The organism is Paenarthrobacter sp. AR 02 (assembly GCF_021538675.1).
GTDB lineage: Bacteria > Actinomycetota > Actinomycetes > Actinomycetales > Micrococcaceae > Arthrobacter.
In genome coordinates this window covers 115,344-173,014 of the sequence record NZ_JAJUKH010000003.1, presented here as the reverse complement: position 1 = coordinate 173,014, position 57,671 = coordinate 115,344, and the positions used below count along the sequence as shown (strand labels likewise).

Here is a 57,671-nt window from a genome sequence, read left to right as displayed (position 1 = left end):
AAAGACCAGGCGAGCTCCGCCGTCGCACTTGAAAAGGTGCGCACCGACCTCGGTGCGATGCTTGACGGCTCCGGGACGTCCCAGGATTACAGCAAGGCACTCGCGGCGCTGGAGGCGGCGATCAAGTCGTCCACTGACTCTGCAACCGCGACCCGTAAAGCCGCCACAGCGGCCCAAAACAGCGTTGATACCCTCAGGCAAAAATTGCTCACCATCGCCACGCGTGCCAAGACGGCCAAGGGCGAATTGGGCCAGGGATCGTGGCTGAACGGCTCCATGCTACAGCAGAACCAGAAACTGGCTGATGAACTCTGCAAACTGTCCGACAACGGCCTCATCCCCGGCAAGGGCAAGCTCTCTGCCAAGGACGTTGAGCGCCTGCGCTCCTACCTGACTTCGGTTCCCTGCGAACCGACCGATGCAAACGGCAATCCTTCACCCCAGCTGAACACGCCCCCGGGCTTCAAGGAACCTCTTGACGTCCGGCTGGAGGGCCAGTCAGCTGCCTGGGACGAAATCCTTGCAGCCACCGATACCACCGCTGCTGACCAGGCGATTGGCCAGGCATTCACAGCCCTGGGGACCACTTTCGACGATGCCGATACCAAGCTCGAAGCGGTTAAGTCAGCAGTCAAAACGCTCGACGGCGCCGCAACCGGAAGCGTCAACGGCACCAAAAAGGGACTTGAGTCCCTGGACGCTGCCCTCGCCAAAGCGATCGACTCCTCCGGCTCCGTGACAACAGCGCTTGCGAAGTTGAAAGAGCAGCAGGACATGCTCGGCGACAAGATCAAAGAGTCACTCCGCGACGTTTCGGCTGAAACCGCCGCAGAGGTCTACAAAACCGTGGGCGAACAAGTGCGCCAGGTTGCTGAAATCGGGGCCGCCAGCTCCGAGGCCGTCACCACCGCGTTCAACCGGTCCATTTCAGGGCTGAAGACCACCTCGGATGACGTTGTGAAGGATGCCGAGGGAACCGTCAACAAGCAGCGGGACGAGTTATTGGGACAGAGCGGTGAACTCGCGGCCGCGGTGTCCAAGAGCACCAAGGCTTCCTTGGACAACATCGCCTCCAGCACGGCAGGGTCCACCCGGGACGTTGAAGGCGCCAGCGCCCTTCTGGCTTCCAGCCTCAACAAAGTGATGCTGGATCTTGGCGACCGCTCCGTGAACGGATCGGGTCTGCTCGGCTCCATGGCAACCAGTGCGGCGAAAGCGGACACCGCCGACTTCCAGTTGGCCTTGGCCTCCCAAAACGCAGAAGGCTACGCCAACATCCGTTCACGCGATGTCGCGGGCCTCCTGCTTCGGCAGGCACAGTTCAAAGCCTCTCTCACTGCCATGGACGAACTGCCACCGTTCAAGCTTGAAGTTCCCGAAGGTGCGACCTCCCAAACCCTGTACACACTGAAGATCGGCGGCGCGGCATGAGCCCCCGGAACCGTCTCCTCGCCCTGATCGCTGCGGGAGTCGCCGTCGTGGTTGCTGCCGCCGTGGTCCTGACCCTGACGCTGAACCGCCCGGCGGAGGCGCCGCGGCCCGATCCCGTTGCCGCCACGGTTCCCGTAGCGCTGAAGGCTGACGGCCTGCCGTCAGACTTTTCGATCGGCGTCGTCATGACCTTCGGCCAGTTCGGCGAGCCCGGCACCGAATACAACCGCGCAGCACAGGGCGCGGTGGTTGCAGCTCAGCGTTTCGGCCAAAGTGGCGCAAAAGTCGCCCTTCCAACCCAGAATGACCGCGGCACGGAGGACGGCGCCCGCGCCGCCGTCGCGGCGTTGGCGGATCAGGGAGTATCCGGCGTCGTCGTGGCGAGCACCGGTCCGCAGGCCGTTGCGGCTGCAAAAGCGGCCGAGGAGCGGGGTGTCCCGGTGATCCTGCCGTACGCACAACCGTCCGAACCGGGACAAGCAACCTGGACCACCGGCTCAACAGCAGCCTCGGTGGAGGGCGCCCTCCAAAAAGCCCTGAACGGCAAGAACCGGGTGTTGTGGGTCAACGACGGCGGACCGGCCCCCGCGTCCGTCGCTGTCGCCGACACACTGGCACTTGAGGGCTTCCCCGACGCGGCTGGCCTGGCCCAGGAAGCGGCGATCCGTACAGGTGACCAGCTCCGTCCGCCGTCGAAGGATGCGCCGGCAGGCGCTGAAGGCATCCGGACAGCGAACCCGGCGGACGCCGTCGTGGTGTCAGCGGCAACGCCGCAGCGTTTGGCGAAGCTGGTCCAGGCCCTGCAGTCACGTGATGTGTCAGTGCCGCTGGTGCTTCCCGACGGCGCCACCAGCCCCGCGTTCGCGTCCTCGCTTTCCGAGCTGGACGGCACAGCTTCCGGTCAGCTGATCAGTGTTGCTGCAGCGACGGGCGACGCAATCGCCCTCCAGCAGGACGCGCAGGGACGCGGAATGTCCGCTTTCCTTTCCGGCATCAGGTTGGCCACAGGGAATCCGGAGATCAAGAACCTGACGGACGACAACCCGTTCTCTGCAGACGCCTGGGCCGCTGATGCGCGCAGCCATGACGCGATCGTGGCCCTGGTCCGGGCAGGTGCACTGGCCGGGAGCAAGGAACCGTCGAAGGTCGCAGCGTCGCTGCGCACCCTGTCCTTCGGCCCCGGGGAAGGCCTCGCCGGACCCGACCTGGACTTCACGCGATCGCAGGCGCTGACCGCTGAAGCAACTCCGGTCTACGCCTCTCCCCAGGATCTGGGTCTTCGTCCGGCGGACGAGAAGGCGCCTCGGCTCGTCTGGGTACCGGCACCAGCCAACCCTTAACCAACCACTACAGTAGGAGCTCCCGGTGCGTGTGCTGATCGACCTGGACGATCGTCGATTCGAGTGCGAGGTTGCCCGTGCCGCGCCCGCCACCACGTTGTCCGACCTCGTGGAGGCCGCCGGCGGACCACGGGTTGCTCCTGATGAGCCGGTGTTTGTCAATGAAACAGAGGTGCGTGGGGCGACGCCGCTGTCCGAGCTGATTCTGCTGGAAGGCAGTCGGATCTCCCGTGCGCCGTGGCCGGTGCCGCAGCGTGTCCGCGGTTGGACCCTGACGCTGGCCGGCGGTCAGCGGACGGGAGGCGTGGTGGACGTTCCCCGGAACCGGGACATGCTGATCGGCAGGTCGCCCCACGCTGACCTGAGTCTCCCCACCGAAAGCGCGTCGTGGGATCACTTCCGGATCCACCGCGAGGAAGATGACGCGCTTCGTGTGCTGGATGGCGGCTCCACCAACGGCACGTTGGTCAATGGGGAACCTGTAGGCGAGGACGGAGTCCTTGTCACGCAAACGGCCACGATCACGGCAGGCGGAACGGTCCTGCTCCTCCGCCCGGCGTTGGAAGAGACGCCCGCTCCGGCACCCGGCAGCCTGCATAACCTGACACCCGCATCAACGGCCCCGTTCAACAGGCCACCGCGCCCCGGGCGCGCGCCGGCCGGTGATCCGTTGGTTCCCCCGGCCCGCAAGGACGTACCGGCGGCGAACAAATTCAGTTACATCACTGTGCTGGCTCCATTGGTCATGGCGGTCGCGATGGTCATGATCCTCAAGGACATGCGCTTCGCCATGTTTGCCATGCTCAGCCCGGTGATGGCGGTGGGCATGTGGTTTGAGCAGAAGCGCCGCCACGCCCGCGGCCTCAAGGAAGAGGCAGAGCGTTTCGATGGTGCGCTCAAGGAATTTGAGCAGCAGGTCCGCAAAGCCGCAGAAGTGGAAACTGCACGACGCCACCGGATGGTCCCCGATCCTGCAACAGTGGTTCGGCGTCCGGCCCTTCCGGCCACTTCCCTGTGGCAGCGACGTGCCGACTCAGACGACTTCCTGGCCTTGCATGCAGGTACGGGTGACGTGCCGTGGAAGCCGGAAGTTGATCGGGCCGCGGGCTCGCGCCCGGACGAAAAGGTCAAGGAAACACTTTCGGCCGCGAGGCTGCTGGCCGCCCCTGTGCTGGTGGACCTGACCGACGCCGGCGTGGTGGGCATTGTTGGTTCACGGGAGGGAGCATTGGCGTTGGCCCGCTCCCTGGTGGCCCAGGCCGCGGTGCATGTAGGTCCGGCAGACCTGACCATAGGTGTGTTCTGCGACGCCGGGCGGGCCGACGAATGGGAATGGGCGTCCTGGCTCCCGCACACACGCCAAACAGGCAGCAGCACCGGCGAGCGCTGGATGTCAGCGCATCGTGAAACCAGCCTTGCCATGTTGCGGACACTCAAGGATTCCGTGGAGGAACTGCCCACCCCGGCGCTCATGGTGGTCCTGGATTCCGATGTGCTGACCGAGGGCAGGGATGCTCCGGCCCGTGCGTTGCTCGGCATGGGCCGCTCCGTTCCCGGCGGCCACGTCAACCCGCAGAAGCGCCCGCCCCGCGTGGCTGGAATCGTCATCGCGACGTCCGAGGAGCAACTGCCTGCCTCCTGCACCACCATCATCAGGGTAGGTGCCGACGCCGCCGCAACGGTGGACCAGCCCGAGGACCTGACCCGCGTGGAGGACGTCATCCTGGCGGGCCTCGACCAGGAAGAGGCCCTGCGGTGCGCTACCCGCCTGGCACATTTTGACGACCCTGAGCTCAGCGTCCCCGGCGCCTCCCTGCCCTCGTTGGTCCGGCTGCCCGGCCTCCTGGGCTACGAACGCCCCGACGCAGCCACGGTTCGCCGTCTGTGGCAGGCGCCCTCGGGCGTTTCCACACCTATCGGCACCGGGGAAAACGGGCCCCTGACCCTGGACCTCGTCAAGGACGGCCCACACGGTCTGGTGGGCGGCACCACCGGATCCGGCAAATCCGAATTCCTGCGCTCACTTGTAGCCGGCCTCGCTGCCCGCAACGATCCAACCCGCTTGAACTTCATCCTGGTCGACTTCAAGGGTGGCGCCGCTTTCAAAGCCTGCGAACGCCTCCCCCACACCATCGGAACCATCTCCAACCTGGATGAGCAACTCGCAGACCGGGCCCTGATCGCCTTGGAGGCTGAGATGGAGCGCCGCCAACGGGTTTTTGCGGAGGCAGGCGAGGGGATCGACAACCTCAGCGCCTACCTGGCGACGAACCCGGCCGAGCCGATGCCCCGCCTGCTGCTGGTAGTCGATGAGTTCGCGATGCTGGCCAAGGAATTCCCGGATGTGCTCACTGCGCTTGTCAGCATTGGCGCAGTGGGCCGCACCTTGGGCGTCCACATGATCCTGGCCACCCAGCGTCCGGCGGGCGTGGTGAGCGATGACATCCTCGCCAACACCAACCTCCGCGTGGCGTTGCGTGTCCAGAGCCGCGATGACTCCAACAACGTCATCGGAGTACCCGCCGCGTCCGCGATTGGCCGGGCACAGATGGGGCGCGCCTTCGTGAAGCTTGGCCAGGACGACATCACGCCCGTCCAGACCGCACTGGTCACCGGACAGGCGCAGCTCGACGGCGGTCCCGCCGTCGACGTCCGGGACATCCGGCAGTTCGGCGTCCCCGCGCCCGCACCGGCACTTGCCCGGTCTGCTGCCTCGGACGAGAACGACCTGGACCTCCTGATCGACGCCGTTGTCGAAGCGAACGCTGAGGCCGGCTACGCCCCTCCCCGCCAGGTCTGGCCGGAGGCATTGGGCGAACGCGTTGAGCTGGAAGGATTTATGGCGGACACCGCTGCGACAGGGACTGGAACCGTTGACCTTCCAAGGGTCGGGCAGGTGCAAGGGTCCAGCGTCCTGGTCACCCTTCTGGATGAACCGGAGCTGCAGCGTCAGTCCGCGGCCGGGTGGGACATGTCCGTTGGGAATTTGATGCTGATGGGCGTTGCCGGCTCCGGTACCAGCACCACCCTCGCGTCCATCGCCCTTGCCCTTGCCAAGGACGCCGATCCGGCAGATCTTGACCTGATGATCCTGGACATGGGATCCGGGGACCTCGAATCACTGAAGCGCCTGCCCCACGCGGTGGCATATGTGGGAACCGGCGCCGGTGCCAAGGAGCAACAAGCGCGCTTCCTGCGGCACCTGAACACTGAATTGGAGAGCCGAAGGGCAGCGCCGGGTACGCATCGCCGGACCGTGGTGCTGATTGACGGCCTGGCATCCCTGCGCGATGAGTTCCAGGACTTTGAAGGGCAGCAGCTCCTGGGCCTGTTGTACCGGGCGTACGCGGACGGGCCGGCCCTCGGGTTGTCCTTTGCTGTGACCACTACCCGTGCCAAGGCCGTTCCCTCTGTCATGAACGAGGTCACCCTGCAGAAATGGCTGTTCCGGCTCGCCGACAACTACGACTACTCCTCGCTGGGCGTCCGGGCGAAGAACGTTCCCGCGGCGCTCCCCGGACGGTGCGTGGACCCTCGTACGTCCTTGCAAATGCATGTTGCAACGCCCGAAATCGGCCTGGAGGCGGCCGTGGACCGTGTGCGGCAGATCTGGGGGGACGCACCCGCCAAGACCACGGCGATCAGGAGCCTGCCCACCGACGTCACCATGGCCGATCTGGGCGTGAAACCACAACTCGAAACTGAGCCTTGGCACATCCCGGTGGGAATCCGTGAAACGGACCTGGCCCCTGCCTTCCTGGAAATCTACGAGGGTGAGCATGCCCTGATCGCCGGACCGGCCCGTTCGGGAAAATCCACCCTGCTCCTCGCCCTGGCCGATGCTGTCCGGGGCGCGGCCACCTCCCGGGGACCCGCGCAGGTCTGGGCTATCTGCGACCGCCGCTCACCGTTGGCCAGTGCTGACCTGGACCGTACAGCCGTGGGGACGGACGAGATTCCGGCGTTGCTGGCTTCCCTGCGGATCGAGCGCGCCCCGGTGTTTTTGTTGATCGACGACGCCGAACGGTTCGAGGACACCGATCAGTCCATCGCGGGAATCGTGGCCTCCGGACCTCCGGGACTCTGCATCATTGCTTCAGGTCGTGCCGCTGACCTCCGCGGACTGTACAGCCACTGGACCAAGTCCATCCGCAAGTCCCGGCTGGGCGTGCTTCTCCAGCCGGACGTCAATTACGACGGCGAACTGCTGGGTGCCACTCTTCCGCGAAAGGCGCCCGTAGCATTGACCGCCGGACGCGGGTACTTAGGGGTGGGCGGGCAGATGTCGCTGATCCAGTCAATAAGCCCGGGCAGCTAGGGAGGGTACGGACATGCAGATGGCACAAACTGGTCAGGCGTTGGGAGCCTCCTACCGATTCGGAGAACGGGTGGGCTCCGGCGCGGTGGGCGAGGTCTGGACGGTCACCTCCACGGACGGCCGGACCTTGGCAGCCAAGGTCCTGCGCCCCGAGCACGCCGATGACCCATCCCTGGTGGAACGGTTCGTCCGCGAGCGATCGGTGTTGCTCGGCCTGCAGGACTCCCACATCGTCACGGTCCGCGACATGGTGGTTGAAGGTGAACGGCTTGCCATCGTCATGGACTACGTCGCCGGCGGCTCGCTGCGCGACGTGGTTAAGGACGCCGGACCGCTGCCTCCCCAAGACGCCGTTAACGTCGCAGCCGAGATCTTCGATGCCCTGGCGTTTGCCCACTCACGGGGTGTCACGCACCGGGATATCAAGCCTGACAATGTGCTGCTCACCAAGCCGTGGTCCGAGTGTGGGTCCGGGGATGTGCGGGTTTCCGACTTCGGCATCTCCGACGTCGTGGGCGAGAAGATCCGTCAAACGACCGGCCTGATCGGCACACCCCAATACATGCCGCCCGAACTCATCAGCCAAGGCCGTTCCGGGCCCTTGGGCGATGTGTACTCCACTGGGGTTCTGCTTTACGAACTCCTCGCCGGCCGGACTCCCTTCGCCGGTCCTGGTACAGACTTCAGCGTGGCATACCGTCACGTCTCGTCGCGGCCACCACGGATTCCGGTGGAGGACGCCCTGTGGAGTGTCCTTGAGCGGTTGTTGGCCAAGGATCCTGACCAGCGCCCCACAGCCCACGAAGCCGCGGCGACCCTCCGGCGCCTGGCGCCCCGCCTTGCCGGCATCAAACCGCTCCCCGTTGGGGAGGCACCCGAGGAATTCGACGACGTCGAACGTCACGCCACGGTGGTGCGTGGGGCATTTACCGACGACGATCTTGAAGCCTTGGCAACTGCGCCTCCCTCCAGCCTCGATGCCGCAACCCCGGATCTCGGCCAAGCGGGCAACGCCACGATCGTCCGGCCCATGCCACGCCGTGACGAGGTGCCGTCCACCGCCGTCGAACGGTCCGAAACCCCTGACGCGACTCCTTTCTGGCGGACCCGCAAAGCGCTGCTTCTTGCAGGTGGTGCAGTCCTGTTGATCGTGGCGATGGTGGCTGGTTTCTTCCTCTTGTCCCCCACAACCCAGCAGGCAGCACCTGCGGTTCAAGGCCAACAGCTCTCCGCTCAACTGCAGGACCCGGCCCTGCCGACCGGTCTCACCATTTCACGAAGCGCCACGTATGAACCGTCCTCCGGGCAGGTCCGTTTGACGGTGTCCTACTCGGCGCAGAAGGCACCCTTGTCCGGTGAATTCCTTGAGGTCATCCCGGGGCTGGCGGAGGGAGATACCTGCCCGGCTGCCACGTGGGATGGTGCTGCCGTGAGCCGGAACCAGGCCTCCATCAGCGGCGTGGACGTTGAGTGCGGGTGGAAGCTTTCGGGGGTGGAGGTCCCCGCAGGTGGGTCCGTCCAGACAACTGCCAAGGTGCCGGTGGCACCCGCGGACCAAAAGTCACTCGATGCGTGGGTGCGCTCAGGTTCCGAGGCAACGAAGGCCGCGACCCAGGACCCGGCGGTCAAGGGTACGGCTTACCCCGTGCAACGCCTCAAGGGCGTAGAGGTTCGCACGCCTGCCAGGGTTGTGACGCCGAGCCCGTTGAAGATCACCCTGGTTCCCGTGTGGGCCGGCGGTGCCGACGAGTTGAATCCGCTCTACGTGAGTCCTTCATCGGGCAAACCGTCCCAGATGCTGTCAGCGGTGACCGGCGGGGAGAAGGGCCTGCGGTTCGCCGATGGCTGCGGCGGCGCGCTGGCCGTAGACAGCTCGGGGCTCACGGTCACGGCCCTGCAGATCACCCCGCAGTGCACCGTGCGGGCCAGTGTTGGGAACTTCACGGAGCTTCAGTCAGCGCCGTTCGGCATTACGTCCCGGGAGAACGCCGGGGACTAGCTTGCGCGTGAGGGGTTGGCTCTCAAGACTTTCAAGCCAACCAATGCCACGAGATCCAACCCCTCGCTACCATGGGAAGCGGAGGCAACCATGGGCAAGTCACCGCAACGAACAAGCAAAAGCACTGACTATGAGTTCGTCACAGTCTGGCGGGTGGCGGGGACCCGCGAGGAAGTTCTGGACGTCCTCGGCAACGCTGCGACGCTCAAACAATGGTGGCCCGCTGTCTACCTCACTGTGACGCCGTTGACTCCGGGTGGACCCGACGGAGTTGGAGCCTCGTACGACCTCCACACCAAGGGCTGGCTCCCCTACACCTTGCGTTGGCGGCTCACTGTTACTGAACCCGTCACAACCGACGGCTTCGCCCTTACCGCCGCAGGGGACCTCAATGGCACCGGCCGCTGGACCTTCGAGGCCGACGGACCGGAAGTTGTGATCACCTACGACTGGCGGGTCAGCGCGGCCAAGCCGCTTCTTCGCCGGCTCAGTTGGCTCCTCAAACCGGCTTTCTCGGCGAACCATCACTGGGCCATGGCGCGCGGCGAGGAGAGCCTGAAACTGGAGCTCCGCCGTCGGCGTTCCGGTTTGGCCACAGACATACCCGAACCTCCCCAACCCACGTTTGTTCGACGCGCGAGGGGTTAGCTCCCGCGGTTTTCAGAGCCCCTAAAGCCGCGAGATCCAACCCCTCGGCACCGTTGTCCACATAGCAACCCATCCGGTTCCAAGGTGGTTCCGAACTCCCGATAGAATCAAGACGCTGACAACGCCGGCGATCAGAGAATATGGAGGAGGACCCGTGCGCGCATCGCAGACCCGGGCGCCCTTCCATGCATTCCGGTCGGGCATCATCTCCTTGGTGATTGTCCTGTTGGCAGCCGGAGCGCACGTCGCAGGTGGCGGAGAACTCCCCACGGCCCCGGTCCTGATCGCGCTTATCGCGCTGACAGCATTGGCCACCACATTGGCCACACGGTTCAAACTCAACGTCGTCACTCTGGTCACGCTTTTGGGCGCGGGCCAACTCGCGCTCCACGAGGCCTTCACGGCCCTCGGGCCGATCGTGGCGGCAGCCCCCGGGACCAGCCACCACCTCGGCGCGGAAACCCCGCCCCCGGCTTTGGACATTGCATCAGCCCACGTCCATGAACTCAGCGGCACGTTTGGTGTCCTGATGCTGCTGGCACACGCTGCTGCCGTCGTAGGCTCCGCTATCCTGCTGGCCAAGGGCGAGGACGCGCTTTGGCAGCTGGCCGCATGGTTGCGGCCACTGCTCGCGCTGCCCACTTTGGTGTTCAGGCCCGACGCCGGAGCGTCACCGATCGCCGTCGGCGCGCCTACCATATTCATTGCCCGCCCTTGGCGGAACCTCAGGCAAGACAGCAGACGCGGGCCTCCCGCCGTCGTCGCGCTTTCCTAGTTCCGCCCGGCACCAACGCTGCAAAGCGTGCACAAGCCTTGCATGGTGACGGGCCCCATACCCGTACCCCCGCGCCTTATACAGCGCACCCGAAAGGCAATCCCATGAAGACGTCCTCGCTCCGTCGTACCCTGTCCGCAACCGCCATAGCCGGCGGAACCGCCGCCCTGATGATGGCTGGCCTCGCGGGAGCATCCGCACACGTTTCCGCCGATCCGAACAAGACCGCTGCCAACTCGTACGCGCTGGTGACGTTCGGCATTCCCCATGGCTGCGACACCTCCCCCACCACCAAGGTGACCATCAACCTGCCCCAGGAATTGACCGACGCCCAGCCCACTGTGAATCCCAACTGGACGGTCGAAAAGGTCAGCGAGACCCTCGCGGAGCCCAAGAAACTGGACGACGGCACCACCATCACCAAGCGCACAAGCCAGATCGTCTACACCGCCAAGACCCCCTTGGACCCACACCTGCGTGACGCCTTGGTTTTGTCAGTGAAGTTGCCGGATGCCGCAGGCAAGACGATCTACTTCCCCACGCTCCAGACCTGTGAGCAGGGGCAGACGGACTGGTCCGAAATCGCCAAGGAGGGCCAGGATGAGCACGAGCTCAAGGCTCCCGCGCCCTCTGTCACCATCACGGCCGCCGATGCCGCAGGAGACCACCACGCGGCACCCGCCGTCTCCACCGAACAAGCATCTGCAGTATCCGACGACGGTTCGCAGGCGCGCAGCTGGGCGGGCCTGATCGCAGGCATTGCCGGACTCGGCCTGGGCGGGGCTGCCTTCTTCCGCAGCCGTTCGGCGAAGCCTGCCGTGGCCAAGGCCGACACCAAGTAGTGCCCCACGGGTTGGCGTCCGGAATATCACGATCCGGACGCCAATCCGTGCTCTTGGCCGTGGCTGAATTGACTCACGTGACGGCCAAAGCAAGGCTGGTGCCCATGTGGACTCAGCGCATCAAAACCGGACTTGTGACGACGACGGCAGCCGCATCATTGCTGCTCCTTGCGGCCTGTGGGCCCAGCCCCAGCCCCGCGGGATCCAGCAGTGCCCCGCCCACCAGCGCAACACCATCGGCTTCGGCTTCGTCCACGCCCTCCCAAACAGCCACGATGACGCCGTCGCCCTCGGCGACAGCCACGTCCGCCGCACCCGCAGCCCCGGCGCTGTGCAAGGCAGGATCGCTCACTGCTACAACCGATGCAACCGGCGGCGGAGCAGCAGGCAGTGTCTACGAAAAACTGATCCTGACAAACTCCGGCGCTACTAACTGCGTCCTGGAGGGTTTTGCCGGTGTTTCCCTGACCGCAGACGCCAATGGTGATCCGATCGGCGAGCCTGCGACGCGTGAAACCACCACCCCTGTCACCAGGATTGAGCTGGCTCCGGGCAAGTCTGCGTGGGCGGAAATCCGCTACACACAGGCCGGGAATTACGGTGACTGCACCCGGGTTCCGGCGGCAGGATTCCGTATCTACCCGCCCAACGACACTGCGTCCTTGTTCGTGGCCGAACCGCACGATGCGTGCAGCAACGCAGGTATCAAGCTCCTGACGGTCACCGCATTCCAAGCAGTCTGATCATCTTCCCGCGGCTCCGGCTTATTCTGTCGGAGCCGTGGGGCATGATGGAGGAATGCAGGAGCCGCAGGCGTCGCAGGGCGCCATCAGCCGTTTCAGCCAAGCAACCAGGGAATGGTTCCTAGGCGCCTTTTCCGAGCCCACGCCCGCGCAGGATGGGGCTTGGAATGCGATCTCCTCCGGCTCCCACGCTTTGGTGGTGGCACCTACTGGCTCCGGCAAAACCCTCGCCGCCTTCCTGTGGGCGTTGGACCGGCTGCATGCCAAGCCGACGGATACGCTGCCTGGGCTCGAAACGGTTCCAGCCAACGGCAAAGGCCGCGCCAAGCGCCCCAAAACCAAGACCCGCGTCCTCTACATCTCACCGCTGAAGGCCTTGGGCGTCGACGTCGAGCGCAACCTCCGGGCACCGTTGATCGGCATCACCCAGACTGCCAAGCGGCTCGGGCTCCCGGCACCGCTGGTGACTGTGGGAGTCCGCTCCGGAGATACGACGGCGGCAGATCGCCGAACGCTGCTGACCAATCCGCCGGACATCCTGATTACCACTCCGGAATCCCTCTTCCTGATGCTGACGTCCCGGGCCCGGGAAACCCTGAGCGAAGTGGACACCATCATCATCGATGAGGTTCACGCTGTTGCCGGAACCAAACGCGGTGCGCATTTGGCGGTATCGCTTGAACGGCTGGACGCGCTGCTGCCTAAGCCCGCGCAGCGCATCGGCCTGTCTGCGACGGTCCAACCCCGGGAGTTGGTTGCACAGTTCCTTGCGGGCCAGGCGCCCGTGGAAATCGTGGCACCTCCGTCCAAGAAGAACTGGAACCTGACGGTGACAGTGCCTGTTGAGGACATGTCGGACCTGCAGGGTGCGGCAGGGGCGTTCGATTCAGGTCCGGCCTCTGGCCTACAGCCGCAGGCCTCCATCTGGCCGCATGTGGAGGAACAGATCGTGGATCTGGTCCTGTCCAAACAGTCCACCATTGTCTTTGCCAATTCCCGCAGGCTCTCGGAGCGGCTTACGGCCAGGCTGAACGAAATCTACGCCGAGCGCCAGCTCATGGCAGTGGGAGGCGGAGCGTGGGCGGCACCGGACGACGCCCCAGCAGTGCCGGCATCCACAGCGACTCCCGCCCACATGATGGCACAGGCAGGCAGCACCACCGGCGCGGACCCCGTCCTGGCCCGCGCACACCACGGCTCGGTATCCAAGGACCAGCGGGCCATGATCGAGGACGACCTCAAATCCGGGAGGCTGCGCTGCGTCGTGGCCACGTCATCGTTGGAGCTTGGCATCGACATGGGCGCCGTGGACCTGGTCATCCAGGTGGAATCGCCGCCCTCGGTGGCCAGCGGCCTCCAGCGTGTCGGCCGCGCCGGGCACCAGGTGGGCGAAATTTCGGAGGGCGTGCTCTTCCCCAAGCACCGCGCCGACCTCCTGCATACCAGCGTCACCGTGGAACGTATGCTCAGTGGCCAGATCGAGCGCTTGAGCATTCCCGCCAACCCCCTCGACATCCTTGCCCAGCAGACAGTTGCCGCCACCGCACTGGGCAGTATCGACGTGGAGGATTGGTTCAGCACAGTGCGTCGGTCTGCGCCGTTCGCGAGCCTTCCCCGCTCCGCTTTTGAAGCAACGCTGGACCTGCTGGCCGGGCGTTATCCCTCCGACGAATTTGCCGAACTCCGGCCCCGCATCATTTGGGACCGTCACGCCGGAACCATTGAGGGACGGCCCGGCGCCCAGCGCCTTGCCGTCACGTCAGGTGGCACCATCCCGGACCGCGGGCTGTTCGGTGTGTACATCATCGGCACCGAGGTTGAGGGGTCCTCCTCCCCCGGCAGCGCGGACGGAAGTGAGCCCACCGCGTCGGCCCGTGCTGCGAAGGGCGGTCGCCGCGTCGGGGAACTCGACGAAGAAATGGTTTACGAATCCCGGGTGGGCGACGTCTTCGCCCTGGGTGCCACCAGTTGGAAGATCGAGGACATCACCCACGATCGCGTCCTGGTCTCGCCCGCTTTCGGACAGCCCGGCAAGCTGCCCTTTTGGAAAGGTGACTCGCTGGGCCGCCCCGTGGACCTGGGCCGCGCATTGGGCGCGTTCATCCGCGAACTTTCAGCCGCCGACCAGGCGCCCGCCATGGAACGCTGCCAGGCCAGCGGGCTGGATGCCTTCGCTGCCAGCAACCTCCTCCAGTACTTGAGGGAGCAAAAGGAAGCCACGGAAATCGTCCCCAGCGACCGCACGTTGGTGGTGGAACGCTTCCATGACGAGCTTGGAGACTGGCGTGTAGTCCTCCATAGCCCGTTCGGGATGCCCGTTCATGCGCCGTGGGCACTCGCCGTAGGTCAACGCCTGCAGCAGCGGTACGGCCTGGATGGTTCGGCCATGGCAGCGGATGACGGCATCGTGCTGCGCGTCCCCATGATGGAAGACGAACCACCCGGCGCGGACCTGTTCCTGTTCGACCCCGAAGAACTCGAGCAGATCGTCACCACAGAAGTGGGCGGCAGTGCGCTGTTCGCTTCCCGGTTCCGGGAATGCGCAGCCCGGGCTCTGCTGTTGCCGCGCCAGAACCCCGCCAAACGGCAACCACTATGGCAGCAGCGCCAGCGCTCTGCCCAACTGCTGGATGTCGCCAAGAAATACCCTTCCTTCCCCATCGTGCTCGAAGCAGTCCGCGAGTGCCTCCAGGATGTTTACGATCTCCCCGCGCTCAAAGACATTGCGGCATCGGTGGAACGTCGTGAGCTCAGGATCGTGGAAACCACCACGCAGCAGCCTTCGCCGTTCGCCAAGTCCCTCCTGTTTGGCTACGTGGCCCAGTTCCTCTATGAGGGCGACTCCCCGTTGGCCGAGCGGCGGGCCGCTGCCTTGGCGCTGGACTCCACCCTCCTCAACGAACTCCTGGGGCGGGTTGAGCTTCGTGAACTCCTGGACGCGGCTGTCATTGACCGGACCGAGCTGGAGTTGCAACGGCTTCTGCCTGACAGGCGGGTTCGTGGCATGGAGGGCGTCGCTGATCTGTTGCGTCTGCTTGGCCCGCTCAGTGTCGAGGAAGTGGCGGAACGGCTTCGAGGACAGGAACAGCCCGAACCCTCCCTGCAGACGGCTCTGGACCAGGCAACGGACCCCGAGGATCCTGACCACGTCGAGGAAGCACCCGCGGCAGCACCACACGGCACTGTTACTGATGCCGGCCATCACCTCGCTGCACTCCAGAAGGCGAATCGCGCGCTCAAGGTGACCATTGGCGGCGTCGAGCGCTTTGCTGCTGTTGAGGACGCTGCCCGGCTGCGTGACGCTATTGGCGTCCCATTGCCCATGGGTGTGCCCCTGGCGTTCATCGAGCCGGTCCACGATCCCCTGGGCGACCTCGTTTCACGGTATGCCCGCACCCACGGACCGTTTACTGCGGCCGAGGCTGCCACACGGCTGGGGCTGGGGGTCGCGGTCGTCAATGGCGCGCTGAAGCGACTGGCCGGCGATGGCCGCGTCGTCGAAGGCGAGTTCCGTCCGCATGCGGTGGCCGAACCGCAGGCCGTCGAAGCAACGGATCCCGAACTCATGTCCGTCGATGCACCTCCCGCGAGCGAATGGTGTGATGCCGAGGTCCTGCGGAAACTGCGCCGGCGGTCACTGGCTGCGCTGCGCGCCGAAGTGGAACCAGTGGACACGGCCGCGTACGGGCGGTTCCTTCCCGAGTGGCAAAACGTGACCACTCCGGGCAGGTCCCGGAGCCAGGCGCTGCGCGGGCTGGATGGAATCATCACCGCCGTGGACCAGCTGTCCGGCGTGCCCATTCCGGCGTCGGCGTGGGAACCGTTGGTACTCGCGAGCCGGGTGGCGGATTACAAGCCTGCCATGCTGGACGAACTGATGGCCGCCGGGGAGCTCCTCTGGTCCGGAGCAGGGTCGCTGCCCGGGAACGACGGCTGGATCAGCCTCCACGTTGCCGACTCCGCGGAGCTGACCCTCAATCCTTCTCCCGACTTCGAACCGGGAGACGCCCAACAGCGACTCCTGGAGCATTTCAGCGCGGGCGGCGGCTACTTCTTCCGGCAACTCACGGACGTCGCTGGTGGCATGGATACGGTGCTCAGCGATGACGCCGTGGTGACCGCGCTGTGGGACCTTGTCTGGGCCGGGCGGGTCACTGGAGATACATTCGCCCCCGTCCGTGCCATGATTGCCGGCGGGAAAACAGCCCACCGCCAGGTCGCCAAGGCGCCGAGGGCGCGGGCACCACGCATGAGCAGGCTCGGCCGTTCCCACGGGACGGGACTGCTGGGATCTCCAGGCCTCACCGGGGGCCGCTACGGTTCGGTGACGGGCGGCATTGCGCCCGCGCCGCCTTCCGCGGTCGGCCGCTGGTCCGCGTTGCCTGCGCCGGAGCTGGACCCCACCATCCATGCCCGGGGCACGGCTGAGCTGCTGCTGGACAGGTACGGCGTCGTAACCCGCGGTTCGGTGATGGCTGAGAACATCCTGGGCGGCTTTGGGCTCATGTACAAGGTCCTTGCACGGCTTGAGGAAGCCGGGCGATGCCGCCGAGGGTACTTCATCGAGCATTTGGGGGCTGCCCAGTTTGCGGTCCCGGCTACCGTGGACCGCCTGCGTTCGTTCACCGAGGATGCCCGCATTTCCAAGGCGGAACCGTCCGCGCTGGCACTGGCTGCCACCGACCCAGCCAACCCCTACGGTGCCGCGCTCCCCTGGCCGGCATTGTCGGTCGACGCCGGGTCGGGCCACCGCCCGGGGCGAAAAGCAGGGGCGCTGGTGGTCATGGTCGACGGCGCGCTGGTCCTTTACGTGGAACGCGGCGGTAAGACGCTGCTCACTTTCAGCCAGGACGAGGTTGTGCTGACGGTTGCCGCCCAGGCGTTGGTGGACGTGGTGCGGCGGGGAGCAGTGGACAAACTCTTCATGGAGAAGGTCAATGGCCACGATCTCCTGGAAACACCCATCGCGGTTGCCCTGGCGGCGGCAGGCGCGTACTCAACTCCGAAGGGACTGCGGATCCGTGCCTGAAGGCGATTCCATTTGGCGGGCCGCGTCACGGTTGAACGAAGCTTTGGCCGGGCATGTCATCACAGCGTCGGACTTCCGTGTTCCGCGCTTCGCCACCCTCAACCTGTCGGGCTGGACCATGAAGGAAGTTGTCCCCCGGGGCAAGCACCTGCTCATGCGTCTCGTTGGGCCCGCTGACGAGTCGCCCGGTGCCAGCAGGAGGCCCCGGGAGCTGACCATTCACTCACACCTCAAGATGGAGGGTAACTGGATGGTCTACCCACCGGGTGGTCGGTGGACCAAACCCGGCCATACGGCACGCTGCGTCCTGCGCACAGCTGCAGCTGACGCGGTGGGGTTCTCGCTGGGCATCCTGGAAGTTGTGCCCACGGCAGAGGAAGAAAAGATCGTGGGACATCTCGGCCCGGATCTCCTTGGTCCGGATTGGGATGAAGAAGAAGCACTCCGTAGGCTCCGCGCCGAACCGGAGGTCACAGTAGGTTTTGCTTTGTTGGACCAGAGGAAGCTTGCAGGCATCGGCAATATTTACCGCTGCGAAGCGTGCTTTCTCTCCGGTATCCACCCCGCACTGACGGTGGGTGAGGTGCCCGACCTCGCCAAAACGGTGAACGACGCCAAACGTCTTTTGGGTGAAAACCTTGGAACTGGCCGCCGGACGACCTTGGGACCGCGCGCCCTGCGGCCCGGCTACTGGGTTTACGGCAGGGAACGCCAGCCTTGCAGGCGTTGCGGCACCACGGTTCGACGCGGCCTCCTGGCAGGTCCCGACGGAACAGAGGAACGGGACATCTACTTCTGTCCGCGCTGCCAGCCCGCGCCGTAGCCAGCCCGCCGTTGCCAGCCCAGGCCCCTGAGACCGAGGCCCGGCCGGGCACCGTATCTCCGTCCCGGCCGGGCGCATCGGTAACCGCCGCGACGACGGCGCACTACGCGCAAGGCCCCGCCGACTACTTCAGGAAGCTCCCCAGCCGCCCCAGCAATAGTCGCCGGACCCGCGCTGCCTGCGCGCCGCCGTCGGACGTTTTTCTACACCGCCCGCCACCATTTCTGGTTGGCGGAACCGGCGCAATCCCATAATTGCAAGCGTGAACCATTCGTAGCAGACCAGTCCGCGACGTCAACGCATTTGTTGGCCTGCGGGTTCACCAAATCCCCCGCGGAGTTGAGCACGAACTGCTGCGCCGCGCTTCCGTTGCAGGCAGTCAGCTGGATCTGGGCGCCGTTGGCGGTGGAGCCCCATGCCACGTCCATGCACTTGCCCAACGTCCGAACGGTCCCGTTGCCCGCAAAAGTCCATTGTTCTGACGCGGCAGTGTCACAGTCCCACGATTGGAGTGGGGAACCGTCGATGGCCTGGCGTCCGGCGACGTCGATGCATTTGCCCGCGTAGCCCTGGATCCGGACACTGGGCGCGGCGGACGGTGGCGCCGAAGCGGGTGCGAGGTCGTAAACGCGGACGTAGTCCACCAGCATGGTTTGCGGTAACGCCGTGTCCGGATCCGGCGCTCCAGGCCACGTGCCGCCGACGGCGAGGTTGAGCAGAAGGAAGAAATTGTGGTCGAAGGCCCAGGGCCCCGGAACGCTGGCTTTGGTCTTGTGTGAGTAGGCAATGCCGTCGATGTACCAGGTGATGGAATCCGGCCCCCAGTCCACGGTGAAGGTGTGGAACGCGTCTCCCAAAGCTTGGCCGCGGGGCAGGGTATAGCTGGCGTTGACGGAGTTGGCGCCCGAATAGCCTGGACCATGGATGCTGCCCCAGGTGGTTCCGGGTTCCTTGCCGACGTTTTCCATGACGTCGAGCTCGCCGCTGTTGGGCCAGCCATCTGTGAAGACGTTGTCGCCCAGCATCCAAAACGCAGGCCACATTCCTTGTCCTTTAGGCAGCTTCATCCGTGCTTCAAAGCGTCCTTGGTTGCGGCTGAACTTCCCCGCGGTCAATAGCCGGGCCGAGGTGTACTGGCACGTTCCGTAGTGGCAGGTGTAATTGCCCGGGTTTTCGCGGCGAGCAGTGATAGCCATGTTTCCGTTCCCGTCCATGGCTGCGTTGCGGGTGCTGTCCGTGTAGTACTGCAGTTCGCTGTTGCCCCATCCCGAGCCGCCCGTGTCGTGGAGCCATTTGCTGTTGTCCGGGGCGGTGCCGGCGGGCCCGTTGAACTCATCGCTCCACACCAGCGCACCGGGAGCCGGCATGCCGGCGGCCGCCAGCGCCGGAGGCTCAGGAGCGATGAGGGTCGCCAGGAGCGTAAATCCGACGATGACCATCACCATGGGTGTGAGTCGTCGCTTCATGACAGCAACTCTGACTGCCTTGCCATTGGGCGCGCAAGGCCTTGGTGCGGCGACACGCCAAATGTCACCCCCAGGAAATAATCAACGCGAAAGTACTTATCAATCCCGTAACGGCGACGAAATGCAGGCGGGAGAAAGTGGAAAGAGGAACCATCGGCTTGGCCCAACAAGTCCATGGCTTAGGGAAATTCCGTTCGCACCTGAATTCCTTCCTCTGAGCATCGACGATGCATGCTCCAGGCGCGTCAGCCGTGTCCTCCCAACTTCGCCCTCAAAGCGTATGGACAGCCTGTCGCGCCTTTGCCTTTTCCCCAGCAGTTACCCGGAGGCTAAACATGGGCATTCACAAGCAGATATTGGTGAGGACCCTTGCGGTCCTCGTGGTTTCCTTTGGATTGATCTACATCAGTTGGCGTTGGTCAGGAACCGTTGCATGGGACGCGTGGTGGATCTCCCTGCCGCTCGTGGCCGCGGAAACGTACAGCCTGGGCGAGTCAACGCTGTACGCCGTCACCATGTGGAATGCACGACGGCGGCCACCGCCCCCGCCTGCCCTGCCGGGCCGGACCGTGGACGTTTTCATCGCCACCTACAACGAGCCGCTTGAGCTTGTCCTCAAGACGGCGATTGCGGCCAGGGACATGGACTACCCGCACGAAACGTGGATCCTGGACGACGGGAACCGCAGCGGGTTTGCGAGCGCAGCCCGGCAGATCGGCGTCGGATACATTACCCGTGGTCCCGAGTGGGACGGTCGGCAGCGGTTCGCCAAGGCAGGCAATGTCAACAACGCATTGTCCATGACCACGGGCGAGTTCGTGGCCATCCTGGACGCGGACCAGGTCCCCGAAGCACGGTTTTTGGACCGGGTCCTGGGCTACTTCGACGCCGAGGAAGTGGCGTTCGTCCAGACGCCGCAACACTTCTGGAATGTTCCGGACCGTGACCCCCTGGGCAGCCAAGCCGAACTGTTCTACGGCCCCATCCAGCAGGGCAAGGACGGTTGGGATGCAGCGTTTTTCTGCGGTTCGAATGCTGTCCTGCGCAGGGAAGCCCTCATGGCCCTGGGCCTGACGCGCTACACCCGGACCGCCACCGAGCACACCTGGAGCGCTTTGCGCAGGGGCCGGTCCCGGCTGCAGGACCTGCACGGGGAACTCGGCCGTCGCCATCCAGCCGCCATGCCGGTGGTGGAGCAGGCCATGGCGGCGGTTACCCGTGCCGAACAACAGCTTCGCCGCGGCGATGTCCTGGCTGAGATCACATTCGAGCTCCGGGTCTCCTTCCATGCCGCAGCGTTGGCTGTTCCGGAGGCCATGGAGGACGTCGTGCCCGAACTCGACGCAGTCCTGGAGTCGGTGGATGTTGCCCACACCGACCAGGCGTTGGCCATCCACCCGATGGACACCACCACCATCACGGAGGACATGGCTACGGCCATGCACCTTCACGCCATGGGCTGGGGCAGCGTTTACCACCACGAGGTCCTGGTGCACGGGTTGGCCCCGGAGGATGTGTCCACCATGCTGTCCCAGCGCCACCGCTGGGCAGCCGGGACCATGCAGGTGTTTTTCAACGACAATCCGCTGTTCCTGCGGGGGCTCACCTTGGCCCAGCGACTCATGTATCTGAGCACGATGACCAGTTACCTGAACGGGTTTGCCGCAATGAGCTACATCGCGGCGCCGGTGGTGTTCCTGGTGGCCGGCACGTACCCGCTCACTGCGAGTCCGGTGGTGTTCTTCTGCCTGTTCCTGCCGTTTTTCCTTTCCTGCCAGCTCCTGTTCCAGGTAGCAGGCAACGGGTCCAAGGGATTGTGGCGCGGCCAGCAGTGGTCGTTCGCGCTCTTTCCAACATGGATCGCGGCGACCTGTTCCGGTGCTGCCGCGGTCTTCCTGGGCAAGCACCTGACGTTCTCCGTGACGGCCAAAAGCAAGCAGGCGGCAGGACGCGGCTTCCAGCACGTCCGGCTTCAGCTGGTGGCGATGGCCGTCCTGGTGGTCTCGTCGGGTATCGGCATAGCGCGCGCAGCTACCGGCGAGGCGCCCCTGTACCCCACGCTCATCACCCTCGCTTGGGTGGCATTGGACCTTGCCTTGCTCATCGTGGTCATCGGCGCCGCCAGGTACCGGGGCCCCGGAGAGGAGCAGGTGGATCCCATGCCCACACCCGATGAACTCCCCAGCGTCCTCAATCCAACGACTCTCACCCCTCCGCCTGCCAGGCGCTGATCCACACATCCCCATAACGCCGTTCCAACCCCCAGCCAGGAGCGACCATCATGTCCACACTTTCCCGTGTTTCAAACACCCTTTCCTGCATTGACCTGACCGTCACCGGCGCCTTGGACGCAACAACGGTCCTGGGCATTCGCCAGGAATCCGCAAAGGCCGCAACTGACGGGCCCATCCTGGTCCTGCTGGATGTGGCGGCGGTGACGACCGTAGGCGCTTCCGGCGTCGTTGGCCTCCTGGAGGTGTTGCACCTCCTGCGCGCCCGCGGTGGAGACTTGCGTCTTTTCGGCAGCTCCGCAGCCTTGGAAACTACCCGGCTCCAGGCCCATCTGGGGCAAGTCACCCGCATCTATGGAACCCGGGAGGAAGCCGTCGACGGCGGCCTGGGACCAGGGCGCGCACGCCACCTGGCGCCCGGGTTCCGATGGCACAGGCTCTTCCCAAGACGGCGTCGCACCCTGGGGTGGAGCTGACATGGCCCGCGCCACCGCGGTAGCGCCCAGGCCACCACGGCTGAAGCCCGCTCCCCCAGCCTTCGCCGGCCACCCGGACCGCAGACGCAGGAGGGCCAGCCTGGTTGTTCCCTTGCTGGTGACCTCACTGGTGGCTACCGGCCTGGGTTTCGCTTCCAAGGAGGTGGTCCCCGTTGTCCAGGCGTTGTCTCTGTGCAAGGCCGGAGATGCGGCCTCGATTATCCCCAAAGACGGCGTGCTCCTCGGGGTGAACCTGGATTGGAACACCGAAACCCTTGCCGAGCACCGGGCCAATCTGGGGCACGATCCCGCGGTTGTGGTGCAGTTCTCCGACATTCCCTACGACGACCAAACGTGGGCGCACACCACCAACGCCGTGACTCAGGTCCGGGCCGCGGGTGGGGTGCTGCTCCTGACCCTGGAGCCGCACGGCGGCCTGGCGACGATGAGTGACGAGGTGATCGCCAAGTTGGCCACCGACTTACGCGCCATCAACGATCAGGGGACGCCCGTCGTCGTACGTTTTGCCCATGAGATGAACGGCTCCTGGTATTCGTGGGGCCAGCAGCCCACCCGCTACGTGGAGGTCTTCCGCAAGGTGGCGGCGGCGGTGCACGCGCAGGCGCCGGGCACGTCCATGATGTGGGCGCCGAACTACGGGGGTGGCTATCCGTTCACGGGTGGCCAGTACGCGGCCCGTCCGGGCACCCCGGACTTCGCAGCGCTTGATACCAACCATGACGGCATACTCACCATGGCCGACGACACGTATGCCCCCTACTATCCGGGGGATGACGCGGTGGACTGGGTGGGAGTCTCGCTGTACCACTGGGGCAACCAGCGCCCGTGGGGAAACAACGACATTGCTGAACCGGGCAAGTTCCTGGCCATGCTCACCGGAACCTACAGCGGCACGGCGGGCGACGACAGTTCCGTGCCCGATTTCTACCAGGTGTACGGCGTAGATCATGACCGGCCCGTGGCCGTCCCTGAGACCGCTGCGATCTTCACGCCTGCGCGCAGCGGCGCATCGGAGCTGGACGTCAAACGTGCTTGGTGGCGCCAGGTCTTCTCCGCCGAAACGCACCAAAAGTATCCGCAGTTGAAGATGATCAATTGGTTCGAGTGGAAGAAGTACGAGATCGAGATTAACGACGACGTCGATTGGCGGAGCGCCGGCTCCCCCGCCATCCGCGACGCACTGACCCAGGACCTGCCGGACTGGTTGCGGTACGGCGAGGACGTGCCGGCGTGCCGCTAGGCTGCGGGGGCGGCTTCCGTGGAGGCTGTTTCCCTGCCAGGATCCGAACCCGGCGCCGGGACGGGCTCGGGCACCATGAACCTGGGAAGCAACACTTGGACGATCGGGCCGATGGCTAAGGCGTAGACCACGGTACCTACGCCCACGGACCCGCCCAGCAGGAGGCCCACAGCCAGGACAGTCACTTCGATGCCGGTGCGGACCAGGCGCACCGACCATCCGGTACGGCGAACCAGCCCGGTCATCAGGCCATCACGGGCACCGGGACCCAAACGTGCACCGATGTAGCAGGCAGAAGCGATGCCGTTCAGGATCACGGCTCCGGCCAGCATGGCAATCTGCCCGCCCAGGTGTGAGACCGGCGGGATCAGCCAGAGCCCCAGGTCAGCGAACAGGCCCACCAAAACGGCGTTGGCAACGGTACCAATCCCGGGCATCTGCCGCAGCGGGATCCAGAGGAGGAGGACAATAAAGCTGACCGCGATGACCACCACGCCAATGCTGAAACCGGTCTTGGTGGCCACGCCCTGATGGAAAACATCCCAGGGGTCCAAGCCAAGGCCGGCCCGGATGAAAACGGCCAGGGAGATGCCGTACATCGCGAGGCCGATCAGGAGTTGAGTGATTCTTCGGGTCATCATGGAATCCATCGTTGCCGAAAACTGGCCTTGTATTCCATAGCCAGTTTGCAATACTGGTCTTATGTCCGGCTCTCTGAACCCCACCGCACTCGTTAGGCTCCTCGGCTCCTGGAACTCCGGCTCCCTGCCCGCCTACCGCGAGCTGGCCGACGTCGTGCGCTTGCTGGTGATGGACGGGCGCATAGCGCTGGACGTAGCGCTGCCCAGCGAGCGGGCCTTGGCCCAGACCCTTGACCTGAGCCGGACCACCGTCACCGCCGCGTACTCCAACCTCCGCGAACAGGGCTTCCTCACCTCGGGCCAGGGAAGCCGGGCCCGGACGTGCATCCCGCACCGGACCGTACCCGTGAGTGCGCCCGGCCTGGCCGTGCCGGATGGCCTCCTGGACCTCGCCTACGCATCCCTTCCGGCTGCCGGGGAAGTGGTGCACCGGGCGTTCGCGGATGCCCTGACCGAACTGCCCGCCCTCCTGCCCGGCTTTGGGTACGACGCCGTGGGGGTCCCGGCACTCCGCGAAGCCATTGCGGACAAGTACACCGCCGACGGAGTGCCCACCACGCCGGGCCAGATCCTCGTCACGTCCGGCGCCCAGCACGCCCTCAACATCGTGCTTCGCACCCTGGCCGGCAAGCAGGACCGGGTGTTGGTGGAACACCCCACGTACCCCAACGCCCTGGACGCCATCCGGGCCGCCGGCTGCAAACCGCTTCCCGTCGCATTGCCCTCGGGGACCTCACCAGCCTGGGACATCGATGCCATGGTGTCCACCATGAACCAGCAACGGCCCGCGATGGCGTACCTCGTCCCGGATTTCCACAATCCGACGGGCCGCATCATGTCCGATCTGCAGCGTCGGCGCCTGGTGCGGGCTGCAGCGGCGTCGGGGACAGTCCTGGTGGTGGACGAAACGCTCCGGGGATTAAACCTCGACGGCGTCCGCACCGCACCGATGTCCGCTTTCGGTCCCGCGGTGGTGTCCATCGGGTCGCTGAGCAAGTCCCATTGGGCGGGCCTCAGGACCGGCTGGATCCGCGCCGACGAGGGCCTGATTTCCCGCTTCGTGGCAACGAGGACCGTCATGGATCTGGGCGGTCCCGTTGTGGAGCAATTGGCGGCGGCCCGGCTGGTGCGGTCCTTCGCCGAGCCCCTGGATGCCAGGTTGGAGGAACTGCGGCACAACCGGGAATCACTCCTCGGCTTGCTGGCTGAACACCTGCCGGCCTGGGAAGTGGAGCGGCCGCGGGGCGGACTCACCGTTTGGTGCCGCCTCCCCAGCCCCTGCAGCACGGCGCTGACGATCCTTGCCCCGGACTTTGGGGTTCGCTTGGCAGCGGGTCCCAGGTTTGGGGTGGGCGGAGCCTTTGAACACTTCCTTCGCGTGCCGTACACCTTGCCGCCTGAGCAGCTGGAGGTCGCCGTCCTGGCCCTGCGCGGAGCCCAGGACAAGCTGGACTCCTCGCCCCACCTCCGCCGGTCCCTCAAGTCGGAGCGACCAGCGGCGGCGGCAGTGGCCTAGCCTTCCGTTTGCGTGGCCCCTGTCCGGACGGCCCCCGCTCCCATGCGCTGCTTGGCGGTGTTGCTGCCGGGGCCCACGGGGATGTGCGAGGTAGCTTTGGCCAGGCCGAACCGTGGCATGCCGTTGTAAACCACTTCAATGCCTGACGCCGGAACCTGGTAGGTCTCATGCCACACGCCCACGTCGCCGCTGCCGGACATTTCCTTCATGAACTTCCGCCACGGAGCCAAGTGCGGAGATTCCCGGTCGGCAGCAAAACGCCGCAGGTGCTCGGGGCTTTCCCAATAGCTGAGGAGCATGGTGGTCCGTCCGAGCCACTGTTCCGTGCTGAGCAAGCCTGCCTCGGGATTCTTAGCCAGGTGCTGCAGCATGGCGGTCATGGCTGAGGCCACCTGGGCGACACGGCCCACCTTCCACCACCTGTTGGCGCGCATCCCGATCAGGAACACGGTGACTGAATCGCGCCCTACGTCAGCAGTGAATCGGCCGGGGAAGATTTCCTGTGCCATGTGAATTCCTTCGCTTGGGGAACCCACTGTCAGATTCCTGTTCTCATAACGTCGTTTAATAACGTCGTTATGAAACAATGTTATGAAACACTGGAAGGCATGGCAAGACCTATCGTTCATGATCTCCAGGTCCGGCAACGGCTACTGGCTGTCACCGCAGAACTCGTGGACCGCGAAGGCCCGGCCCGCGTGACCCTCCGGGACGTCGCCGCCGCAGCAGACACGTCAACCACCGCGATCTACACGCTCTTCGGCGGAAAAGCCCAACTGCTGACGGCCGCCGTCGACGACGGTTTCCGCACTTTCGGGGAGTCCCAACGCGAAGCCGCCCACGGCGGTCTTTTGGCGCTTGGCAGGGCCTACCGCGTTTGGGCCCTTGAGCACCCGGCCCTTTACCGGCTTATGTTCGGTGGCGCGCTGGCCGCCTATGTGGAGTGCAAGCCGACGCCGGATGTCGCCTCGGATTCGATGGTGCCCCTGGTAGAGGCGGTCACCGAGGCGCAGGCCGCAGGGAGGCTCCGCGCGGAAGACCCCATAGTGGTAGCGATGGGGATCTGGGGACAGGTCCATGGGCTGGTCAGCCTGGAGCTGGCCCAGATGAACGACCCCGCCACCGACTGGCCCGGAATTTACGAAGCCGCCCTCGCGTCCGTAGCCCGCGCCTGGGCCCCCTAGCCGATCCTTAGGCGTATACCTTTTCCAGGAATCCGCCCCATGCCTTTGCCGTCAGTTCGGAATCTCCGGAGCCGCTGAAGTCGTGCACGGTCATGCCGACGGGAGCACCAAAGGCGTTCCGGCCGAAGAAGCGATACATTACATCCGCGGTCCGCAGGCCCAGGAAGTTCTGGTTGGCGAAGTCCACCTCGCCGCTCAACCGGCCAACGCCGTCGACCTCAACATCAAAACGCGACCCGGCGGCAGCACTTTCCACCCCGAGCGCCTTCTTCAGCTGCACAAAGCCGTCGGGAGCCTGCGAAGTTGCGGGGCCCTGGATGTCCGTGAACACCACCGGCCGGCCGTCGAAGTGCTGGAGGTACTGGCCCAGGGTGTGCAGGTAAAACTCAGTGTGCTTGCTGGCGCCGTCGTACTGCTCATCCCAGTTGTCCGCGAAAATGCCGCTGTGGACGTAGTGCAGCTTGGCGCGGCCACCCTCAAGGGGTTCGAGGACGTGCTCCAACTGGTTGAACCAGCCGTCGGGGCCGTCCATCCGCGACACGAGATGCGTGGGGTATTCCTCCACCGTTTTCACGGCGGGCCACTGATCGGTGGGGAACATCCAGGCCGCGGTGTCTGCAGTAACGGCGTTCCATACGCGTTCAGGCGTGCCGGGCAGCTCGGTGTCCGCCACGATTTCGAATTCCCGGTTCTCAGTCATTGCCTTGGTCCTTTTCTGCTGTGTGCCCGGAGGCTGCTTGTTCCGTTGAGGGGGTCTTGAGTGCTGGATGGAGGACAACGACGAGCCGGTGCTTGCGTCCGCCACCCGCCGGGGTGGCAGAACCGCCGTCGTGGTATTTATCGACGAGCCGCGTCACCGCCACTCCGAGCTCCTCCGCGAATGCCGCGCGATCGGCGGCCGAGCGGAAAGTAATCTCGCCGTCGATGGCGAAGCTGGCCAGCTTCTTCCTGGCCACGGCAGCGCCGGAGATGAGCTTTCCCATTTCCTGAACGGTGCGCGCGGCAAGCGAGAGCAGCCAGAAGGCCGAGAACCTGTCAGCGAAACGCCGTGGATCCGGCGCCACGGAGGCCAGTGCGGCCGGCGAAATGACGTAGGAGGCGGCGGTGGCGCACAACACGCGCTCGGTGACATTGCCTTTGCGGCGCTCCTCCACCAACTCCACCAACCCGTGCCGCTCGAGGGCTTTGAGGTGGTAGTTGATCTTCTGCCTCGGTAATCCAACCCTGCCGGCAAGCTGCGTGGCCGACGCCGGCTCGGCGAGCTCCTGGAGGATGCGCGTACGGATTGGGTCCAGTGACGCTTCCGCCGCGGCCGGGTCTTCGATCACTTCGATGTCCAACATGCTTCAATTATGTTTTCCGACAACTTTTATTGTCAAGAACTTTTTTATGTTCGGACTTGCGGGGCCTGCTCTGCGCGCCTCCGGCAGGAATTACCCCGCAGAACAGGCCCCACAACGAGCTCCCGGTAGAATTGTCCAGTGATGCAATCCCCCCTCCCCGTGCGCGACGGCGTCAACGCAACCCGCCTCCGCCTCCCGGACGACGGGCCCTGGGACACTGCGATGGACTACATGATGCATCGCTGGGGGCACATCGACCCCCAAGGCATCGAGGACCGATTCGACGCCGGCGAAATCGTGGGCGAAGGCGGCGTCCCCCTCGATCGCAGCACCAGGCTCGAGGACCACACGTTCATCTGGTACTACCGCACGCTCCCCCCGGAGACCCGGATCCCAGTGGAAATCACCATCCTCCACCAGGACGAACACATCCTCGTGGTCGACAAACCGCACTTCCTGCCCACCACCCCGGGCGGTACCTACATCCAGGAATCGGCGCTGGTCCGCCTCCGCAACCAGCTGGACCTCCCGGACCTCATCCCCATGCACCGCCTGGACCGCATGACCGCCGGGCTCCTGCTGCTCTCCACCAACCCGGAGACACGGGGCAAGTACCAGGTCCTCTTCGAGAAGCGCCAGGTCCAGAAGGAATACGAGTGCGTGTCCGCCGCGACACCCGCCCTCGGTTTTCCCGCCGTCGAGTTCCCCACAGTAGTCCGCAACCGCATGACCAAATCGCGCAGCTACCTCCTCGCCGAAGTCATCGACGGCGAACCGAACGCGGAAACGCGGATCGAAAAAACAAGGACGTTCGACGCCGGCACCCACCAGCGCGCGCTGTACCGGCTGGAACCCCACACCGGGAAGACCCACCAGCTGCGCGTGCACATGGCCTCGCTCGGACTGGGAATCGTCAACGACGCCTTCTACCCGGACCTGCTGGACAAAGCCCCGGACGACTACGCGAAGCCACTTCAACTACTGGCCCGCGGCATCACTTTCGTGGACCCCATCAGCAAGAAGACCGTGGAATACCGAAGCCGGTTGGAGCTCAGCGAAGCCCACGCCTGAACGGGGCACTACTCCCCCGGCGTCAAATGGTCGAACACCAGGTTGGTTTGCGTGTTGGCGATGGCCGGATCCGATGCGAGGTGGACAGCAATGAAGTCCCGCAGCTCCGTCGGCGTCCCGCAGGCCACATGCACTAAAAAGTCCTGGTCGCCGGCCAGAAGGAACACACTCTGGACGTTCGGCAGCGACTTGAGCCGCTGCGCGATGGCCAGCATCTTGTTGCGGGCCTGCGGGTTCACCCTGATGGAGATCAGCGCGTAGACCAGCAAGCCCAACGCCTCAAGATCCACGGATGCATGGAAACCCCGGATGACTCCGGCATCCTTGAGCGCCCGGACCCTGCCAAGGCACGTTGAGGGCGCAATCCCCGCCTTGGACGCGAGCACGTTGTTGGGAATCCTGGCGTCGGCCATGAGTTCCCGAAGGATCAGACGGTCCGTGTCATCCAGCCGAACGGGATTCGGAACGGCGCCCGCCGTTCGGTTCACGGTTGAATCCGACACGAAATAGCCCCTGTTCTTTTTGTGATTCTTCAGAATCCTTGGCAGGACATTGGACTGGATTCTATCTTGAATCGATTTGCAGAATCGACAAGGAGGTCGTGATGGACAGTTTTAACAAAATCCAAGAACGTGAAGGCGGGCTCAAAAAGCAACTCACCTCGCGTCAGATGACCATGATCGCCTTGGGCGGCGCAATCGGGACCGGGTTGTTCCTGGGCAGCAAATTCGCCATAGGCTTGGCAGGCCCCAGCGTGATCATCAGCTACGCCATCGGCGGGCTGATCGCACTGCTCCTGATGGGCAGCCTGTCAGAGATGACGGTGGCACACCCCACGTCCGGTTCGTTCGGTGCCTTCGCCGAGCATTACGTCAGTCCACTGGCCGGGTTCCTGGTCAAGTACATGTACTGGTCCTGCATCGTGCTGGCTGTGGGGACCGAGGTCACTGCGGTGGGTGAATACATGAAGCTCTGGTTCCCGGACGTCCCGTCCCTGCTGTGGGTGGTCTTCTTCTCGGCCGTACTCATCGGCGTGAACACCATGAACGTGAAGGTGTTCGGCGCCTTGGAATACTGGTTCTCCAGCATCAAGGTCTTCGCGATCATCGCTTTCATAGTGCTCGGCGCATACATTGTCTTCGGGGCCAGAACCAATGGCACCGGCCTGCAGAACTACTCGGCCGACGGCGGATTCTTCCCCAACGGTTTGTCCGGTACCTGGTTCGCCGTGATCGTCTCCATCTTCAGCTACCTCAGCATCGAAATGATCGCCATCGCCGCCGGGGAGGCCAAGGATCCCGCCACAGCAGTGAAGAAGGCCTTCCGCACCACTATCGTCCGGCTCCTCCTGTTCTACATCGTCACCTTGGCCCTGATCCTGGCCATCGCTCCGGTCAGCCAGATCCTCTCGGGCGGCAGCCCCTTCGTAACCGTGATGCAGAACCTGGGCATCCCTTTCGCTGACAGCTTGCTCACGTTTGTGGTGATCATCGCTGCGCTCTCAGCCATGAACAGCCAGCTCTACATCTCCACCCGGATGATCTTCAGCCTCTCCCGCAGCGGCGACGCACCCGCCATCTTCGGCAGGCTGCGCGGTAACGGTGCCCCAGTGAATGCCCTGATCCTCTCAACCACTGGTATTGCGATCGCCACCGTGGTCTACGCGATGTTCCCCGAGACTGCCTTCACGTTCATGATGGCGATCTCCATGTTCGGCGCAATGTTCACCTGGTTCATGATCTTCGTGACCCACTGGTTCTTCCGCAGGAGCATGAAACGCACGGGCACAACACTCTCCTACAAGACACGCTTCTACCCGGCGGGAACCATCCTGGGCGCGGTCCTCATGTTCGCCATAGCCGTCAGCACCTTGGGAACAGAAGCATTCAACATGACCCTGATCTTTGGCATCCCGTCCCTGGCCCTTGTGACGGTTCTGTACTTCATGGTGCAGCGACGCAAACGTCAGGTCCAGGGACCAGGCGAGGCTTCAAATTCGGCCCGGAAGACCGCCGTCGTCTCTTCTGAGAACAGCACGAATTCCACCAACTCGAGCGGGCTGCCTGACGCGGCACCCGCTGACGGCGACGACCAGAAGGACCTGACGGCGTCGAACGCGACTTCGGCGACCTGACGGGCATCCCAACCATAAATTCCGGCGCTGATCGCAGGAAAGGCAACCGACCGGGCACCCAGTCCCGTCGCCACCTTCAGGCTTTCGTTAAAGCACGATGCGAGCAGCGCCGGATCCGTCTGCCCGGCATGCCGGTTAGGCCCCACAGTGTGGACCACCCAACGGGCCGGAAGGCGGAAACCCGGAGTTGCGACGGCCGCGCCCACAGGCAAACCGTCGGGCAATTCCGAACGCCTAAGCCTCCGGCACGCCTCAAGAAGTTCCGGCCCGGCAGCCCTGTGGATGGCACCGTCCACTCCCCCTCCACCGAGTAGGGACGAGTTGGCGGCGTTGACGATAACGTCCACGGGACGCGTCGTGATGTCGCCATGCAGGATGTCGATTCGCATGGCGCCAGTCTCGCCCAGAGCGGCAGCGGCAGCAAGTGCGGTACCTTGTGGCCATGGACATCACCGCCCCTGAGACGTGGGGATCCGCGATCTACCTGTGGATCGTACCCATCGTGGTGGGCGACGCCATTTTTCCACCGATCCCGTCCGAAATGGTGGTCATCACCGGCGGGGCGCTCGCGGCCGACGGCCACACCAACGTTTGGCTGATCCTGCTTCTGGCCGCCTTCGCGTCATGGCTGGGCGACATGGCGGTGTATTTGCTGTTCAAGCGGCGCATCAGCCACGTTCTCGACCGTTGGTCATGGGGCCGCCACGTCCACCGCGGAATTCACGCAGCGATCGCCAAAGCGGGCCGCTCGTCCACATACGGCGCAATCATCGGCGGGCGATTCGTCCCGGGCGGTCGGCTCGCGACTTCCGCTGCATCGGGCATCGCCAACGTGTCCGTCCGCGGGTTCAGCCTCTGTGCCGCGATGGGCGCCATGCTCTGGGCCGTCTGGCAGGTGGGTCTGGGCTACTTCACCGGTTCCACCACCAAGCTGCCGTTCTGGGCCAGCTCGTTGATCGGCGTCGGCGTTGGGTTGGTCATCGGAGTGGTGGTGGGGCTGATCGTCACCCGTCGCCGCGGCAACCGTTCCCCCGTCGAGGAACCGTTCGACGGCGATCCGGTCGACGGTGAAACTCCCCAACCCGAGTAGCGCTCGCCTGTTAGATCGGCGACCAGCGCCCGCGGCTACGGCGCAACACGTACAGGCTTCCGGTCAGGGCAACGCGTTCGACGGCGTCACGCATCATGGCAGCCGACGTCCGGGCTTCGTCGTTCTCGCCTGCGTAATCGCGGTCGCCAACGGTAAAGCGGAGGCTGAGTTGGGGCACGCCGCCCACAATGTCCAGCTGGTTCGATTCCACGTGGTGGCGGGTTTCCAGGGCCTCGACTGCCGCAGCCATGACGGACTCGGGCGCATTTCCCGGTTTGAGGCCTGTAATCTTCAGCTTGGTCTGGAACGAAGGCATCCCATAACCCTAACGCTCTCCCACATCCCACCCCCTTGAACGGATCCCTCCTACAGCGGGTGCAGGAGGGATCCGTTGAATCGGTAGGGATGTGGAGGAGGGTCTGCTAGCCGGTGTTGCGGAGTCCGGCAGCCACACCATTAACGGTAATGAGCATGGCCCGCTGGAGCCGCTCGTCAATCTCGGCGCCGGACACGGACTCTTCACGCACACGGCGCAGGAGTTCCACCTGGAGGTAGCTGATGGGGTCCAGGTACTGATCACGGATTTCGAGTGACCGCTTCAGGGTCGGCTGGGCATCCAGCAGCTCGGTCTCGCCGGTGAGCCTTTCGATTTCAGCCACCGTGAGCTCGTATTCATCACGGATCATGTGGAACAAACGGTGCAATTCGGTGGGGACCAGCGATGAAACGTAGTGGCCCGCGATTTCCATGTCCGTCTTGGCCAACGTCATTTCCACGTTGGAGATCACCGAGCGGAAGAAGTGCCAACGGTCCATCATCTCCACGAGCTGATCCGTGTTCCCGGCCTCGCGGGCAGCCTTCAGGCCTGATCCGACCCCGAACCAACCCGGGACGATCTGGCGCGACTGGGTCCATCCGAAAACCCACGGGATGGCACGAAGTCCACCGAGGCCGGCACCGGAATCCGGGCGCTTGGAGGGACGCGATCCAATGTTCAACGACCCCAGCTGCTCCACCGGGGTGGAGGCCAGGAAATACGCCGGCAGTTGGGGGTCGTCGATCAACGTGCGGTACCGCGCGAAGGCGGCGTCGGAAATGGTTTCCATGACGTTCCCGTAACGCTCGCGTTCGTCCTCTGACGTACGCGGAGTCCGGTGCAGGGCCGAACCCTGCATCACAGCAGCCAGTGACAACTCAAGGTTTTCCCGGGCAAGTTCGGGCAGGGAGTACTTGTCCGAAATGACCTCGCCCTGCTCCGTGAACTTGATTTCGCCTTCGAGCACTCCATTCGGCTGGGCCATGATGGCGTCGTACGTCGGTCCGCCACCGCGGCCAACGGAACCACCACGGCCGTGGAAAAGACGCACCCGGACGCCGTGCTTCGCCGCAACATCCCGCAGTTTGCGTTGGGTCTTGTGGATTTCCCATTGGCTGGTCATCACGCCGGATTCCTTGTTGGAATCGGAGTAGCCCAGCATGATCTCCTGGATGTCGCCACGGAGTCGGACGAGTTCACGGTAGGAGGGATCGGAGAGGAGCTGATCCACGATCTCGGCAGATGCCCGGAGCTCCTCAACGGTCTCCAGGAGGGGAGCGAAACCGATCTTGGCATGGGGTTTGCTGCCAAAAAGATCGATCAACCCGGCTTCGCGGGCAAGGACCGCCGCCGCCAGCACGTCATCGGCGCCACGGGTCATGGAGATGATGTACGTCTCCACCACATCAGGACCATAGGTGTGGAGGGCCTGTCGGATGCTCCGGAAGACATCGTAGGTTCCGTCGGCGGTACCTTCGAGCTTGATGGGGTGGCCGGACAGCGGACGGCGTGAAGCAAGTTCGGCGCCAAGGAAGGCAAAGCGCTCCTCCCGGGTCAACTCTCCGTAAGGCTTCGCGGCACCCAGCCTGTCCACAAGCTGCCCGACAGCATCATGGTGGTAGTCGGCGTGTTCGCGGATATCCAAGGTGGCAAGGTGCAGGCCGAACGCGGCAAGAGCGCGCCGAACGCGGGCCAAGGCACCATCAGCCACCAAGGCTGCTGAATGGTTGCGCAGCGAATTCTCCAGCAGGCCGAACTCTGCCAGCAGTTCAGGCGTCGTCGCGTAGTCGCGGCCGGGCTCGTGGTGCGTCGAGGCAGCAATACGACGTCCGGTGTTGATGAGTTTGGCCTTGATACAGGTGAGCTTGAGCCTGTATGGCTCCTGCGCGTTCAATTCCAGGACGCGCTTGTCCAGTCCCGGAAGATTCTTCAAGTCCACGTCGATGGAATCCAGCAACTCCTGGTCCGCACCAAACAGGGCGGTGGAGTTCGAGAGGACCGAGATCAGTTCGTCGATCAACACGATGCCGATACGAACTGCGTTCTGGTTCTGTAGCTGCAGGATTTCCCGGGTGACAGCGGCGGTGACATTGGGATTTCCGTCCCTGTCCCCACCGATCCAGGAACCAAAGCGGATGGGCGCCGACCTCGTCGGCAGTGTCACGCCGTGCTCGGCCAGGAGCTCCGAGAGATCCGTCAGCATTTCCGGCATGGCATCGGTCAGGATGCTGTTCAGGTAGTAGATAGCGTTCCGGGCCTCGTCCACCGGGGTGGGGCGGACCTGTCGAAGCTCGTCCGTTTGCCACATCTGGTCGATGATCTCCGCCAGTTGGCGGTCCTGGCGTCGGCGGGAAGAGGTCCCCTCCCGGGTCGGTTCCGCGAGGACATCCGAGAGCTTACGGACTTTGTCCAGCACGGAACGCCGCGACGCTTCAGTCGGGTGGGCCGTGAAGATAGGCCTTACATCGAGTTCATTGATTACATCCTGCAGGACCTGAGGGCCGGCCTGGCCGGCGATCTCGGAAACGGCCTTGGCGAGCCAGCCGTCCTTCTCCTGCCGGGTTCGGAGACCCCGGACACGATGGACCTGCTCGGCCGCGTTGCTGAGGTGGAAGTAGAAGGCAAAGGCGCGGACAAGGTCGGTGGCCTGCTCAAGTGGCAGGGAGGCGAGCAGTTCACGGACCTGGACAACGACGTCGTGCGCGCTCCACGGACCGGTGGCATCAGCGCCGCCGCGGGCGGCTTCCTTGGATTCCTTGGTCAACAGGCGCACCTGCTCCACGAGCTGCAGCAGTTCGGGACCGTGTTGCCGGACCAAGGACTCGCCCAGCAGGGTGGAAACCCGGCGAACGTCGGCCCGCAGTTCAGCGGCGAGATCAGTGTCTAGATGGGCAGTGTGAACCATAGATACATACCTTCGGGATCTATTGAGGCCCGTACACTGCGCTGGATACTGTGAGCCGGATTACTGGTGTTTCCTAGGGATCTTACCCGCACCAAACTTCCCTGACGGAATGTGTCTCAGATTATGGTTTTATATGCAGCGACGTCCGGACGTCCCTAAAGAAACGGCCTCAGTAGCTGTAGGAAAACTGGTTCGGGGCGATTCCGGCCCCACTGAGCGAGTACGTCAGGACATGCTCTGCCCATCCCCGCTTGGAGACAGCCTGAAGATCAAATTGGAGCCGATCGCGCCGTATTGACTGAGTGGAGCAAGTAACGACGCTCCTGCTCTCCAGGGCGCACGTCCACCCTTCCGGCGCACGGACCGTACCTGCCTCTATCCAGGCATTCTGCCCCACGGAAAAGACTGCCTTTCCGCTGCCCAAGGGGTCGGACCCGGAAGCCTCGAAGTCGACATGCAACGCTGTGCTGTTGGGCCCACGGTCCCTGCTGCGTTCCGCGGACCCTTTGACCTTCACGGGCGGTGCGTCGGAAGGAACCGGCGCAGGTGAAGGCGCAGGCGTGACAACCGGTAGGGGTACCGGAGCGACGGGCTCCGTGGGCTCTTGCGTGGGTTCCGGCTCGGGTGCAACGGGAGCCGGCGCCGGCGGTGCTGCAACAACGGCCGGCGGGATGGCGGCTGCCGGGGAACTTGGAGCCGATGGCGCGGGGGTGGTCACGAGGGGTTGCGCTTCCGATGGAAGGCCCCTGGTTTCAACGGCCCGCTGCTCCATGTAGGCGTCCGGGGTCAGGTGGTCGACAATGCCCACCGCGCCCAGGACGAGTCCCACCCCGGCCGCTGCGATAACGGCCATCACAGCCGGCTGGGCAAGTGCAGGGACGGCGAGAGCCGCTTTTGCCGGCAGCATGCCGCCCAAAACTCCCAGTCCGGCCCCCTTTCCGGCCCACATCGCCAAGGGAACTCCGGTTACCAAGGGCAGGAGAACGGCCCTCATGCTCCCTTGGACGTCCTTCAGTTCTGCCAAGGCAGCGGTGCATTTGGCGCAACCACGCAAGTGCTCCCGGACCTTCCTTTCGGCCGCGGTGGAAAGTCCACCCCGGACGTAACTGCCGAGTTTGGAGGCAAACTCTGCACACCTGCTGTCAGGCTCTTCGGCTATATGGAACTGGAGGTAGTGCCGCCTCAGTCCCTCACGCGCACGCAGGGCGAGCGCGGAAACAGCATTGGGAGACAGCCCGAGGATTGGCGCGACAGCTGCCGGTTTCATGCGTTCCACGTCCAAATACCAGAGCACAGCCTGCCAACGCTCCGGAAGGGCGCGGAAGGCTTTGGACACTGTGTGGGATTCGAAAGCACTGATGGCGGAGTCGGCGTCACCCATCGTCTGGTCCAGAACGGCGTCGTCTCCGCTGGGGAGGACCTTGCCGTTCTTCCGATTCCGCTGGTGGGACAGCCGCGTCACAGTGGAAAGGAGATATGCCCGAAAGAAGGTATCCGGTCCCTTCCCCGCCACCAAGCTCTGCAGGACCGATTGGAAGGCCTCCGCCACGACATCCTCGACATCGCTCGGGTTGTCCACGTTGCGCTTGGCAACGGTCGATGCGATGGAAATATGCCGCTCGTACAAAGCGTCAAACGCAGCCATGTCTCCACTGCGAACCAATTCGATCAGGTGACCGTCGCTATCGATCCCATCCTGCGAAATACTGTCCATGCTTGTCTTGGCGGCCACTTACTGCCCCCTGACAACGTCATAAATCGTGCCCATATTTAGGAAGTGGTGGCACCGTGCTACTCATGACGCAATTTGTCCAAAGTCTTTAGCTTAAGAGAATCGGCTATCGCTTCGTCATGAACGACCGTCTCGCCGCACTATCCGGTTATGACATCGTTTCGGACAAAATCATTCGCAGAATGCGCGTTTTCGCGCCACCTTTTGCTGCGTAGATGGCAGACGACCAGTTACCGGACAGGTTGGCGCTTCCACGCAGACTGGTTCCTGCCCGAAGTCCGAACAGTTGTCAGATGCCTCGCCACAAGCTCCATCGTCCCGGCACCGGCAGCCAAGTCGTTGGGTGCGGCGCGCGCCATGAACGGTGTCAGCATCGGCGAGACCATGACCGATTTCCGCGCCCTGTTTGAAGCTGCGGAACAATCCCTCGACGTCGACGCGCTTCAGTCGTTGGCGGAAGGGTGGGCCGAGGTCGCGGAGTTGGCGCCGGCCCTCTCGTGCACGGATGTCTATACCGGCTTGGCCACTCAGGCGCACTTCCAGCGCCGTTTGCATGAGGTATCAACCTTCGGAGACGAGAGCTCGCGGCAGAACGCCGTCGCAAGAATCTTGCTGCCCGGACCCAGCCAAAGCCGGACACATTGCTGGACCCTCCTGGCCAGGCTGGGTGAAGCCGTCAAAGGGCAGCTCCGTGGAACAGGGGCTGTGGCCATGTACCAGGACTGCGCCGTCCATGTGCTTTTTCCACTCAGCGAGGGCAACTTATCCAGGCTGGCCGAATGCAAAACGGCGATTGAAGCCCTGGAAGACGGCGCCCTGAGCCCAGCACGCATGAAGTTGTACCCGTTGTCCTCAGCGCTGGCAGCAACCGCCGCATCCACACCAATGACCCCTCACAAGTCGTCAGACAAACACGGCATGCCGGGCACCGGACCGAAGGCGTCACGAACCACCTGACACCAACACTCATTGTCTGACGGAACATTTTCACCACGGATTTAAGGACCATCCAGCACATGAATAACCAGCTCCATCTAAGAACCGTGTCGATGGTGGCCGCTTTGCTGGCCATCGCCACGGCTGTCCTGGGACTGGGATTGACGGCGTTGCCAGCCAACGCCGCAACCCTGCCGGACGCGCACATCAACCTCACAACCGAATCAGTCGTGTCCAACCAATGGGACCAAGTGGACCTGAGCTGTGAGTGGTCCGTCCCGGACCACTCACAGCCCGGCGATACCTTCAGTGTCCAACTGCCTTCCCAGCTCCGTTGGTTTGGCAAGGCCTCTTTTGACCTGAATAACGCAAACGGGGACACAGTGGCCACGGCGGTCGCAAATGATGCCGGATTGGTGGTCTTCACACTCAGCGATTTTGTAAAAGCCCATCCCCTCAACGTGGGCGGAACCTGTTCGTTCAGCACGCAGTATGCCTTGGTACCCACGGGTGGCGAAACGAAAGAACTGACGTTCACTGTTGGATCCAGCGTCGTCCGGGTGCCGGTAGCCGTTGAACCGTGCCAGAGGGACTGTGATCCGCAAGCGCCTACAGCCGCAGGCAAATCCATGAGCTGGGTCGATCCAGCCCAAACTGAACTCAGGTCTGTGTTCACCATGCCTGCCATGGCTGCCGACAGCAATGATGTTGTTGTCACCGATACCCCCGCGGCTGGAATGGATATCGACTGCGCCCGGGTCACGCCCCGCACCGGTCAAGTGGTGGGAAGCAACGGCTCCATCGTGGAACCCTACGATGACGACCAGTACCCGGCAGCCATCGACTGCACCCCCGGGAAAGTCACGGTTACGTGGAACGGACTTCCCAAGGGTGAGCACGTTGAGCTCTTCGTTGTGACCCGAGTGACTGATCCGTCCCTGGCTGTCTACGAGAACACGGGCACAGTGACCATTGCCGGCACGGAAAGCCCGGTGGTCGCGCAGCTTCGGCGGACAGAGGCCAGCGGCACGGGTGACGGAACTGCGGTACCTACGCCTACTCCCACCGCTACAACGGCAACACCCACCCCCAGCGCAACGCCGACTCCGAGCGAAACCCCAAGCGCAACGGCAACACCGAGCGCCACGCCAAGCGCAACGCCCACACCGAGCGCAACCCCAAGCGCAACGGCAACACCGAGCGCGACGCCCACACCCACGGCGACCACAGCCACTCCAACCGCAACGCCCACGGTGACTTCGGAACCCGTTGTCACTACGTCCAGTCCAGTACTCGTAGTGCCAACGGAGCAGCCATCGAAGACCGCCGCGAGTGATGGTTCGGAGCAGCTGGCCAGCACGGGCGCCCAGGGATCAGCGTTCGTCTTCGTCGCCGCAGCCTTGCTGGCCGTGGGATCCTTGCTGGCCTTCGCCAGTGCCCGATGGAAGGGGCGGCGGACCAACTAATTGAAGGTTCGCAATGCCCTTCGGGGCGAGACCACGTCGGTGGGCTGGCACACGGTGCGGCCCGCCTGCGTGGTCCTTTATTCGCGGCTCGCGCTGGCAGGGGTTGGGGGCCAGCGCGAGCCGTTCCAGTGGCGGTCTATTCCGGGAATGCCCGCGCTCAGCGCATAGTTGATGGAAGTGCAACCGATGCGAATCCAGCCGAGGAGAACAATGAGCTCGCCCACCACCGCCACCGATGCCCAACTTGCCCGTTGGGAGCGGTTTCGTTCGGGCCGAAATGCGGCGCTGGCAACAGACCACGGCTGGCTGACGCTGACGTCATTCCAATGGCTCCAGCCAGAGCCGTCCGAACTCGAACTGGTGCCAGGTCTTTGGTCCACGGACGGCACCACAGCATTCCTTACGGCGAGCGCGGCTGACGGCCTCACGTTTGTCGAAACCGGTGATCCTGTTGATGGCACTGTCAGCGCGGTATTGCAGGATGAAGATTCACTGATGTGGGTTCAATGGGGCGGGGTGGATGGCCGGCAGGTGGTGGTGGAACTTGCCATGCGTGCGGACAAGTACGCGATCCGCACGCGGGACAACAGTTCGCCGGTGCTGACGGAGTTCAAGGGTGTTCCTACTTTCAGCTATAACCCGGATTGGGTTATTGAGGGCAGGTTCGAGGCCTACCCGGAGCCCGTGGATGTGCCCATCGGCACTGCCAACCCGTTGGTCGACGGTGTCCACCGCTCCGTGGGCGAGGTGGTCTTCCGGGTGCCGGGCGTCCCCCACGAGATCCGCCTTCATGCCGAGGAAGAGAAGCTTGGCGCCCTGAACGTGACCTTCCATGATGAGACCAACGGGGACTCCACGGATGAGTGGCGGAAAGTTTTCATTCCGCGTCCCCGCCCGGACGGGTCGGTTGTCATCGATTTCAACCGCACCATCAACTACCCCAGCGCCTTTTCGCCCTATGGCACTTGCCCCATGCCCGTCCGCGGTAATTCGATCGATGTCCGCGTGGAGGCAGGCGAAAAACTTCCCCAGGAATGAACACGCAGCAGCAATGACCAGGTGTGGCGCCTAGGCGATAGCGGATACCCCCGTCACAGCACGGCCCACGATGAGGGAGTTGATTTCGTAGGATCCCTCGTAGGTGTAGATGGCTTCGGCATCCGCGAAGATCTTTGCCATCCGATAGTCAGTGACGATGCCGTTCCCGCCCAGGATGGACCGCCCCAGGGCCACCGTTTCGCGCATTCGGGCACTGCAGTAGGCCTTCGCGAGTGCTACCTGGGCCATGTCCGCGCCTCCGTGGCGAATTCCGTGCGCATCCGTGGAGATGCCCTCCTGCAGCTGGGCTATGCGGACCATCATTCCCATGCTGGCCACCGCGTTGCCGAGCATGTCCACCAGGTGCTGCTGGATGAGCTGGAACTTGGCCAGGGGCTTGCCGAACTGGAGGCGTTCGACGGCGTACTGCCGGGCGACGTCGAACGCCGCCAGTTGCTGGCCTACTGCCTGCCAGGCGACCATGATGCGGGAGCCCCGGAGCAAGTGGTTCGTGTCCGCGAAACTGCTGATCCCGGCAAACCTGTCCGCCTCCGCCACGTGGACGTCCCGGAGCACGATGTCCGCGTTCTGGACTGTTCGCAAGGCGATCTTGTTTTCGATGCGACTGCGGGTGATACCCGGCAATGAGGCATCCACAATGAAGGCGAGCACAGAGCCGTCGGCTTCGTCTTTGGCCCACACCAGCATGTAATCACAGAACGTCCCGTTCCCGATCCAGCGCTTGGCGCCGTTGATCACCCAGTAGGTGCCGCCGTCGGACTCTGGACGCTGGACTTTCCGCGCGGTTGTCTGCATGCCGCCGGCGACGTCGGAGCCGTGGTCTGGTTCGGTGAGGGCGAAGGCGCCTGTGGTCCGGAGGTTGGACGCATCGTCAAGGTAGCGGTCTTGTTGTGCGTCGCTGCCGAAGTCGTACAGCGATTCGACGAACAGATCGTGGTGGACCATGAAGAAGGTCGCGATGGACGTGTCCACCCGTGTCATCTCGGCGATCACCAGGCCCGCGAAGAGGTGCGTGTAGCCGCGCTGCGCGGGTGCGCTCAGGCGTAGTGCAGCGAGTTTGGGCAGGATCTGTTCCGGGAATTCGGCTTTTTCCCACCATTGCCCGGCGTAGGGCGCTATTTCGGATTCGAGGAAGGCCCTCAGTTCGTTGAGTTTCCGCTGTTCCTGGACGCTCAACAGCGATTCGAAGTCGAAAAAGTCGGCGGTGGGCAGGTCTGCTACGGACGCTGGGAGGCTGCCCGTGGATGTCGCAGGGGCAGCGCTGTAGTCGCCCATTACTTGAGTCCCATGCGGATGGCGCCGTCCAACCGGATGGTTTCGCCGTTGAGCATCGCATTATCCACGATGTGGGCGGCCAGGTTGGCGTATTCTGCTGCGCGGCCCAGGCGGGCCGGGTGCGGAACCTGCTGTCCCAGGGAGTCCTGCGCCGACTGGGGCAGTCCGGCCATCATGGGTGTTTCAAAAATGCCGGGCGCGATGGTCGCTACCCGGATCAGGGAGCGGGCGAACTCTCGGGCCAGTGGCAAGGTCATGGCTGCTACGGCGCCTTTGGAGGCCGCGTAGGCCGGCTGTCCGATCTGGCCTTCGAAGGCGGCAACGGAAGCGGTGTTGATGATGACCCCGCGTTCCGGTCCTCCGAGTTCGGTGGAGACCGGCTCGGTTTCCACCATGGCTGCGGCGGCCAGCCGGATCACGTTGAAGGTGCCGATCAGGTTGATCTGGATGACTTTGTTGAAGGTCTCCAGGGGCAGCACGCCATCGCGGCCGAGGACTTTCCCGGGCGTGGCTATGCCCGCGCAATTGACGACGATGCGCAGTGGTCCCAGGGACATCGCAGCATCGACGGCGGCCTGGACCTGGGATTCGTTGGTGACGTCAGCGGGAGCGAAGACGGCCCTGGCCCCCGCTCCACCGGCATTGAGTTGTGCCGCATAGTCCTCGCCGGCCGACTGTGGCAGGTCCACCAGCACTACCGACGCTCCGGCGTCGAACAAGCGCTTCGCGGTGGCGGCCCCCAACCCTGATGCGCCGCCGGTGACCAGCGCCACCGTGCCCTTGATGTCCATCCATCCTCCTTGATGCAGAACCTGAATCCGTTAATGCATGTTAACTGGAATTGTGATCCAGCGCACCTTGGGCCGTCCCGCTAGGCTGGTGGCATGCCAACGCACGAGACCCCGGACAGCCCTGCTGCTTCCACCGCGGACGCAACGGAGTGGGCTGCTCGCGCAGACCAGGCGGCACGATCGGTCACCCACGGTTTCGGCCGCCGGCTGCTCTTCCTGCCCGGCACCCACATCGCGGCGGTAAGCCTTCCCACTGCCGGCCTGAAGAGCCGCCTGGGGCCATGGCATTACTGGTGGCAGGCACATTACGTCGACTGCCTGGTGGATGCCGGTCGCCGCGAGTTGGCCACCAAGGTGAAGTTCGACGGCGCGTCCCGCCCGAGCGCCGGAAGGTTGGCTTCGCGGCTGGTCACCACCATCCGCTTGAGGAACCTGCTGCGTTTCGAGAACCACTACTACGACGACATGGCGTGGCTGGCACTTGCCACCCTCCGACTCGACAAGCTCGCGGAAGAGTCAGCAAATTCGGGGCGGCGCCGCAACGCCGTAGTCCGCAAGCGACTGACCCCGCAGTTCGATTCCGCATCCACCGACGACTTTGGGGGCGGCACCTTCTGGAGCACCAAACGGGACTTCAAGAACACCCCTGCCACGGCGCCGGTTGCCCTTTACTACTCCCGGACCGGCCACCGCAGCAAAGCCCAAGCCCTGGTGGACTGGCTCGACGGCAAACTGCTCCATCCCGAACGCGGCATCTTCCTGGATGGCCTGCGGCCTGCGAACGGCGGGATTCAGATTGATGACGCCGTGTACACCTACAACCAAGGCCCGGTGCTGGGCGCTTTGCTGGAGCTCGGTGGCGAGCACAACCTCGGCAGGGCCACCGCACTGGTGGCCGCTGTCGCCCGCGAACTGACCCTGCCGGGCACCAGCGTGGTCCGCGGCGACGGAACCGGCGACGGCGGCTTGTTCACCGGCATCCTGCTGCGTTATCTCGCCTTGGCTGCCCGCGATGAACGGCTGCCGGAACCGACCAGGACGGCCGCGGCCTCCCTGGTCCGGGATACGGCAGAGGCATTCTGGACGGGCCGAACCGAGGGGCGGGAACACTCTCCATCCCCACTGTTCTCCTTCGATCCCCTGCGTCCGGCGGGTGAAACATATCCCCCAGGTACCGCCGTCGAACTTTCCACGCAGTTGCAGGCGTGGATGGCTTTTGAGGCCGCCGCCACGCTTCCCCAACAATTACGGCACGCAATACTTCCGTAATTGTGGTGACCCCTGTCACATTTACCGCTCTGGATGGTGTTAAGAAGGGTTGGCTAACCTACCCTTTTTAGAGCAGGAACCCCAACCTTCCTGCCAGCACGGGCCAAACCCCACTCCATTGACTCCGTGTCGTGTTCCCAGAAAGAAGCCCTCATGAACTTTCCCAAGAAAGCCCTGGCGGGAATCGCGCTCCTCGCATCGGCCGCACTTGGCCTCAGCGCCTGCGGCTCCAACGCCAGCACAGCTCCGAACTCCTCCGAACCAGCCGCTGCTGGCGACGGGATCACGGTCTATAACGCCCAGCACGAAAGCCTCACCAAGGAATGGATTGACGCTTTCACCAAGGAAACCGGCATCAAGGTCACCGTCCGCCAGGGCGACGACACCGAAATGTCCAACCAGATTGTCCAGGAAGGCGCAGCCTCACCGGCCGATGTGTTCCTCACCGAGAACTCCCCTGCAATGGCGCAGGTTGAGAACGCGGGCCTGTTCGCCGACGTAGACAAGGCCACCCTGGACCAGGTTCCCGCAGAATTCCGCCCCTCCACGGGCAAGTGGACAGGCATCGCCGCCCGTTCCACCGTGCTGGTGTACGACAAGAACAAGATCAGCGAAGACAAGCTGCCCAAGTCCATGCTGGACCTGGCCAAGCCTGAGTGGAAGGGCAAGTGGGCCGCATCTCCTTCCGGTGCCGACTTCCAGGCGATCGTCTCCGCCCTGCTGGAACTCAAGGGCGAAGCCGCCACTGAGGAATGGCTCAAGGGCATGAAGGAGAACTTCAAGGCTTACAAGGGCAACAGCACCGCCATGAAGGCCGTCAACGCCGGCGAAGTGGATGCTGCGCTGATCTACCACTACTACTACTACGGTGACCAGGCCAAGACCGGCGAGAACTCCAAGAATGTCACGCCGTTCTACTTCAAGAACCAGGACCCGGGCGCGTTCGTTTCCGTGTCCGGCGGCGGCGTCCTCAAGTCCTCCAAGAAGGCCGCCGACGCACAGGCGTTCCTGAAGTTCATTACCGGCAAGAAGGGCCAGGAAATCCTCAAGGATGGCACGTCCTTCGAGTACGCCGTTGCCTCGCAGGTTGATTCCAACGCCAAGCTGGTTCCCATCAAGGAACTGCAGGCTCCGACCGTGGACCCGGCCAAGCTGAACTCCACCAAGGTCACCGACCTGATGACCAAGGCAGGACTCCTCTAGTTCTGTGACCACTGATCTATCGGCTCCCGACGTTCCACGTTCCCAGGGAAGCACGACGACGGCGGGCAGGGGCAAGCGCCCCCGCCCGCCTTTCGGCGTTTCAATAGTGTCCCTGTTGGCCGTGCTCATCGCCCTGTTTTCCCTGATTCCGCTGGGCTATGTGGTGTATATGACGGCCACCACTGGATGGGAGACGGCCGTCAGCCTCATCGTGCGTCCGAGGGTGGGTGAGCTGCTGCTGAACACTGTCCTGCTGACGGTGTTCACGGTGCCGCTGTGCTTGGTCCTGGGCGTGGGCGGGGCCTGGTTGGTGGAACGGACCCAGCTGCGCGGCCACCGTTGGTGGGCAGTTGCGTTGGCGGCACCCCTGGCCATTCCGGCTTTCGTGAACAGCTACTCCTGGGTGTCCGCTGTTCCGTCGATGGGGGGCCTCGGGTCGGGTGTCCTGATTGCCACGCTCTCCTATTTCCCGTTGGTCTACATCCCCGCAGCAGCCACCTTGGGCCGCTTGGATCCGGCCATTGAACAGTCTGCGGCCTCGTTGGGGCTGGGCTCGTGGGCAGCCTTTTTCCGGGTGGTGCTGCCGCAACTGCGTATCGCCATGACCGGCGGCGCTTTGCTGGTTTCCTTGCATTTGCTGGCTGAATACGGCGCCTTCGCCATGATCCGCTTCGACACCTTTACCACCGCGATCATGGTCCAGTTCCAGTCGACGTTCAACGGAACTGCGGGAAACATGTTGGCCAGCGTCCTCGTCTTCCTTTGCCTGATCCTGTTGCTGGCCGAAGTCAGGAGCCGCGGCACCGCCCGTTACGCGCGCATCGGATCCGGTGCACAAGCCAAAGCCACCAGGTTGCCCCTTGGCGTTTTCCAGGTCCCCGCGCAGCTGGCACTCCTGGCCCTGACAGCCTTGGCCTTCGGACTGCCCCTGTGGTTCGTGCTGAAGTGGCTGTTTGCCGGCGGCACGGAGGTGTGGGCAGCTGAGGAGTTCATGCCGGCACTGGTCCAGACCCTCCTGTACGGGGCGGCGGGCGCTGTGGTCACCACTGTGGTGGCGTTGCCCATGGCGTACCTCGCGGTGAGGCGACCCAGCTGGTTCAGCAAGATGTTGGAACTCTCCAACTACGTCACCAGTTCGCTCCCCGGCATCGTGGTGGGGCTGGCCTTCGTTACCGTCAGCATTCGGGTGGTCCCCGGTGTTTACCAGACGGCCGGTGTGCTGATCGCAGCCTATGTCCTGCTCTTCCTTCCGCGGGCGTTGGTCAACATCCGCTCTGGTCTGGCCCAGGCGCCCAAGGAACTCGACGAGGCCGCCCAATCACTGGGCAAGGCCCCATTGACGTCCTTCTTCCGGGTCACGTTGCGGCTGACGGCTCCGGCCGCGGCAGGTGGTGCGGCGCTGGTATTCCTTGCCATCGTCAACGAACTCACGGCCACGCTGCTGCTCTCGCCGAACGGCACCCGGACGCTGGCCACGGAGTTCTGGAGTAAAAGCAGCGAGATCGACTACGCAGGCGCCGCCCCCTACGCACTCCTGATGATCCTGCTATCGGCCCCCATGACGTACTTGCTTTTCCAACAGTCCAAGAAAGTAGCCGGACAGTGACCGAACAATCCCCCTCCAGGCTTCCTGCACCCCGGGTAGCACCGTCCGTGGCCCCCACCACGAACGCCCACCTGGACATCGCCGAAGTGACCAAGAACTTTGGTTCCCAGGCTGTCCTGAAGGGCGTCAACTTGTCGGTGGCCAAGGGCGGCACCACCGCTATCGTGGGGCCGTCAGGTTCGGGCAAGACCACCCTGCTGCGCCTGATAGCCGGGTTCGAACATCCCGATACCGGGACCATCAGCCTCAACGGCTCACCTGTGGCGGGCCAGGGCCTCTGGGTGCCGGCACACAAGCGACAGGTGGGTTACGTGGCCCAGGACGGAGCCCTTTTTCCGCACCTGACGGTGGGGCAGAACGTGGCCTTCGGACTGGATGCGGGAAAGCTCGACGGCGGCCGCCGCGGAGTGCGCGCGCGTGTCCAGGAGCTGCTGGAGATGGTGTCCCTTGACCCGTCCATGGCCAAGCGGCGTCCGCATCAGCTGTCCGGCGGGCAGCAACAACGTGTCGCCCTTGCCCGTGCGCTGGCGCGGGAACCTGAGCTGATGCTGCTGGACGAGCCGTTCTCAGCCCTGGACGCCGGCCTGCGCGTCGCCACCCGCAGGGCCGTGGCCAAGGTGCTCAATGCTGCGGGAGTAACCACCATCCTGGTGACCCACGACCAAGCGGAGGCGTTGTCCTTCGCCGACCAGGTAGCCATCATGCGCGGCGGGAAACTGGCCCAGATCGGAAACCCGTTCGTCGTCTATACCCGCCCGGCTGACCGCGCCACCGCCGAGTTCCTGGGCGACGCCGTCATCCTGGATGCATGGATGGAAGGCTCGTTGGCGACCTGTTCGCTGGGCGGGATCCCCGTCCGGCGGCCACCGGCCCAAGGCAAAGTCCAGCTCATGCTGCGCCCGGAGCAGATCCGGATCGCGTCCGACGGCCCGATCCGCGGCGTGGTGGTGGACACGGACTACTTCGGCCCGGAGACCACTGTCCGTATCAAACTCGGCGAGTACAGGGCACCGGACGGCAGCGCTTCGGGCAACAGCTACCGCTACCCTGGGGGCGGCGAAGTCATTACCATCCGGCACTGGAACGCCTCCATCACCAAGCCAGGCACCGAACTGTGCCTGCGCGTGGTTGGCGAGGGTGTGGCTTTCCCCTTCGAATCCTGACCCGCTCCGGAACCTAAGAGGGCCGTTTCTTCTGCGGGTACGGCGCCTCGTGGCGGGCCAGCATCTCCACGAAACCGGCGATCTTCCGCTCCCGCGTGTCCGCCCTTTTGACCAGGTTGGTGCGGTGGATGAGGGCGAAGCGGTTCTGCGATGTCAGGACGTCAAACATGGCCTGCGCCTCCGGCACGGCTGCGATCGCCGCCGCCAAATCAGCGGGCACCACCGAATCGGCCGGACCCGAGTAAGCTGCCTCCCAGCGGCCGTCCGCCTTTGCGGCCTCGACGGCGGAACGGCCGGCGTCGGTCATCTTGCCTTCCGATTCGAGCCGGGCAATGTGCCCCACGTTCCGCGCGGACCAGATGCTGCGGCGGCCCCGGGGCGTCATGCGCTGGAAGTAGCTTTCAGCGTCGCGGCTCCTGGACTGGCCATCGATCCAGCCAAAGCACAAGGCTTCGTCCAGCGCCGCGTCGTAGTCCAGTTCGGTGACGTTGCCGCCCTTCTTATGCAGAATCAGCCACACGCCTGGGCTTTCGGCGGCATGGCCGGCCAACCACGCGCGCCACGCGTCGGCGTCTTTGACCAGTAGTTCTTCCAATTCAATGGGCATGGCCCCAGCATAGGCTTGGAGAAGGATCCCGAAACCCACCAGGAGACCCCATGTTGCGAGCCCGCCCCATCCACTACACCTCCCGCCCGAAAGACTGGACCGCCATCCTGGAAGCGCTGGGTTTGGTGAAGACGGTCGACGACGGCGAGTGGCAGGAGTTCGACGCCGGTTCGGGTCGCCTGGCGCTGGGGCATGTGGAGCACGGCCACCCCTTGGATGGCTCCACGCTCTTCAGCGTCGAAGTGGGGGACGTGGACGAGTTCGTACGCCGTACCGAGGACGCCGGCACCCAGGCCGAGGTCCACGAAACCCCGGAAGCCACCACCGCCCGCATCAGCGCAGACGACGGTTTCGAGTTCTTCGCTTTCCCCGCGACACGGGCGGCCGATGGCAGTTGGGCGACGTCCCCGGACGCCGACCCCGCCCTGGCCGTGGTGGCCACCTGGGTTAGCCCCTTGGTGGAAATGTCCGCCAACGTACTCCGCGGCATCGGGGCAAAGCCCCGCAGCGCGGATGACGAATCAGCGACCTTCAACACCAAGAACGGCGGCATACTCCAGGTCATTCACGGTGCTGACGCTGGCAACGGGGTACTCGCTTTTGAGTACGACGCCGGGCTTGACCCGTTGCTTGCACAGCTCACCCAGGCGGGGGTTGAGGCCCGGATCAGCGAAGGCGTCCTGTACGTCGCCAACCCCGATGCCGCTGGCGGGGCGGCACCGGCGTCGATAGTGGTGGAACGGGTGCCCGCCTGATGCGAACGGGCGCCCGCACTGGGGCCTACTGTGCGTATCGGAGGCTGGTAAGCAGGCCCTTGAGCTTGCTGTACTGCTCGGACTGCATCCAGGCCTCCGCGGCCTCCTGCGTCATGAACGGGTCGATATTCACCTGGGCGGTGGTGGCGCCGTTGCCCATGATCAGGAAGCTGGCTGCGGAGGTGCTGTCAGGACCTTCGGTCATCAGCGTTTCCGGGACGAGGCCCACGAAGTACCTGGTTTCCGCGGGCTCGAAGGGGTAATCGTCCCGGAAGACCGCAAAATAGGATGCCCCGTCGCGGCTGTCAAAAGAGCTGAGCTTCTGCGAGTCCAGAATGGTGCGGTTGACGGGGCCGGCCACCACTCCGCCGACACCTCCGCTGGTAATGTCCACCACGTTGTGCCCGTTTTCATCGAAGATGTGGGCAATGGCGAAGTGATCGTCGTAAGGGTAGTCGTCCCCGGGCGCAACAACCGGAATTTCGGCTTGCATTCCCCAACCGGACGGTACCTCGAAGGAGATGTGCCCGTCCGGGAAGGTGTAGGTGCCGATTTCCGGGTAGTTCGGAGATACATGCGGCGTTGAGGGCTCAAGAGGGGTAATCGGGGTCACCACAGGTTCCGGGGCCGGAACCGTCACCGCGGGTGCGGGCTTAACGGTTTCCGTGGGCGCCGGGGCGGGTGCTTCTGCCACAGGCTGGGTAACAAGAGGAACCTCCACGGGCGCTGGAACCACCAACGGGGCAGGCTCGACGACTGGGATCGGAGCGACTGGGTCGGGGTCCGCCACCGGCTCAGCGAGCTCCGCCACCGGGGCATCGACCTCCGCCGCCGGCTCAGCGAGCACTTCCTGCGCGGACGCGGCGGGACGCTCCGTTGGCGCGCGGTCGGCCTCGGGCGACGACGGGGTGCAGGCAGTAAGCGTCAACGCCAAAGCCAGCGATACAAGGGTGGCGTACTTGGCGTGTCCGGTTCGTCGGTAGTTCATTTCTGGGTTCCTTCCCCCACGGAGTCATGAGCAGATTTGCTTGCTCGAACATGTTGTTTCCGGGTCTGGTCTGCCGGTTACACAGCGGGCAAACAATTTTTCGAAAACGGCAATGCGCAGCGAATCGGCCCGGCAAATGCAGGAGTCAATCCCTCAACCCCGAATACAGCCGAGAGCGTAACGGCCCCGTGCCCGGCAGGGCCTCCACGGAACTTGCACCGGTGATGGGGTAGAACTTAACCATGAGCGTACGTACACCCGACCCGTATCCAGGCTGGCTTTCAGATGAAGATCTCTTCGAAGCCCGCGGCCGCCTCCCCATGGTTTACGTGGAGGCCGTTCCGGTCAGGTTGGATCCGCTCGGGTATGTGAACGAAGTCGGCACGCTGCTGCAGGGCGACGCCGATGGCAACATGGTCCGGTACCTCGTTTCGGGCCGCGTCCTCTACCGCGAGACCATCCGGGCAGCCCTCCTGCGGCACATGGAAAAGGACCTCGGTCCCCTGGCATTCCCGCAACTCCCCATCAGCCCTGTCCCCTTCACCGTGGCCGAATACTTCCCCGCACCCTCGCAAACGGGATTCACGGACGACCGCCAGCATGCTGTGTCCCTGGCCTACGTCATACCGGTGACCGGCGAATGCGAACCGCGCCAGGACGCACTGGAGCTGACGTGGATGACGCCGCAAGAGGTGCTGAGCGAGAACGTCCAGCAGGAATTCGACGGCGGCCGGGGCAACCTCGTGCGGCAGGCACTGGCTTTCTCGGGCATCGTCCTCTAGCGGGTCCCGGCCCCAGCGCCGGCCGGTCTTTGTAGACTGGACGGCGGACCCCAAGAGAACCAAAGGACTTCCGATGACTCACAGCCCAGCCACACAGCAGTACAAAGAAAAGCAGGCTGGGGACCTGCAGCCCGGAGATTTTGTGTTCCCGCCCGGCGACGGTCCAGCCGCCGAAATCCGCGCCGTCGAGGTGAAGAACGACGATTACGGCGTGCCGGCGCTGCTGCTGGTGACAACGGTCGACGGCGGCAGCATCAGTGTCGCTGTCGGGTCCAGTGTCCCCGTGGGTGACGGAGTTCCTGCCGGCCCTGGTGCTGAAGGGTCAGTCGACGCGCCAGACCAAGCCGAACCGGACTCCAGCACCCCCGCAGAACCCGACACCGAAGCGCCCGCTGGGCCCGCCGTCGTCGTTCCTCCGCGTCCCGAAACCCCCCCCACGTACACCGGGCCCAGCGCCGAAGAACTCGCACTGATCCCCGAACCGGACGGCACTCCCGAAGCGGTGGTGCGGGCCGCGGCCGCCCAGCACAAGGGCAAGAACGGTGTCCAGGTGCTAGCGGAGCGGCTGGCGAAGGGCATCAACACCAAGTCTGGAAGCTGCCTCCGGGACCTGAGCGACCTCGCCTTCGATCTGTGCATCGTGCTCCGCGATCCGGACCATGCGCTGGCGGTCGCGGACCTGCTGAACGTCCTGCCTTTCGACGGGAACCTGGACCGGTGGGCGTCGATCGAACGCGCCCTGGCGCTGTCCAGTTTCATCTGCCGCGAGGCCGGCCAGTCCGAACGGGCAGCCGTCTACGAAAAACTGCTCCGCGCGCCCGAATCCCAGGAGGAAGACCCCTTCAAAGCCCGGATCAATGCCAGGGTCCGCCAGCGTTCGCTCAACGAACCCAACCTCTACGACAAGGAAATCTTCCGCGCGATCGACAACGGCAACCACGAGGCCGAGCGCGAATGGCGTTTCCTGCGCTTGGAAGCCCTCATGTTCCTGCGTGCCCACGGCGGTTCCAAGACCATCGGCGAGGACGAACTGGCCCGGCGGATCGGCAACGAACTGGAATCGGTGCGGGCCTAACAGGTCCCGGGGCCTGTTATGCCGGGGCGAACGGCGGTAGATTCGGAGCCATGACGAACAATCTGAGCGTTGTGGTTAATGCCGATGCGCAGCAGGTTTGGACAATGCTGCGTGAACCGTCGCTGGTCGCCCAATGGCACGGCTGGGAGGCCGAGGACCTGAGCGATGAAATCAAACAGATCTACTTCAACACCGACGTCGTGGAAGGGCCCGATCACACGAGCCTGACCGTCAACGGCGGCGACATCTTTGAACTCCACCCTGTCTCGGGCGGAACGGAAGTGCGGATCACCAGGGTTGCCCTGGACCACGATTCGGAGTGGGCGGACTGGGACGAGGACATCACCCAGGGCTGGCTCACCTTCCTCCACCAACTGCGTTTTGCCCTTGAACGCCATCCGCACGGACACCGGCGAACCCACTTCGTCTCCCTTCCCGGCAAGGGCGGACCGGCCATCGAGAAGTTGGGGCTGGGGGACCTGCCGCCCGTTGGGGAGGAGTACTCGCTCACCCTTGCTACCGGCGAGAAGATCTCCGGCAAAGTCTGGTTCAAGAGCCGCCACCAGGTTGGCCTCACCGTCCACAGCTACGCCGAACACGGGGACGGGCTGCTGATCGTCGCCGAGCAGTTGCCGATCCCGGAGAAAAGGCCCGACGGCGGGTCCATGGTAATTGCCTCCACGTACGATCTGGGGGCCCACACGTTGGCTGACATCCGGTCCTCATGGGACAACTGGAAGGCGGAGAACTACGGGTCGTAGGGCACTCTCCGCTGGGTACCACCGGTAAAGCTGGCACACTAGGTAGGTGCCAGCTTCCGTTCCCGTTACCGCGTCAGTTTCCTCCCCGGCTACTTCCCTGCCTGACCTGCCGGGGTTGTCCGCCAGACAATCCGAGTTCTCGTTCACGGTGGGCACCCGCTTGACTGAAGCGTGCTCGCCGTCGGACGCCCAAGTCGACGCCAACGGCGGCGCTTTCCTTGGCCGGACAGGAACCATCACCACGCCGCACGGAACCATCCAGACGCCCGCGTTCATCGCCGTCGGAACCAAAGCGACCGTGAAGGCCGTGCTGCCGGAGTCGATCGCCGGGTTTGGCGCGCAGGCGGTCCTGGCCAACGCCTACCACCTGTACCTGCAGCCAGGGCCCGAAATCCTCGACGCCGCGGGCGGGCTGGGTGCGTTCATGAACTGGCCAGGGCCCACCTTCACCGACTCCGGAGGGTTCCAGGTGATGAGCCTGGGCTCGGGATTCAAGAAGGTCATCGACATGAAGAACGTCGATTCGTCCGGCCCTGATGACGCCGTAGCACCGGGCAAGGAACGGCTGGCGCACATCGACGATGACGGCGTCTGGTTCAAATCGCACCTGAACGGTGACCGGCACCGCTTCTCCCCTGAGATCTCCATGCAGGTCCAACACAAGATCGGCGCGGACATCATGTTCGCCTTCGACGAGCTCACGACGCTGCAGAATTCCCGGGCCTACCAGGAGGAGTCCCTGGAGCGCACCCGTTTGTGGGCGCTGCGGTGCCTCGAGGAACACGCGTCCTTGACTTCTTCCCGCGTGGGCAAGCCGTACCAGGCCTTGTTCGGAGTGATTCAGGGAGCCCAATACGAGGACCTGCGCCGCAAAGCCTGCCAGGATCTCGGTGCCATGCCCTTTGACGGATACGGGATCGGCGGAGCGTTGGAGAAGGAAAACCTGGGCACCATTGTGCGCTGGTGCAACGAGGAACTGCCCGAGGACAAGCCCCGGCACCTGCTCGGCATCTCCGAACCCGACGACATCTTCACTGCCATCGAGAACGGAGCCGACACGTTCGACTGTGTCTCCCCCACGCGCGTTGCCAGGAACTCAGCGTTCTACACACCCTTTGGCCGGTTCAATTTGTCGGGGGCTAAATACAAAGCCGATTTCGGGCCCTTGCAGGACGGCTGCGACTGCTACACGTGCCAGAACTACTCACGCGCGTACATCCACCACCTGTTCAAGGCCAAGGAGATGCTCTCCGCAACGCTGATCTCCATCCACAACGAACGCTTCGTGGTGAAGATGGTGGACGATGCCCGTTTGGCCATCGAATCCGGGGACTTCTTTGAGTTCAAGGCGGAGACGCTGGGCCGGTACTACTCCTAGGCCCTGGTCCTAGGCCCTGGTCCTAGGCTGCGACTGCGCCGTAGCTGGGCTCGCGCTTCTTGATCCAGCCAACAACCAGCACCGTGATTGGAACGAACAGGAACTCGACGGCGGTCTTGTAGACGAAGCCCACCAGGACGTAGTTGACGAACGAGCCAGCGTCCGAGATCCCGATGACGGATGCCGCGATGCTGCAGAAGATCAGGGTGTCCACGAATTCGCCCACCACGGAAGAACCCATGAGGCGTGCCCACAGGGATTTCTCGCCCGTGCGCTGCTTCATCTTCACCAGGATCCAGGAGTTGATGGTCTGTCCCGCCAGGAAGGCGAGCAGGGAGGCAAGGACGATCTGCGGAACCGGACCCAGAGCGCCCTCGATGGCGGCCTGCTTGGCGGTTCCGTAGTCATCATTGAAACCGGGCAGGATGATGATCACCCAGTAGCAAAGAGAGGCGAACACACTTAGGGCAAACGAGGTGACGATGGCTTTGCGGGCCACTTTGAATCCGTAGACCTCGCTCATGACGTCGCCCAGGATGTAGGCCAACGGGAAGAGGAAGAACCCTCCATCAGTGATGATCGGCCCGAGCTCCACACCCTTGGAAGCGCCGATGTTAGACAGGATCAGCACCACGGCCATGACGGCCAACATGATGCCGAAGTACGGGGAACCGATCGAGGCGAAGCGGGGTGCAGGCTTGCTCAGCGTGCTGGAGCCGGAGGGCGAGGGCATGGGTCATCCATTTCGTAGTGGTTCGCGCAGGCCGCCGCATGCTGGCTGCCCCGCTGTATTAGCACTGGCGGTGGGGCATCTTGCCCGTCACCGGTTCCATTGTCCCACCGCCGATCCTCTCTCACATCCCACCCCCCTCCCCCCAACCCTCCCTCACACCCCACCCCCTTCCCACCAACCCTCACTCACATCCCACCCCCTTCCCACCAACCCTCACTCACACCCGCCGTCCCCCGGCGCCACAACCGGGAGGGATGTGAGAGAGCGTCCGCCTCAACCGGGAGGAACGTGAGAGAGCGTCGACAGGTGAGCAGCCGCCGTCGGACTGCCGTCCCCACACCAAGCCACGCAGCCCGATTCCTAAGGAAGTGTTAGGAAATGCCCCGCGGGCTATGGCTGTGCCGTGCATCACCCATAGTTTGGAATACGTCCTCTTCACCCTGGAGGACCTTTCTTAGTCAACGAAGAGCCATGCGCAAGGACGCCATGAGCACGAGCTTCATGGACAGAACGAACTCATGCAAGACACGGCCGCAGCAAAACGCCGCCGTCCAGGAAGGTTCATTGATGAGCACCCAGCAAGCTGCACCTCTGAGCGAAGCCGCCCAGACACGCAAGGCAGTCAGCAATATCCTCAAGGGCTCCGCGGGCAACCTCGTGGAGTGGTTCGACGTCTACGTCTACACGGCGTTCGCGGCGTATTTCCAGTCGCACTTCTTCAACTCCTCCGATGATCTGCAAGCCGGCCTGGAAGCGATGGCTGTGTTCTCGACGTCGTTCATCATGCGTCCCATCGGCAGCTGGTTCTTCGGCCGGTACGCCGACCGGAAGGGCCGCAAGGCGGCGCTGACGCTGAGCGTGACCATGATGTCCGCTGGCTCATTCGCGATCGCGATCATGCCAACACAGCAGGTCATCGGCTTGTGGGCCATGATTTTGCTGGTGTTCATCCGCATGGTGCAGGGCTTCTCTGTTGGCGGCGAGTACGGCACCAGCGCCACCTACATGTCCGAGGCAGCGACGGCGAAGCGCCGCGGCTTCTTCTCGAGCTTCCAGTACGTGACCCTGGTGGGCGGGCAGATGCTCGCGCTGCTGGTGCTGGTGATCCTGCAGAACACCATGAGCAAGGAAGACCTGACCGCGTGGGGCTGGCGGATTCCGTTCGCTATTGGTGGCGTCGCCGCTCTGGTGGTCCTGTGGCTTCGCCGGTCCATGGAAGAAACCCTGTCCGCCGATCAGCTCCGCGCAGCACACGTGAAAGTGGAGGGCGAGGCCCAGCCCGGCACCATGAAGCTCCTGCTCACCAAGCACTGGAAGCCGCTGTTGATCTGCATCGGCATCACCTTGGGCGGCACCGTGGCGTTCTACACGTACACCAACTTCATCCTGAAGTTCATGAACGATACGTCCGGGATCGCCAAGACGGACACCTCCGTGATCAACTTCTGGGCATTGTTCATCTTCATGCTCCTCCAGCCCGTGTACGGCATCATCTCCGACAAGATCGGCCGCAAGCCCCTGCTGATCTGGTTCGGCGTGACCGGTGTCTTGTTCACCTGGCCGCTGCTCTCCACGCTCGCCGGCACCAAGGATCCGTTCATGGCGTTCCTGCTGATGATGGGCGGCCTGCTCATAGTTGGCGGCTACACCTCCATCAACGCACTGGTGAAGGCTGAACTGTTCCCGGCGTCGATCCGGGCCCTCGGGGTGGGGCTCGGTTACGCCATCGCCAACTCTCTGTTCGGCGGCACGGTCCCGCTGATCGGGGCAGCTTTGCAGAAATCGGATCAGGTGGATCTGTTCTTCACGTACGTCACGGCGGCGATTTTCATCTCCCTGCTGGTGTACATCTTCGCGCTGAAGAACAAGACGTCCACGCACTTGGATACGGAGCAGGGCCACGCGTTCGTGGCGAAGGGCTCCGCGAAGGACGACGACGGCACGAAGGATCGCGTCGACGCCTGACCTACCTGCCTTGTGAGGCCCGTTCTGCGCACCTTGGATACTCCGAAGGGCGCAGAACGGGCCTCACAACGTTAAGCTCTAGTAGCGAACCAGCCCCAATCCAAAGGACCATGACAGTGCACGTGCTCATCGTCGAGGATGACGACGCCATGGCGTCGGCCTTGAGCGCAGCCGTTGCCTCGGCAGGGCACACGCACACCCGGGTTTCCCGCGGGGAGGATGCGTTGCTGGCGCACAGGCAGCACGAGGTGATCCTGCTGGACCTGGGGCTCCCGGACATGGATGGTTTGGATGTGCTGCGTAAGCTGCGCCAGGTGAGCGCAGTTCCGATCCTCATCCTGACGGCCCGGGATGACGAGCGAAGCGTGGTCCTGGGTCTCCGTTCGGGCGCCGATGACTACCTGGTGAAACCCGTGAAGCTGGTCGAATTGCTGGCCAGGATCGAAGCGGTCACCCGGCGGACCAACCGCGGCGGCCAGGAAGCTCCGCACGCAATAGTCCTCGGCGAACTGGAAGTAGACCTCGACCGCCGCATTGCCGTCGTC

Annotated in this window: 46 protein-coding genes and 1 pseudogene (2 of these 47 cut by a window edge); 32 read left to right on the top strand and 15 right to left on the bottom strand. The window is 64.1% G+C overall.

The genetic code is table 11. From position 1 onward, the window contains the following. From LRQ04_RS10050 to LRQ04_RS10005, 10 genes are all read left to right on the top strand, one after another. On the top strand, positions 1-1,431 hold the 3' portion of the coding sequence (locus LRQ04_RS10050) for a hypothetical protein (protein ID WP_235519954.1). Its footprint begins 1,431 nt before the window's first position; the window shows 1,431 of its 2,862 coding nt (coding positions 1,432-2,862); the start codon falls outside the window, past its left edge; its stop codon occupies positions 1,429-1,431. After that, a complete protein-coding gene (locus tag LRQ04_RS10045) occupies positions 1,428-2,771 on the top strand; it encodes a hypothetical protein (protein ID WP_235519953.1) in 1,344 nt (447 codons plus the stop codon). Before LRQ04_RS10050 ends, LRQ04_RS10045 begins: the two co-directional genes overlap by 4 nt. 25 nt (positions 2,772-2,796) lie before the next feature. After that, positions 2,797-7,089 carry an FtsK/SpoIIIE domain-containing protein gene (locus LRQ04_RS10040; protein WP_235519952.1) on the top strand — a complete coding sequence of 1,431 codons (4,293 nt, stop codon included), beginning with the start codon at positions 2,797-2,799 and terminating at the stop codon, positions 7,087-7,089. Between the two features lie 19 nt (positions 7,090-7,108). After that, entirely contained in the window at positions 7,109-9,088 is a 1,980-nt protein-coding gene (locus tag LRQ04_RS10035) for a serine/threonine-protein kinase (RefSeq protein WP_235519950.1), read from the top strand. Between the two features lie 90 nt (positions 9,089-9,178). Then, positions 9,179-9,736 carry an SRPBCC family protein gene (locus LRQ04_RS10030; RefSeq protein WP_235519949.1) on the top strand — a complete coding sequence of 186 codons (558 nt, stop codon included), beginning with the start codon at positions 9,179-9,181 and terminating at the stop codon, positions 9,734-9,736. A gap of 154 nt (positions 9,737-9,890) precedes the next feature. After that, a complete protein-coding gene (locus LRQ04_RS10025; protein ID WP_235519946.1) occupies positions 9,891-10,511 on the top strand; it encodes a hypothetical protein in 621 nt (206 codons plus the stop codon). Positions 10,512-10,615: 104 nt separating this feature from the next. Further along, positions 10,616-11,353, top strand: a complete 738-nt coding sequence (locus LRQ04_RS10020; protein WP_235519945.1) for a YcnI family protein — start codon at positions 10,616-10,618, stop codon at positions 11,351-11,353. Positions 11,354-11,457: 104 nt separating this feature from the next. After that, positions 11,458-12,096, top strand: coding sequence for a DUF4232 domain-containing protein (locus tag LRQ04_RS10015; RefSeq protein WP_235520113.1), 639 nt, complete (start codon positions 11,458-11,460; stop codon positions 12,094-12,096). 55 nt (positions 12,097-12,151) lie between these two features. Then, positions 12,152-17,125, top strand: coding sequence for a DEAD/DEAH box helicase (locus LRQ04_RS10010; protein WP_235519944.1), 4,974 nt, complete (start codon positions 12,152-12,154; stop codon positions 17,123-17,125). Then, positions 17,118-17,948 (top strand): DNA-formamidopyrimidine glycosylase family protein, encoded by an 831-nt coding sequence (locus tag LRQ04_RS10005; protein WP_235519943.1) that lies wholly within the window; start codon positions 17,118-17,120, stop codon positions 17,946-17,948. The genes LRQ04_RS10010 and LRQ04_RS10005 overlap by 8 nt, the downstream gene beginning before the upstream one ends. A 203-nt stretch (positions 17,949-18,151) precedes the next feature. On the opposite strand, the gene LRQ04_RS10000 is transcribed toward LRQ04_RS10005, so the two are convergent. Continuing rightward, positions 18,152-19,414, bottom strand: coding sequence for a glycoside hydrolase family 16 protein (locus tag LRQ04_RS10000; protein ID WP_235519942.1), 1,263 nt, complete (start codon positions 19,412-19,414; stop codon positions 18,152-18,154). A gap of 335 nt (positions 19,415-19,749) precedes the next feature. Here LRQ04_RS10000 and LRQ04_RS09995 point away from each other — a divergent pair, with 335 nt between their 5' ends. From LRQ04_RS09995 to LRQ04_RS09985, 3 genes are read left to right on the top strand one after another with little or no spacing between them, the layout of a single operon-like run. Continuing rightward, complete coding sequence (locus tag LRQ04_RS09995; RefSeq protein WP_235519940.1) at positions 19,750-21,645, top strand: glycosyltransferase family 2 protein; 1,896 nt, start codon at positions 19,750-19,752, stop codon at positions 21,643-21,645. Between the two features lie 50 nt (positions 21,646-21,695). Beyond that, on the top strand, positions 21,696-22,121 hold the full coding sequence (locus tag LRQ04_RS09990; protein WP_235519939.1) for an STAS domain-containing protein: 426 nt from the start codon (positions 21,696-21,698) through the stop codon (positions 22,119-22,121). 1 nt (position 22,122) lies between these two features. Then, entirely contained in the window at positions 22,123-23,382 is a 1,260-nt protein-coding gene (locus tag LRQ04_RS09985) for a glycoside hydrolase family 26 protein (protein ID WP_235519938.1), read from the top strand. On the opposite strand, the gene LRQ04_RS09980 is transcribed toward LRQ04_RS09985, so the two are convergent. Next, positions 23,379-24,023, bottom strand: coding sequence for a YitT family protein (locus LRQ04_RS09980; protein ID WP_235519937.1), 645 nt, complete (start codon positions 24,021-24,023; stop codon positions 23,379-23,381). The genes LRQ04_RS09985 and LRQ04_RS09980 overlap by 4 nt on opposite strands. A 61-nt stretch (positions 24,024-24,084) precedes the next feature. On the opposite strand from LRQ04_RS09980, the gene LRQ04_RS09975 reads away from it, so the two are divergent. Beyond that, positions 24,085-25,539: a PLP-dependent aminotransferase family protein gene (locus LRQ04_RS09975; RefSeq protein ID WP_235519935.1), complete on the top strand. Its 1,455-nt coding sequence runs from the start codon at positions 24,085-24,087 to the stop codon at positions 25,537-25,539. Here LRQ04_RS09975 and LRQ04_RS09970 read toward each other — a convergent pair. Then, a complete protein-coding gene (locus LRQ04_RS09970; protein ID WP_235519934.1) occupies positions 25,536-26,048 on the bottom strand; it encodes a DUF4188 domain-containing protein in 513 nt (170 codons plus the stop codon). The two genes, LRQ04_RS09975 and LRQ04_RS09970, sit on opposite strands and share 4 nt — an antisense overlap. 99 nt (positions 26,049-26,147) lie before the next feature. On the opposite strand from LRQ04_RS09970, the gene LRQ04_RS09965 reads away from it, so the two are divergent. Further along, positions 26,148-26,723, top strand: coding sequence for a TetR-like C-terminal domain-containing protein (locus LRQ04_RS09965; RefSeq protein ID WP_235519932.1), 576 nt, complete (start codon positions 26,148-26,150; stop codon positions 26,721-26,723). Between the two features lie 7 nt (positions 26,724-26,730). Here the strand turns inward: LRQ04_RS09965 and LRQ04_RS09960 are convergent, their stop codons facing one another. Together LRQ04_RS09960 and LRQ04_RS09955 are read right to left on the bottom strand one after the other, a co-directional pair. Next, positions 26,731-27,423, bottom strand: a complete 693-nt coding sequence (locus tag LRQ04_RS09960) for an SRPBCC domain-containing protein (RefSeq protein ID WP_235519930.1) — start codon at positions 27,421-27,423, stop codon at positions 26,731-26,733. After that, on the bottom strand, positions 27,416-28,066 hold the full coding sequence (locus tag LRQ04_RS09955; RefSeq protein ID WP_235519929.1) for a helix-turn-helix domain-containing protein: 651 nt from the start codon (positions 28,064-28,066) through the stop codon (positions 27,416-27,418). Before LRQ04_RS09955 ends, LRQ04_RS09960 begins: the two co-directional genes overlap by 8 nt. 141 nt (positions 28,067-28,207) lie before the next feature. Here LRQ04_RS09955 and LRQ04_RS09950 point away from each other — a divergent pair, with 141 nt between their 5' ends. Beyond that, on the top strand, positions 28,208-29,137 hold the full coding sequence (locus LRQ04_RS09950) for an RluA family pseudouridine synthase (protein ID WP_235520112.1): 930 nt from the start codon (positions 28,208-28,210) through the stop codon (positions 29,135-29,137). Between the two features lie 8 nt (positions 29,138-29,145). On the opposite strand, the gene LRQ04_RS09945 is transcribed toward LRQ04_RS09950, so the two are convergent. Continuing rightward, positions 29,146-29,640, bottom strand: a complete 495-nt coding sequence (locus LRQ04_RS09945; RefSeq protein ID WP_235519928.1) for an Lrp/AsnC family transcriptional regulator — start codon at positions 29,638-29,640, stop codon at positions 29,146-29,148. Positions 29,641-29,741: 101 nt separating this feature from the next. Here LRQ04_RS09945 and LRQ04_RS09940 point away from each other — a divergent pair. After that, positions 29,742-31,016 (top strand): annotated as a pseudogene (locus LRQ04_RS09940) (amino acid permease); the annotation flags it as partial. Positions 31,017-31,102: 86 nt separating this feature from the next. Here the strand turns inward: LRQ04_RS09940 and LRQ04_RS09935 are convergent. Next, the gene (locus LRQ04_RS09935; RefSeq protein ID WP_235519927.1) at positions 31,103-31,660 is read right to left on the bottom strand and encodes an O-acetyl-ADP-ribose deacetylase; all 558 of its coding nucleotides are present in this window, start codon (positions 31,658-31,660) and stop codon (positions 31,103-31,105) included. Positions 31,661-31,713: 53 nt separating this feature from the next. Here LRQ04_RS09935 and LRQ04_RS09930 point away from each other — a divergent pair, with 53 nt between their 5' ends. Beyond that, on the top strand, positions 31,714-32,361 hold the full coding sequence (locus tag LRQ04_RS09930; RefSeq protein ID WP_235519926.1) for a DedA family protein: 648 nt from the start codon (positions 31,714-31,716) through the stop codon (positions 32,359-32,361). 10 nt (positions 32,362-32,371) lie between these two features. Here LRQ04_RS09930 and LRQ04_RS09925 read toward each other — a convergent pair whose 3' ends face one another. The 3 genes from LRQ04_RS09925 to LRQ04_RS09915 all read right to left on the bottom strand — a co-directional run bounded on the left by LRQ04_RS09925 (position 32,372) and on the right by LRQ04_RS09915 (position 37,314). Continuing rightward, positions 32,372-32,677, bottom strand: coding sequence for a hypothetical protein (locus LRQ04_RS09925; RefSeq protein ID WP_211714153.1), 306 nt, complete (start codon positions 32,675-32,677; stop codon positions 32,372-32,374). A 106-nt stretch (positions 32,678-32,783) separates the two neighbouring features. Continuing rightward, positions 32,784-35,582: a phosphoenolpyruvate carboxylase gene (gene ppc / locus LRQ04_RS09920; protein ID WP_235519925.1), complete on the bottom strand. Its 2,799-nt coding sequence runs from the start codon at positions 35,580-35,582 to the stop codon at positions 32,784-32,786. A 169-nt stretch (positions 35,583-35,751) separates the two neighbouring features. Continuing rightward, complete coding sequence (locus tag LRQ04_RS09915) at positions 35,752-37,314, bottom strand: sigma-70 family RNA polymerase sigma factor (protein WP_235519924.1); 1,563 nt, start codon at positions 37,312-37,314, stop codon at positions 35,752-35,754. A 357-nt stretch (positions 37,315-37,671) separates the two neighbouring features. Here LRQ04_RS09915 and LRQ04_RS09910 point away from each other — a divergent pair, with 357 nt between their 5' ends. The 3 genes from LRQ04_RS09910 (at position 37,672) to LRQ04_RS09900 (ending at position 40,754) form a co-directional block, all read left to right on the top strand. Then, positions 37,672-38,271, top strand: a complete 600-nt coding sequence (locus tag LRQ04_RS09910; RefSeq protein ID WP_235519923.1) for a hypothetical protein — start codon at positions 37,672-37,674, stop codon at positions 38,269-38,271. Between the two features lie 59 nt (positions 38,272-38,330). Next, the gene (locus LRQ04_RS09905) at positions 38,331-39,716 is read left to right on the top strand and encodes an Ig-like domain-containing protein (protein ID WP_235519922.1); all 1,386 of its coding nucleotides are present in this window, start codon (positions 38,331-38,333) and stop codon (positions 39,714-39,716) included. Between the two features lie 210 nt (positions 39,717-39,926). After that, positions 39,927-40,754 carry a DUF1684 domain-containing protein gene (locus tag LRQ04_RS09900; protein WP_235519920.1) on the top strand — a complete coding sequence of 276 codons (828 nt, stop codon included), beginning with the start codon at positions 39,927-39,929 and terminating at the stop codon, positions 40,752-40,754. Positions 40,755-40,784: 30 nt separating this feature from the next. On the opposite strand, the gene LRQ04_RS09895 is transcribed toward LRQ04_RS09900, so the two are convergent. Both LRQ04_RS09895 and LRQ04_RS09890 read right to left on the bottom strand, forming a co-directional pair. After that, on the bottom strand, positions 40,785-42,050 hold the full coding sequence (locus tag LRQ04_RS09895; protein ID WP_235519918.1) for an acyl-CoA dehydrogenase family protein: 1,266 nt from the start codon (positions 42,048-42,050) through the stop codon (positions 40,785-40,787). After that, positions 42,050-42,841 (bottom strand): SDR family NAD(P)-dependent oxidoreductase, encoded by a 792-nt coding sequence (locus LRQ04_RS09890; protein ID WP_235519917.1) that lies wholly within the window; start codon positions 42,839-42,841, stop codon positions 42,050-42,052. Before LRQ04_RS09890 ends, LRQ04_RS09895 begins: the two co-directional genes overlap by 1 nt. Positions 42,842-42,934: 93 nt before the next feature. Between LRQ04_RS09890 and LRQ04_RS09885 the strand changes: the two genes are divergently transcribed. The 4 genes from LRQ04_RS09885 to LRQ04_RS09870 all read left to right on the top strand — a co-directional run bounded on the left by LRQ04_RS09885 (position 42,935) and on the right by LRQ04_RS09870 (position 48,082). Beyond that, positions 42,935-44,110 carry a glycoside hydrolase family 76 protein gene (locus LRQ04_RS09885; protein ID WP_235519916.1) on the top strand — a complete coding sequence of 392 codons (1,176 nt, stop codon included), beginning with the start codon at positions 42,935-42,937 and terminating at the stop codon, positions 44,108-44,110. 153 nt (positions 44,111-44,263) lie between these two features. Further along, positions 44,264-45,313: an iron ABC transporter substrate-binding protein gene (locus LRQ04_RS09880; protein WP_235519915.1), complete on the top strand. Its 1,050-nt coding sequence runs from the start codon at positions 44,264-44,266 to the stop codon at positions 45,311-45,313. A gap of 4 nt (positions 45,314-45,317) precedes the next feature. Continuing rightward, a complete protein-coding gene (locus LRQ04_RS09875; protein ID WP_235519913.1) occupies positions 45,318-46,919 on the top strand; it encodes an iron ABC transporter permease in 1,602 nt (533 codons plus the stop codon). After that, positions 46,916-48,082, top strand: a complete 1,167-nt coding sequence (locus LRQ04_RS09870) for an ABC transporter ATP-binding protein (protein ID WP_235519910.1) — start codon at positions 46,916-46,918, stop codon at positions 48,080-48,082. Before LRQ04_RS09875 ends, LRQ04_RS09870 begins: the two co-directional genes overlap by 4 nt. A gap of 13 nt (positions 48,083-48,095) precedes the next feature. Here LRQ04_RS09870 and LRQ04_RS09865 read toward each other — a convergent pair whose 3' ends face one another. Beyond that, positions 48,096-48,689 carry a YdeI family protein gene (locus LRQ04_RS09865; RefSeq protein WP_235519909.1) on the bottom strand — a complete coding sequence of 198 codons (594 nt, stop codon included), beginning with the start codon at positions 48,687-48,689 and terminating at the stop codon, positions 48,096-48,098. Between the two features lie 50 nt (positions 48,690-48,739). On the opposite strand from LRQ04_RS09865, the gene LRQ04_RS09860 reads away from it, so the two are divergent. Further along, a complete protein-coding gene (locus LRQ04_RS09860; RefSeq protein WP_235519908.1) occupies positions 48,740-49,444 on the top strand; it encodes a hypothetical protein in 705 nt (234 codons plus the stop codon). 25 nt (positions 49,445-49,469) lie between these two features. On the opposite strand, the gene LRQ04_RS09855 is transcribed toward LRQ04_RS09860, so the two are convergent. Further along, positions 49,470-50,432: a hypothetical protein gene (locus LRQ04_RS09855; RefSeq protein ID WP_235519907.1), complete on the bottom strand. Its 963-nt coding sequence runs from the start codon at positions 50,430-50,432 to the stop codon at positions 49,470-49,472. A 242-nt stretch (positions 50,433-50,674) separates the two neighbouring features. Here LRQ04_RS09855 and LRQ04_RS09850 point away from each other — a divergent pair, with 242 nt between their 5' ends. The 4 genes from LRQ04_RS09850 to tgt all read left to right on the top strand — a co-directional run bounded on the left by LRQ04_RS09850 (position 50,675) and on the right by tgt (position 54,428). Continuing rightward, positions 50,675-51,214: an NUDIX hydrolase family protein gene (locus tag LRQ04_RS09850; protein ID WP_024819523.1), complete on the top strand. Its 540-nt coding sequence runs from the start codon at positions 50,675-50,677 to the stop codon at positions 51,212-51,214. A gap of 73 nt (positions 51,215-51,287) precedes the next feature. Then, entirely contained in the window at positions 51,288-52,289 is a 1,002-nt protein-coding gene (locus LRQ04_RS09845; RefSeq protein WP_235519905.1) for a DUF6707 family protein, read from the top strand. Between the two features lie 50 nt (positions 52,290-52,339). Beyond that, positions 52,340-53,050, top strand: coding sequence for an SRPBCC domain-containing protein (locus LRQ04_RS09840; protein WP_235519904.1), 711 nt, complete (start codon positions 52,340-52,342; stop codon positions 53,048-53,050). A gap of 106 nt (positions 53,051-53,156) precedes the next feature. Further along, a complete protein-coding gene (gene tgt / locus LRQ04_RS09835) occupies positions 53,157-54,428 on the top strand; it encodes a tRNA guanosine(34) transglycosylase Tgt (protein WP_235520111.1) in 1,272 nt (423 codons plus the stop codon). A gap of 22 nt (positions 54,429-54,450) precedes the next feature. On the opposite strand, the gene LRQ04_RS09830 is transcribed toward tgt, so the two are convergent. Beyond that, on the bottom strand, positions 54,451-55,161 hold the full coding sequence (locus LRQ04_RS09830) for a queuosine precursor transporter (protein ID WP_235519902.1): 711 nt from the start codon (positions 55,159-55,161) through the stop codon (positions 54,451-54,453). A 567-nt stretch (positions 55,162-55,728) separates the two neighbouring features. Between LRQ04_RS09830 and LRQ04_RS09825 the strand changes: the two genes are divergently transcribed. Beyond that, positions 55,729-57,126: an MFS transporter gene (locus LRQ04_RS09825; protein WP_235519900.1), complete on the top strand. Its 1,398-nt coding sequence runs from the start codon at positions 55,729-55,731 to the stop codon at positions 57,124-57,126. Between the two features lie 116 nt (positions 57,127-57,242). Further along, positions 57,243-57,671 carry the 5' portion of a response regulator transcription factor gene (locus LRQ04_RS09820; protein WP_235520110.1) on the top strand. Its footprint extends 234 nt past the window's final position, so 429 of the gene's 663 nt are visible here — the first part of the coding sequence; it begins with the start codon at positions 57,243-57,245; its stop codon lies beyond the right edge, outside the window.

Bases quoted from the DNA above. Each gene is read 5' to 3' on its own strand.
- LRQ04_RS10045 (WP_235519953.1), top strand. From the start codon at position 1,428: ATGAGCCCCCGGAACCGTCTCCTCGCCCTGATCGCTGCGGGAGTCGCC.
- LRQ04_RS10035 (WP_235519950.1), top strand. From the start codon at position 7,109: ATGGCACAAACTGGTCAGGCGTTGGGAGCCTCCTACCGATTCGGAGAA.
- LRQ04_RS10030 (WP_235519949.1), top strand. From the start codon at position 9,179: ATGGGCAAGTCACCGCAACGAACAAGCAAAAGCACTGACTATGAGTTC.
- LRQ04_RS10020 (WP_235519945.1), top strand. From the start codon at position 10,616: ATGAAGACGTCCTCGCTCCGTCGTACCCTGTCCGCAACCGCCATAGCC.
- LRQ04_RS10015 (WP_235520113.1), top strand. From the start codon at position 11,458: ATGTGGACTCAGCGCATCAAAACCGGACTTGTGACGACGACGGCAGCC.
- LRQ04_RS10010 (WP_235519944.1), top strand. From the start codon at position 12,152: ATGCAGGAGCCGCAGGCGTCGCAGGGCGCCATCAGCCGTTTCAGCCAA.
- LRQ04_RS10000 (WP_235519942.1), bottom strand. From the start codon at position 19,414: ATGAAGCGACGACTCACACCCATGGTGATGGTCATCGTCGGATTTACG.
- LRQ04_RS09995 (WP_235519940.1), top strand. From the start codon at position 19,750: ATGGGCATTCACAAGCAGATATTGGTGAGGACCCTTGCGGTCCTCGTG.
- LRQ04_RS09990 (WP_235519939.1), top strand. From the start codon at position 21,696: ATGTCCACACTTTCCCGTGTTTCAAACACCCTTTCCTGCATTGACCTG.
- LRQ04_RS09985 (WP_235519938.1), top strand. From the start codon at position 22,123: ATGGCCCGCGCCACCGCGGTAGCGCCCAGGCCACCACGGCTGAAGCCC.
- LRQ04_RS09980 (WP_235519937.1), bottom strand. From the start codon at position 24,023: ATGATGACCCGAAGAATCACTCAACTCCTGATCGGCCTCGCGATGTAC.
- LRQ04_RS09975 (WP_235519935.1), top strand. From the start codon at position 24,085: ATGTCCGGCTCTCTGAACCCCACCGCACTCGTTAGGCTCCTCGGCTCC.
- LRQ04_RS09970 (WP_235519934.1), bottom strand. From the start codon at position 26,048: ATGGCACAGGAAATCTTCCCCGGCCGATTCACTGCTGACGTAGGGCGC.
- LRQ04_RS09965 (WP_235519932.1), top strand. From the start codon at position 26,148: ATGGCAAGACCTATCGTTCATGATCTCCAGGTCCGGCAACGGCTACTG.
- LRQ04_RS09960 (WP_235519930.1), bottom strand. From the start codon at position 27,423: ATGACTGAGAACCGGGAATTCGAAATCGTGGCGGACACCGAGCTGCCC.
- LRQ04_RS09955 (WP_235519929.1), bottom strand. From the start codon at position 28,066: ATGTTGGACATCGAAGTGATCGAAGACCCGGCCGCGGCGGAAGCGTCA.
- LRQ04_RS09950 (WP_235520112.1), top strand. From the start codon at position 28,208: ATGCAATCCCCCCTCCCCGTGCGCGACGGCGTCAACGCAACCCGCCTC.
- LRQ04_RS09935 (WP_235519927.1), bottom strand. From the start codon at position 31,660: ATGCGAATCGACATCCTGCATGGCGACATCACGACGCGTCCCGTGGAC.
- LRQ04_RS09930 (WP_235519926.1), top strand. From the start codon at position 31,714: ATGGACATCACCGCCCCTGAGACGTGGGGATCCGCGATCTACCTGTGG.
- LRQ04_RS09925 (WP_211714153.1), bottom strand. From the start codon at position 32,677: ATGCCTTCGTTCCAGACCAAGCTGAAGATTACAGGCCTCAAACCGGGA.
- ppc (WP_235519925.1), bottom strand. From the start codon at position 35,582: ATGGTTCACACTGCCCATCTAGACACTGATCTCGCCGCTGAACTGCGG.
- LRQ04_RS09910 (WP_235519923.1), top strand. From the start codon at position 37,672: ATGAACGGTGTCAGCATCGGCGAGACCATGACCGATTTCCGCGCCCTG.
- LRQ04_RS09905 (WP_235519922.1), top strand. From the start codon at position 38,331: ATGAATAACCAGCTCCATCTAAGAACCGTGTCGATGGTGGCCGCTTTG.
- LRQ04_RS09900 (WP_235519920.1), top strand. From the start codon at position 39,927: ATGAGCTCGCCCACCACCGCCACCGATGCCCAACTTGCCCGTTGGGAG.
- LRQ04_RS09895 (WP_235519918.1), bottom strand. From the start codon at position 42,050: ATGGGCGACTACAGCGCTGCCCCTGCGACATCCACGGGCAGCCTCCCA.
- LRQ04_RS09890 (WP_235519917.1), bottom strand. From the start codon at position 42,841: ATGGACATCAAGGGCACGGTGGCGCTGGTCACCGGCGGCGCATCAGGG.
- LRQ04_RS09885 (WP_235519916.1), top strand. From the start codon at position 42,935: ATGCCAACGCACGAGACCCCGGACAGCCCTGCTGCTTCCACCGCGGAC.
- LRQ04_RS09880 (WP_235519915.1), top strand. From the start codon at position 44,264: ATGAACTTTCCCAAGAAAGCCCTGGCGGGAATCGCGCTCCTCGCATCG.
- LRQ04_RS09865 (WP_235519909.1), bottom strand. From the start codon at position 48,689: ATGCCCATTGAATTGGAAGAACTACTGGTCAAAGACGCCGACGCGTGG.
- LRQ04_RS09860 (WP_235519908.1), top strand. From the start codon at position 48,740: ATGTTGCGAGCCCGCCCCATCCACTACACCTCCCGCCCGAAAGACTGG.
- LRQ04_RS09855 (WP_235519907.1), bottom strand. From the start codon at position 50,432: ATGAACTACCGACGAACCGGACACGCCAAGTACGCCACCCTTGTATCG.
- LRQ04_RS09850 (WP_024819523.1), top strand. From the start codon at position 50,675: ATGAGCGTACGTACACCCGACCCGTATCCAGGCTGGCTTTCAGATGAA.
- LRQ04_RS09845 (WP_235519905.1), top strand. From the start codon at position 51,288: ATGACTCACAGCCCAGCCACACAGCAGTACAAAGAAAAGCAGGCTGGG.
- LRQ04_RS09840 (WP_235519904.1), top strand. From the start codon at position 52,340: ATGACGAACAATCTGAGCGTTGTGGTTAATGCCGATGCGCAGCAGGTT.
- LRQ04_RS09830 (WP_235519902.1), bottom strand. From the start codon at position 55,161: ATGCCCTCGCCCTCCGGCTCCAGCACGCTGAGCAAGCCTGCACCCCGC.
- LRQ04_RS09825 (WP_235519900.1), top strand. From the start codon at position 55,729: ATGAGCACCCAGCAAGCTGCACCTCTGAGCGAAGCCGCCCAGACACGC.